General features: G+C 42.6%; 54 protein-coding genes and 1 tRNA gene. 28 read left to right on the top strand and 27 right to left on the bottom strand.

What is annotated here, in order from left to right; genetic code table 11:
- Nucleotides 1-83 precede the first annotated feature (83 nt).
- From fusA to deoC, 14 genes are all read right to left on the bottom strand, one after another.
- Nucleotides 84-2,198 (bottom strand): elongation factor G, encoded by a 2,115-nt coding sequence (gene fusA, locus CWB72_RS13005; RefSeq protein WP_138632009.1) that lies wholly within the window; start codon nt 2,196-2,198, stop codon nt 84-86.
- A 27-nt stretch (nt 2,199-2,225) separates the two neighbouring features.
- Nucleotides 2,226-2,696 (bottom strand): 30S ribosomal protein S7, encoded by a 471-nt coding sequence (gene rpsG, locus CWB72_RS13000; protein WP_058028514.1) that lies wholly within the window; start codon nt 2,694-2,696, stop codon nt 2,226-2,228.
- Nucleotides 2,697-2,798: 102 nt separating this feature from the next.
- The gene (rpsL, locus tag CWB72_RS12995) at nt 2,799-3,173 is read right to left on the bottom strand and encodes a 30S ribosomal protein S12 (RefSeq protein WP_010387308.1); all 375 of its coding nucleotides are present in this window, start codon (nt 3,171-3,173) and stop codon (nt 2,799-2,801) included.
- A 187-nt stretch (nt 3,174-3,360) separates the two neighbouring features.
- The gene (gene rpoC / locus CWB72_RS12990; RefSeq protein WP_138632006.1) at nt 3,361-7,542 is read right to left on the bottom strand and encodes a DNA-directed RNA polymerase subunit beta'; all 4,182 of its coding nucleotides are present in this window, start codon (nt 7,540-7,542) and stop codon (nt 3,361-3,363) included.
- A 96-nt stretch (nt 7,543-7,638) separates the two neighbouring features.
- Entirely contained in the window at nt 7,639-11,664 is a 4,026-nt protein-coding gene (gene rpoB / locus CWB72_RS12985; protein WP_138632003.1) for a DNA-directed RNA polymerase subunit beta, read from the bottom strand.
- A gap of 263 nt (nt 11,665-11,927) precedes the next feature.
- The gene (gene rplL, locus CWB72_RS12980; protein ID WP_058028511.1) at nt 11,928-12,290 is read right to left on the bottom strand and encodes a 50S ribosomal protein L7/L12; all 363 of its coding nucleotides are present in this window, start codon (nt 12,288-12,290) and stop codon (nt 11,928-11,930) included.
- A 77-nt stretch (nt 12,291-12,367) separates the two neighbouring features.
- Complete coding sequence (gene rplJ / locus CWB72_RS12975) at nt 12,368-12,862, bottom strand: 50S ribosomal protein L10 (RefSeq protein WP_138566665.1); 495 nt, start codon at nt 12,860-12,862, stop codon at nt 12,368-12,370.
- Between the two features lie 333 nt (nt 12,863-13,195).
- Entirely contained in the window at nt 13,196-13,900 is a 705-nt protein-coding gene (gene rplA / locus CWB72_RS12970) for a 50S ribosomal protein L1 (RefSeq protein WP_058028509.1), read from the bottom strand.
- A 6-nt stretch (nt 13,901-13,906) separates the two neighbouring features.
- Entirely contained in the window at nt 13,907-14,335 is a 429-nt protein-coding gene (gene rplK, locus CWB72_RS12965; protein ID WP_010387320.1) for a 50S ribosomal protein L11, read from the bottom strand.
- 162 nt (nt 14,336-14,497) lie between these two features.
- Entirely contained in the window at nt 14,498-15,055 is a 558-nt protein-coding gene (gene nusG, locus CWB72_RS12960) for a transcription termination/antitermination protein NusG (RefSeq protein WP_130256507.1), read from the bottom strand.
- A 4-nt stretch (nt 15,056-15,059) separates the two neighbouring features.
- Nucleotides 15,060-15,437, bottom strand: a complete 378-nt coding sequence (gene secE / locus CWB72_RS12955; protein ID WP_058028507.1) for a preprotein translocase subunit SecE — start codon at nt 15,435-15,437, stop codon at nt 15,060-15,062.
- Between the two features lie 132 nt (nt 15,438-15,569).
- Nucleotides 15,570-15,646: transfer RNA gene (locus tag CWB72_RS12950), tRNA-Trp, on the bottom strand.
- Between the two features lie 142 nt (nt 15,647-15,788).
- Nucleotides 15,789-16,289 (bottom strand): hypothetical protein, encoded by a 501-nt coding sequence (locus tag CWB72_RS12945; protein WP_138632000.1) that lies wholly within the window; start codon nt 16,287-16,289, stop codon nt 15,789-15,791.
- Nucleotides 16,282-17,025: a deoxyribose-phosphate aldolase gene (deoC, locus tag CWB72_RS12940; protein ID WP_138631997.1), complete on the bottom strand. Its 744-nt coding sequence runs from the start codon at nt 17,023-17,025 to the stop codon at nt 16,282-16,284. The genes CWB72_RS12945 and deoC overlap by 8 nt, the downstream gene beginning before the upstream one ends.
- Nucleotides 17,026-17,363: 338 nt before the next feature.
- Here deoC and cysG point away from each other — a divergent pair, with 338 nt between their 5' ends.
- The 6 genes from cysG to cysQ all read left to right on the top strand — a co-directional run bounded on the left by cysG (nt 17,364) and on the right by cysQ (nt 24,403).
- Nucleotides 17,364-18,785 carry a siroheme synthase CysG gene (gene cysG / locus CWB72_RS12935; protein WP_138632012.1) on the top strand — a complete coding sequence of 474 codons (1,422 nt, stop codon included), beginning with the start codon at nt 17,364-17,366 and terminating at the stop codon, nt 18,783-18,785.
- Nucleotides 18,786-18,822: 37 nt separating this feature from the next.
- Nucleotides 18,823-19,722: a sulfate adenylyltransferase subunit CysD gene (gene cysD / locus CWB72_RS12930; protein ID WP_058028504.1), complete on the top strand. Its 900-nt coding sequence runs from the start codon at nt 18,823-18,825 to the stop codon at nt 19,720-19,722.
- Entirely contained in the window at nt 19,722-21,137 is a 1,416-nt protein-coding gene (cysN, locus tag CWB72_RS12925; RefSeq protein ID WP_138631994.1) for a sulfate adenylyltransferase subunit CysN, read from the top strand. The genes cysD and cysN overlap by 1 nt, the downstream gene beginning before the upstream one ends.
- Nucleotides 21,138-21,295: 158 nt before the next feature.
- Nucleotides 21,296-23,020, top strand: a complete 1,725-nt coding sequence (locus CWB72_RS12920) for an SLC13 family permease (protein ID WP_138631991.1) — start codon at nt 21,296-21,298, stop codon at nt 23,018-23,020.
- A 12-nt stretch (nt 23,021-23,032) separates the two neighbouring features.
- The gene (gene cysC / locus CWB72_RS12915; protein ID WP_138631988.1) at nt 23,033-23,629 is read left to right on the top strand and encodes an adenylyl-sulfate kinase; all 597 of its coding nucleotides are present in this window, start codon (nt 23,033-23,035) and stop codon (nt 23,627-23,629) included.
- Nucleotides 23,630-23,632: 3 nt separating this feature from the next.
- Nucleotides 23,633-24,403, top strand: a complete 771-nt coding sequence (gene cysQ, locus CWB72_RS12910; protein ID WP_138631985.1) for a 3'(2'),5'-bisphosphate nucleotidase CysQ — start codon at nt 23,633-23,635, stop codon at nt 24,401-24,403.
- 106 nt (nt 24,404-24,509) lie between these two features.
- On the opposite strand, the gene CWB72_RS12905 is transcribed toward cysQ, so the two are convergent.
- Nucleotides 24,510-27,218 carry a putative bifunctional diguanylate cyclase/phosphodiesterase gene (locus tag CWB72_RS12905; protein WP_138631982.1) on the bottom strand — a complete coding sequence of 903 codons (2,709 nt, stop codon included), beginning with the start codon at nt 27,216-27,218 and terminating at the stop codon, nt 24,510-24,512.
- Between the two features lie 89 nt (nt 27,219-27,307).
- Between CWB72_RS12905 and CWB72_RS12900 the strand changes: the two genes are divergently transcribed.
- Nucleotides 27,308-28,255: an extracellular solute-binding protein gene (locus CWB72_RS12900; protein ID WP_249349040.1), complete on the top strand. Its 948-nt coding sequence runs from the start codon at nt 27,308-27,310 to the stop codon at nt 28,253-28,255.
- On the opposite strand, the gene CWB72_RS12895 is transcribed toward CWB72_RS12900, so the two are convergent.
- Nucleotides 28,252-28,938, bottom strand: a complete 687-nt coding sequence (locus tag CWB72_RS12895; protein WP_138566676.1) for a hypothetical protein — start codon at nt 28,936-28,938, stop codon at nt 28,252-28,254. The genes CWB72_RS12900 and CWB72_RS12895 overlap by 4 nt on opposite strands.
- 58 nt (nt 28,939-28,996) lie before the next feature.
- Nucleotides 28,997-29,272: a hypothetical protein gene (locus CWB72_RS12890; RefSeq protein ID WP_138631979.1), complete on the bottom strand. Its 276-nt coding sequence runs from the start codon at nt 29,270-29,272 to the stop codon at nt 28,997-28,999.
- A gap of 333 nt (nt 29,273-29,605) precedes the next feature.
- Between CWB72_RS12890 and CWB72_RS12885 the strand changes: the two genes are divergently transcribed.
- The 7 genes from CWB72_RS12885 to CWB72_RS12855 all read left to right on the top strand — a co-directional run bounded on the left by CWB72_RS12885 (nt 29,606) and on the right by CWB72_RS12855 (nt 35,390).
- Nucleotides 29,606-29,971 (top strand): RNA-binding S4 domain-containing protein, encoded by a 366-nt coding sequence (locus CWB72_RS12885; protein ID WP_138631976.1) that lies wholly within the window; start codon nt 29,606-29,608, stop codon nt 29,969-29,971.
- 28 nt (nt 29,972-29,999) lie between these two features.
- Nucleotides 30,000-30,455, top strand: coding sequence for a PaaI family thioesterase (locus tag CWB72_RS12880; protein WP_138631973.1), 456 nt, complete (start codon nt 30,000-30,002; stop codon nt 30,453-30,455).
- Nucleotides 30,456-30,857: 402 nt separating this feature from the next.
- Entirely contained in the window at nt 30,858-31,076 is a 219-nt protein-coding gene (locus CWB72_RS12875; RefSeq protein ID WP_138631970.1) for a hypothetical protein, read from the top strand.
- A gap of 63 nt (nt 31,077-31,139) precedes the next feature.
- Entirely contained in the window at nt 31,140-32,237 is a 1,098-nt protein-coding gene (locus tag CWB72_RS12870) for an NAD(P)/FAD-dependent oxidoreductase (protein ID WP_138631967.1), read from the top strand.
- A 57-nt stretch (nt 32,238-32,294) separates the two neighbouring features.
- A complete protein-coding gene (locus CWB72_RS12865; protein ID WP_171037298.1) occupies nt 32,295-33,059 on the top strand; it encodes a helix-turn-helix domain-containing protein in 765 nt (254 codons plus the stop codon).
- A 79-nt stretch (nt 33,060-33,138) separates the two neighbouring features.
- Entirely contained in the window at nt 33,139-34,167 is a 1,029-nt protein-coding gene (locus CWB72_RS12860; protein ID WP_138631961.1) for a helix-turn-helix domain-containing protein, read from the top strand.
- An 86-nt stretch (nt 34,168-34,253) separates the two neighbouring features.
- Nucleotides 34,254-35,390: a nuclear transport factor 2 family protein gene (locus CWB72_RS12855; protein ID WP_138631958.1), complete on the top strand. Its 1,137-nt coding sequence runs from the start codon at nt 34,254-34,256 to the stop codon at nt 35,388-35,390.
- Between the two features lie 51 nt (nt 35,391-35,441).
- Here CWB72_RS12855 and CWB72_RS12850 read toward each other — a convergent pair whose 3' ends face one another.
- Complete coding sequence (locus CWB72_RS12850) at nt 35,442-35,846, bottom strand: hypothetical protein (RefSeq protein WP_138631956.1); 405 nt, start codon at nt 35,844-35,846, stop codon at nt 35,442-35,444.
- A 189-nt stretch (nt 35,847-36,035) separates the two neighbouring features.
- On the opposite strand from CWB72_RS12850, the gene CWB72_RS12845 reads away from it, so the two are divergent.
- Entirely contained in the window at nt 36,036-36,509 is a 474-nt protein-coding gene (locus CWB72_RS12845; RefSeq protein ID WP_138631953.1) for a peroxiredoxin, read from the top strand.
- A 101-nt stretch (nt 36,510-36,610) separates the two neighbouring features.
- On the opposite strand, the gene CWB72_RS12840 is transcribed toward CWB72_RS12845, so the two are convergent.
- On the bottom strand, nt 36,611-37,399 hold the full coding sequence (locus CWB72_RS12840; protein ID WP_138631950.1) for an amidohydrolase: 789 nt from the start codon (nt 37,397-37,399) through the stop codon (nt 36,611-36,613).
- Nucleotides 37,387-38,481 carry a methionine aminotransferase gene (locus CWB72_RS12835; protein WP_252371556.1) on the bottom strand — a complete coding sequence of 365 codons (1,095 nt, stop codon included), beginning with the start codon at nt 38,479-38,481 and terminating at the stop codon, nt 37,387-37,389. Before CWB72_RS12835 ends, CWB72_RS12840 begins: the two co-directional genes overlap by 13 nt.
- A 145-nt stretch (nt 38,482-38,626) precedes the next feature.
- Here CWB72_RS12835 and CWB72_RS12830 point away from each other — a divergent pair, with 145 nt between their 5' ends.
- The 3 genes from CWB72_RS12830 (at nt 38,627) to CWB72_RS12820 (ending at nt 40,538) form a co-directional block, all read left to right on the top strand.
- The gene (locus CWB72_RS12830) at nt 38,627-39,241 is read left to right on the top strand and encodes a methylthioribulose 1-phosphate dehydratase (protein WP_138631945.1); all 615 of its coding nucleotides are present in this window, start codon (nt 38,627-38,629) and stop codon (nt 39,239-39,241) included.
- Between the two features lie 71 nt (nt 39,242-39,312).
- Nucleotides 39,313-39,999: an acireductone synthase gene (gene mtnC, locus CWB72_RS12825; protein WP_138631942.1), complete on the top strand. Its 687-nt coding sequence runs from the start codon at nt 39,313-39,315 to the stop codon at nt 39,997-39,999.
- Complete coding sequence (locus CWB72_RS12820) at nt 39,996-40,538, top strand: 1,2-dihydroxy-3-keto-5-methylthiopentene dioxygenase (protein ID WP_138631939.1); 543 nt, start codon at nt 39,996-39,998, stop codon at nt 40,536-40,538. Before mtnC ends, CWB72_RS12820 begins: the two co-directional genes overlap by 4 nt.
- Nucleotides 40,539-40,627: 89 nt before the next feature.
- On the opposite strand, the gene mtnA is transcribed toward CWB72_RS12820, so the two are convergent.
- Nucleotides 40,628-41,650: an S-methyl-5-thioribose-1-phosphate isomerase gene (mtnA, locus tag CWB72_RS12815; protein WP_138631936.1), complete on the bottom strand. Its 1,023-nt coding sequence runs from the start codon at nt 41,648-41,650 to the stop codon at nt 40,628-40,630.
- A gap of 119 nt (nt 41,651-41,769) precedes the next feature.
- Here mtnA and mtnK point away from each other — a divergent pair, with 119 nt between their 5' ends.
- Nucleotides 41,770-42,972: an S-methyl-5-thioribose kinase gene (mtnK, locus tag CWB72_RS12810; RefSeq protein WP_138631934.1), complete on the top strand. Its 1,203-nt coding sequence runs from the start codon at nt 41,770-41,772 to the stop codon at nt 42,970-42,972.
- Between the two features lie 101 nt (nt 42,973-43,073).
- On the opposite strand, the gene hemE is transcribed toward mtnK, so the two are convergent.
- On the bottom strand, nt 43,074-44,138 hold the full coding sequence (gene hemE / locus CWB72_RS12805) for a uroporphyrinogen decarboxylase (protein WP_138631932.1): 1,065 nt from the start codon (nt 44,136-44,138) through the stop codon (nt 43,074-43,076).
- 460 nt (nt 44,139-44,598) lie between these two features.
- On the opposite strand from hemE, the gene rsd reads away from it, so the two are divergent.
- Complete coding sequence (rsd, locus tag CWB72_RS12800) at nt 44,599-45,069, top strand: sigma D regulator (protein ID WP_138566694.1); 471 nt, start codon at nt 44,599-44,601, stop codon at nt 45,067-45,069.
- Nucleotides 45,070-45,160: 91 nt separating this feature from the next.
- On the opposite strand, the gene fkpA is transcribed toward rsd, so the two are convergent.
- Nucleotides 45,161-45,919 (bottom strand): FKBP-type peptidyl-prolyl cis-trans isomerase, encoded by a 759-nt coding sequence (fkpA, locus tag CWB72_RS12795; protein ID WP_130256535.1) that lies wholly within the window; start codon nt 45,917-45,919, stop codon nt 45,161-45,163.
- A 239-nt stretch (nt 45,920-46,158) separates the two neighbouring features.
- Here fkpA and CWB72_RS12790 point away from each other — a divergent pair, with 239 nt between their 5' ends.
- Together CWB72_RS12790 and CWB72_RS12785 are read left to right on the top strand one after the other, a co-directional pair.
- Complete coding sequence (locus CWB72_RS12790; RefSeq protein ID WP_138631930.1) at nt 46,159-47,148, top strand: WD40 repeat domain-containing protein; 990 nt, start codon at nt 46,159-46,161, stop codon at nt 47,146-47,148.
- Nucleotides 47,145-47,357, top strand: a complete 213-nt coding sequence (locus CWB72_RS12785; RefSeq protein WP_058028475.1) for a SlyX family protein — start codon at nt 47,145-47,147, stop codon at nt 47,355-47,357. The genes CWB72_RS12790 and CWB72_RS12785 overlap by 4 nt, the downstream gene beginning before the upstream one ends.
- Before the next feature lie 38 nt (nt 47,358-47,395).
- Here the strand turns inward: CWB72_RS12785 and CWB72_RS12780 are convergent, their stop codons facing one another.
- Nucleotides 47,396-47,596 carry a YheV family putative zinc ribbon protein gene (locus tag CWB72_RS12780; RefSeq protein ID WP_058028474.1) on the bottom strand — a complete coding sequence of 67 codons (201 nt, stop codon included), beginning with the start codon at nt 47,594-47,596 and terminating at the stop codon, nt 47,396-47,398.
- A gap of 175 nt (nt 47,597-47,771) precedes the next feature.
- Here CWB72_RS12780 and CWB72_RS12775 point away from each other — a divergent pair, with 175 nt between their 5' ends.
- From CWB72_RS12775 to CWB72_RS12755, 5 genes are all read left to right on the top strand, one after another.
- Entirely contained in the window at nt 47,772-49,688 is a 1,917-nt protein-coding gene (locus CWB72_RS12775) for an ATP-binding cassette domain-containing protein (protein ID WP_138631928.1), read from the top strand.
- Nucleotides 49,688-50,134: a TIGR02444 family protein gene (locus CWB72_RS12770; RefSeq protein WP_138631926.1), complete on the top strand. Its 447-nt coding sequence runs from the start codon at nt 49,688-49,690 to the stop codon at nt 50,132-50,134. The genes CWB72_RS12775 and CWB72_RS12770 overlap by 1 nt, the downstream gene beginning before the upstream one ends.
- 134 nt (nt 50,135-50,268) lie before the next feature.
- Nucleotides 50,269-50,412: a DUF3149 domain-containing protein gene (locus tag CWB72_RS20920; RefSeq protein ID WP_138631925.1), complete on the top strand. Its 144-nt coding sequence runs from the start codon at nt 50,269-50,271 to the stop codon at nt 50,410-50,412.
- 297 nt (nt 50,413-50,709) lie between these two features.
- A complete protein-coding gene (locus tag CWB72_RS12760) occupies nt 50,710-51,687 on the top strand; it encodes a hydrolase (protein ID WP_138631923.1) in 978 nt (325 codons plus the stop codon).
- Nucleotides 51,688-51,951, top strand: coding sequence for a YheU family protein (locus CWB72_RS12755; RefSeq protein WP_138631921.1), 264 nt, complete (start codon nt 51,688-51,690; stop codon nt 51,949-51,951).
- A gap of 38 nt (nt 51,952-51,989) precedes the next feature.
- Here CWB72_RS12755 and CWB72_RS12750 read toward each other — a convergent pair whose 3' ends face one another.
- The 3 genes from CWB72_RS12750 to CWB72_RS12740 all read right to left on the bottom strand — a co-directional run bounded on the left by CWB72_RS12750 (nt 51,990) and on the right by CWB72_RS12740 (nt 54,487).
- On the bottom strand, nt 51,990-52,721 hold the full coding sequence (locus tag CWB72_RS12750) for a LytR/AlgR family response regulator transcription factor (protein ID WP_138631919.1): 732 nt from the start codon (nt 52,719-52,721) through the stop codon (nt 51,990-51,992).
- Entirely contained in the window at nt 52,711-53,775 is a 1,065-nt protein-coding gene (locus tag CWB72_RS12745) for a sensor histidine kinase (protein WP_171037297.1), read from the bottom strand. The genes CWB72_RS12750 and CWB72_RS12745 overlap by 11 nt, the downstream gene beginning before the upstream one ends.
- Before the next feature lie 61 nt (nt 53,776-53,836).
- Nucleotides 53,837-54,487, bottom strand: a complete 651-nt coding sequence (locus tag CWB72_RS12740) for a hypothetical protein (protein ID WP_138631915.1) — start codon at nt 54,485-54,487, stop codon at nt 53,837-53,839.
- Nucleotides 54,488-54,672: 185 nt separating this feature from the next.
- Here CWB72_RS12740 and CWB72_RS12735 point away from each other — a divergent pair, with 185 nt between their 5' ends.
- Nucleotides 54,673-55,869, top strand: a complete 1,197-nt coding sequence (locus tag CWB72_RS12735; protein ID WP_138631913.1) for a dipeptidase — start codon at nt 54,673-54,675, stop codon at nt 55,867-55,869.
- Nucleotides 55,870-56,132: the final 263 nt, after the last annotated feature.

The raw sequence follows: 56,132 nt of genomic DNA, 5'->3' as shown, positions 1-56,132 counted from the left end.
TTCAAACTTTTCTTTTGCCATCTTAAAAATTTCCTATAAAAGAAATTAAAGTCCGATCCAGTATGAATCGGACCGAACTAAAATTATCTTACAGCGCGAGCTGCAATTATTGCCTCTGTAACGTTTTTGGCTGCTTCAGCATACTTGGAGAATTCCATAGAGTATGATGCGCGGCCCTGCGTTGCAGAGCGAAGATCAGTTGCATAACCGAACATTTCAGAAAGTGGTACTTGAGCATTAACTTGCTTCAAGCCGCCAAACGCTTCTTCCATACCTTCGATCATACCACGACGACGGTTTAGGTCGCCTACTACATCACCCATGTTCTCTTCAGGGGTGATTACTTCAACTTTCATAACAGGTTCTAGGATAACTGGATCTGCTTCCAGCGCACCATCACGGAAACCTATAGAACCTGCGATCTTAAAGGCCATTTCGTTAGAGTCAACATCGTGGAAAGAACCATCGAATAACGTTGCTTTAACACCAAGTAGTGGATAGCCAGCCAAGACACCTTGGCGCATCTGCTCTTGAATGCCTTTATCAACCGCTGGAATATATTCTTTAGGAACAGCGCCACCTACGATTTCGTTCACGAATTCGTAAGTAGGAGACTCGTCGTCCGTAATTTCCATTGGTTCAAGTTTAAGCCAAACATGACCGTATTGACCACGACCACCTGATTGACGTACAAATTTACCTTCAGCTTCCACTGAAGCACGAATTGTTTCGCGGTATGCAACTTGAGGTTTACCCACGTTACACACAACACCAAATTCGCGTTTCATACGGTCAACAATGATATCAAGGTGAAGCTCACCCATACCAGAGATGATGGTTTGGCCAGACTCTTCATCTGTTTCAACACGGAAAGATGGATCTTCTGCAGCTAGTTTACCTAGTGCAATACCCATTTTATCTTGGTCAGCTACAGTTTTCGGTTCAACCGCTACAGAAATTACCGGCTCAGGAAACTCCATGCGCTCTAAGGTAATCACTGAGTCACTCGAACAAAGCGTGTCACCCGTAGTCACATCTTTCAAACCGATTGCAGCTGCAATGTCACCCGCGCGAACTTCTTTAATTTCTTCACGAGAGTTAGCATGCATTTGTACAATACGGCCTAAACGCTCTTTTTTCGATTTAACAGGGTTATAAACTGCATCACCCTGCTTCACTGTACCTGAATAAACTCTAAAGAAAGTCAATGTACCAACAAACGGGTCTGTTGCAATTTTAAATGCTAATGCAGAAAAAGGTGCATTGTCGTCAGCTGGTCGAGTTCCTTCGGTTTCGTCTTCGAGGATACCTTGGATCTCTTTTACTTCTGTAGGCGAAGGCATGTATTCAACAACCGAGTCAAGCACTGCTTGAACCCCTTTGTTCTTGAATGCACTTCCGCAAGTCATTGGCACGATTTCATTGGCCAGTGTGCGTTGACGTAGCGCAGCTTTAATCTCAGCTTCGCTTAAGTCACCTTCTTCAAGATATTTGTCCATTAGCTCTTCAGACGCTTCAGCAGCAGACTCAAGCATTTCTGCTCGCCATTCTTCTGCTAGGTCTTGAAGGTCTGCTGGGATCTCTTCATAAGTGAAAGTCGTCCCCTGGTCCGATTCGTTCCAGTTGATTGCTTTCATTTTGATTAGATCGATAACACCTTTAAATTCGTCTTCAGCACCAATTGGTAACTGAATTGGCACAGGTGTCGCACCTAAACGGTTCTTCACCTGATCCACAACTGCTAAGAAGTCAGCGCCTGTACGGTCCATTTTATTTACGAAGATCATACGAGGAACTTCGTATTTATTGGCCTGACGCCAGACTGTTTCCGTTTGTGGTTGTACACCTGATGAAGCACATAAAACCACGACTGCACCATCTAGTACACGTAACGAACGCTCTACTTCGATAGTAAAATCTACGTGTCCTGGTGTATCGATGATGTTAATACGATGCTCATCAAACTGAGCATCCATCCCTTTCCAGAAACACGTTGTGGCAGCAGAAGTAATGGTAATACCACGCTCCTGCTCCTGCTCCATCCAGTCCATAGTTGCAGCACCATCATGAACTTCACCGATCTTATGAGAAAGACCCGTGTAGAACAGAACTCGTTCTGTTGTGGTGGTTTTGCCTGCATCTACGTGAGCACAAATACCGATGTTACGGTAACGCTCAATAGGAGTTGTACGTGCCATAATATCCTCTTAAAAGGTGTTAGCAGACTACCAACGGTAGTGAGCGAATGCTTTGTTCGCTTCAGCCATACGGTGAACGTCTTCACGTTTCTTAACCGCAGTGCCTTTGTTGTCAGCTGCATCAAGCATCTCTTGAGCTAGACGAAGGCCCATTGACTTTTCGCCACGCTTACGAGAAGCGTCAACTAACCAACGCATACCTAATGCGTTACGACGTACTGGACGTACTTCAACTGGAACTTGGTATGTAGAACCACCAACACGGCGAGATTTAACCTCAACCGCTGGACGTACATTTTCAAGTGCAGCTTCAAAGATTTCTAGGTGCGACTTGCCTGATTTCTCAGCAGCCACGTCTAACGCACCGTAAACGATTTTTTCAGCAGTAGATTTCTTGCCGTCTAACATTACTACGTTAACGAATTTAGCAAGAAGTTCTGATCCGAACTTAGGATCTGGAAGAATTTTACGTTGACCTATAACGCGTCTTCTAGGCATTTTATTTCTCCGGTATCTTCAGGTTCGCTTTACTTCAGCGACTCCCAAAACAAAATATAAAAATTTAAAATTTAAGTGCTTGGCCTTACTAACGGAGAACCATTAGCCCTTAGGGCGTTTAGCACCGTACTTAGAACGACCTTGTTTACGGTCATTTACGCCTGCACAGTCAAGTGCACCACGAACAGTGTGGAAACGTACACCCGGTAAGTCTTTAACACGACCACCACGGATTAGGATAACACTGTGTTCTTGAAGGTTGTGACCTTCACCACCGATGTATGAAGTTACTTCGAAACCGTTAGTTAAACGTACACGCGCTACTTTACGTAATGCAGAGTTTGGTTTCTTAGGTGTTGTTGTATATACACGAGTACATACACCACGTTTCTGTGGACAAGCTTTAAGAGCAGCAGAGTTGCTCTTTGTAACCTTGCTACGACGTGGCTTACGCACTAGCTGGTTAATAGTTGCCATTAAATAGCTCCTGATTAATTACTACTGAAAAATGAAAAAATCTGCCCTATTTAAACATTCTTTTATTCGAACGAATAAATGGGTGGCGGAATTTTAATGAGCAAAGATTGAGCTGTCAACCAAAAAATAACGGGCAAGCCTGATTTCTCAGGCTTGCCCGTTATCTTTTGCTATTTAGTGGGAAGAATTACTCTTCGCCACCTAATAGATCAGCGTTCAGTGCATCAGTTAATGCTTGAGTTGCCTCTTCAGCACTTACTGTTTGCTCTTCAACTGGAAGCTCAGCTTGCTTGCGACGGTTCATACGCTCTTGGTGATACGCGAAACCTGTACCGGCTGGGATCAGACGGCCTACGATTACGTTCTCTTTCAAGCCACGTAGCTCATCGCTCTTACCATTTACTGCTGCTTCCGTAAGAACACGTGTTGTTTCTTGGAATGATGCTGCAGAAATGAAAGATTCTGTTGCAAGAGACGCTTTAGTAATACCCATCAGCTGAATTTCATACTTAGCTGGGATCTTACCTTGCTTCTCTAAGTCACGGTTTGCAATACTAACGCGTGCCACTTCAACTTGTTCACCTGCTAGGAACTCAGTATCACCACCGTCTAGGATGATGCACTTACGTAGCATTTGGCGAATGATCGTTTCGATGTGCTTATCGTTAATCTTTACACCCTGTAAGCGGTAAACTTCTTGTACTTCGTTAACGATGTAGTTAGATACATCAGTTACACCACGAAGACGAAGGATATCGTGCGGAGACTCTGGACCATCGGCGATAACTTCACCCTTAGAAACCATCTCACCTTCGAACACGTTAAGCTGACGCCATTTCGGGATCATCTCTTCGTATGCATCACCCTCTTCAGGTGTGATAACAAGACGTTTCTTGCCTTTTGTCTCTTTACCGAAGCTCACAACACCTGTGATTTCTGCAAGTATTGCAGGATCTTTTGGCTTACGTGCTTCGAATAAGTCAGCAACTCGAGGTAGACCACCCGTGATGTCACGAGTCTTCGAACCTTCTTGTGGAATACGCGCTAGAACCTGACCAGGTGCCGCTGTTGCGCCATCTGTGATTTCAATCGTTGTGAATGAAGGAAGACGGATCTCTTGAAGACCACGTTCTTCGTTCTCAATGATTAGTTTAGGCTCTTTCGCATTAACCTTAGATAGGTCTTTAACAACAACACGTGTTAAACCTGTAAGGTCATCAGTCTGCGCTTCTGTGTTGCTATCATCAATGTCAGAGAATGACACTTTTGATTCATGCTCAAGAATGATTGGGTGACTGTGCGGATCCCATGTTGCAACGATATCGTTACCTTTAACTTCTGCACCATCTTGTACAGAAAGTACAGCACCGTAAGGTACCTTATAACGCTCTTTCTCACGACCGTGATCATCAATGATTGTGATCTCAGTTGAACGTGAAGTGATAACAATCTTACCGTCAGTGTTTAATACATATTTTGCATTATGTAACTTCAGGCTACCGTTATTCTTAACTTGTACGCTGTTTTCTGCTGACGCTCTTGATGCAGCACCACCGATGTGGAATGTACGCATCGTAAGCTGTGTACCCGGCTCACCGATTGACTGAGCGGCGATAACACCTACTGATTCACCTGCGTTGATGATATGACCACGTGCTAGGTCACGACCATAACATTTAGCACATACACCGTAATCGTTATCACATGTGATAACTGAACGTACTCGTACTTCGTCCACTGAGTGCTCTTCTAAAAGGTCACACAGTTTTTCGTCAAGCATGATGTTACGCTCAACAAGTACTTCGTCAGTACCTGGCTTTAAGATGTCTTCAGCAACAACACGACCTAATACACGCTCGCGAAGTGGCTCAACAACGTCACCACCTTCGATTAGCGGCTTCATTGTCAGACCGTCTAACGTGCCACAATCATCGTTTGTGATAACTAAGTCTTGTGCAACGTCTACTAGACGACGAGTTAGGTAACCCGAGTTCGCTGTCTTAAGTGCCGTATCGGCTAGACCTTTACGCGCACCGTGCGTCGAGATGAAGTACTGTAGTACGTTTAGACCTTCACGGAAGTTAGCCGTGATTGGCGTTTCGATGATAGAACCATCTGGACGTGCCATTAGACCACGCATACCCGCTAACTGACGGATCTGAGCGGCACTACCACGTGCGCCTGAGTCGGCCATCATGAATACCGAGTTGAAAGAAGGTTGCTCTTCTTCTTCACCCTGAGCATTCACAACTGTATCTTTCGATAAGTTCGCCATCATTTCACGTGAAAGGTTTTCGTTAACACGTGACCAGATATCGATTACTTTGTTGTACTTTTCACCTGCAGTTACAAGACCTGATTGGAACTGTTGATTAATTTCAGATACTTCCGCTTCAGCTGCTTCAATGATGCCCGCTTTCGTCGGTGGGATTACCATATCGTTAATACCGATAGATACACCAGACTTCATCGCGTAGTGGAAACCTGTATACATCACTTGGTCAGCAAACACGACTGTGTCTTTTAGACCTAGACGACGGTAACACTCATTTAGAAGTGCAGAAATCTGCTTCTTACCTAATGCACGGTTGATAAGCTCAAATGGTAAGCCTTCAGGTGTGCTTAGAGAAAGGATCGCACGACCAACAGTCGTATCTACTACAGAAGTCTGTTGTGAACGATCACCAGTCTCTTCATCGATAACTGTTTCTGTAATACGAACTTTAACGCGAGCATGAAGTTCAGCAACACCTGTACGGTAAGCTTTTTCAGCTTCTTTCGCATCTTTGAATACAATGCCTTCACCTTTGGCATTGATGCGATCACGCGTCATGTAGTAAAGACCTAATACAACGTCCTGTGAAGGAACGATAATAGGCTCACCGTTCGCTGGTGATAGAATGTTATTCGTTGACATCATTAGAGCACGTGCTTCTAGCTGTGCTTCTAATGTTAACGGTACGTGTACCGCCATTTGGTCACCATCGAAGTCAGCGTTATATGCCGCACACACTAGTGGGTGTAAGTGGATTGCTTTACCTTCGATTAGAACTGGTTCAAACGCTTGAATACCAAGACGGTGAAGTGTTGGTGCACGGTTAAGTAGAACCGGGTGCTCACGGATCACTTCGTCTAGTACGTCCCATACCTCTGGTACTTCACGCTCAACCATCTTCTTCGCAGCTTTGATGGTTGTCGCCATGCCACGGCGCTCTAGCTTACCGTAGATGAATGGCTTGAATAGCTCAAGTGCCATCTTCTTAGGAAGACCACACTGGTGAAGTTTAAGCGTAGGACCAACTGTAATTACAGAACGGCCTGAATAGTCAACACGCTTACCTAGAAGGTTTTGACGGAAACGACCTTGCTTACCTTTGATCATGTCTGCAAGCGATTTAAGTGGACGCTTGTTAGAACCTGTGATCGCTCGACCGCGACGACCGTTATCAAGTAGCGCATCAACCGCTTCTTGTAACATACGCTTTTCATTACGTACGATGATGTCTGGTGCAGCTAAGTCAAGTAGACGCTTAAGACGATTGTTACGGTTAATAACACGACGGTAAAGGTCGTTCAGATCAGACGTTGCAAAACGACCGCCATCTAGTGGTACTAGAGGACGAAGATCTGGTGGAAGAACCGGAAGCACGCTCATGATCATCCACTCAGGGTTGTTACCTGACTGGTGGAAAGACTCCATCAGCTTAAGACGCTTAGTGATCTTCTTACGCTTGGTTTCAGAGTTGATTGTTGGTAACTCTTCACGCATTTCAGCGATAAGCTGACCTAGGTCTAGTTCTTTAAGTAGATCAAGTACAGCTTCTGCACCCATCTTAGCTTCGAACTCATCACCATGCTCTTCAAGTGCATCTAGGTACTCTTCTTCGCCTAATAGCTGACCGCGCTCTAGCGTAGTCATGCCAGGCTCAGTTACTACGAATGATTCGAAGTAAAGTACGCGCTCGATGTCACGAAGTGTCATATCTAGCATTAGGCCGATACGAGACGGTAATGACTTAAGGAACCAAATGTGTGCAACTGGGCTAGCTAGCTCAATGTGACCCATACGGTCACGACGTACTTTAGTTAAAGTAACTTCTACGCCACACTTTTCACAAATAACACCACGGTGCTTTAAGCGCTTATATTTACCACATAAACACTCATAATCTTTTACTGGGCCGAAAATACGGGCACAGAATAAGCCGTCACGCTCAGGCTTGAACGTACGATAGTTAATTGTCTCAGGCTTTTTAACTTCACCGTAAGACCAAGAACGTACCATGTCTGGTGAAGCAAGACCGATGCGGATCGCATCAAATTCTTCGGTCTTATTTTGTTGCTTCAAAAACTTAAGTAAGTCTTTCACCTTAGCTCTCCTGTCGGAGTTAATCTCGAGGGCAAGCAATGCTTGCCCCTACATTCTTTCAGTCCGGGGAGCCGCAGCTTAGCTGCGGCTGTCGGATTAATTTTCTTCCAACTCGATGTTGATACCTAGTGAGCGGATTTCTTTCAACAATACGTTGAATGACTCTGGCATACCTGGTTCCATCTTGTGGTTACCATCAACGATGTTCTTATACATCTTAGTACGACCATTTACGTCATCTGACTTAACTGTCAGCATCTCTTGAAGTGTATAGGCAGCACCGTATGCTTCTAATGCCCATACCTCCATCTCACCGAATCTCTGACCACCGAACTGTGCCTTACCACCCAGCGGCTGCTGAGTTACTAGGCTGTAAGAACCAGTAGAACGCGCGTGCATCTTGTCGTCTACTAAGTGGTTTAGTTTCAGCATATACATGTAACCAACAGTTACTTGACGCTCAAACGCATCACCAGTACGACCATCATATAGCGTTACCTGACCGCTACGTGGGTAACCACCTAGCTCAAGAAGGTCTTTAATCTCTGATTCACGAGCACCATCGAATGCTGGAGTCGCGATAGGTAGACCACCTTTCAGGTTGTTCGCAAGACGACGAACTTCATCATCAGAGAAGCTAGCAATATCCACTTTCTGACGGCAATCACCTACAGCGTAAGCTTTTGCAATGAAATCGCGCATTTCGTGAATTTCACGCTGCTCTTTCATCATCTCTTCTAGCGTTTCACCGATACCACGTGCAGCCAGGCCCATGTGTGTTTCTAAGATCTGACCGATGTTCATACGAGATGGTACACCCAGCGGGTTAAGTACGATATCTACTGTACGACCTTTGTCATCGTATGGCATGTCTTCTACTGGTACGATTGTCGAGATAACACCTTTGTTACCGTGACGACCAGCCATCTTATCACCCGGTTGGATACGACGTTTAACAGCTAGGTATACTTTAACAATCTTAAGTACGCCTGGTGCTAAGTCATCACCTTGAGTAATCTTGCGACGTTTGTTTTCAAACTTCTTGTCGTACTCAGCTTTAAGCTCATCGTACTGTGCAGCAAGTTGCTCAAGATCAGCTTGTTGCTGTTCATCAGCTAGGCTTTGAGTAAGTAGCTTGTCAGTGCTTAATTCAGCTACTTTATCTTCACTTAGACCCGCTTGTACAAGCAATGTACGAACGCGTGTTAAGATACCGCCTTCAAGGATTCTGAACTCTTCGTTGAAGTCTTTCTTCGCTTCACGAAGCTGCATTTCTTCAACTTCTAAGGCACGCTTGTCTTTTTCAACGCCGTCACGAGTGAATACTTGTACGTCGATCACTGTACCAGTTACAGAGTTTGGTACGCGTAGTGAGCTGTCTTTAACATCAGATGCTTTTTCACCGAAGATAGCACGTAGTAGCTTTTCTTCAGGAGTAAGTTGCGTTTCGCCTTTAGGTGTTACTTTACCTACAAGGATGTCGCCACCTTTTACTTCAGCACCGATATAAACAACACCAGACTCATCCAGTTTACCAAGTGCAGACTCACCTACATTTGGAATATCAGCTGTGATCTCTTCAGGACCAAGTTTAGTATCACGTGCGATACACTGAAGTTCTTGGATGTGGATTGTTGTTAGACGATCTTCTTTTACAACGTTCTCAGATAGTAAGATTGAATCCTCGAAGTTATAACCATTCCATGGCATGAATGCTACGCGAAGGTTTTGACCTAGTGCTAAGTCACCTAAGTCAGTCGAAGGACCATCAGCTAATACGTCACCACGTACAACCGGCTCACCAACCATACAAGTAGGTTTCTGGTTGATACACGTATTTTGGTTAGAACGTGTGTATTTAGTTAAGTTGTAAATGTCGATACCCGCTTCACCTGGAATGCGCTCTTCTTCATTTACGTTAACTACGATACGGCTTGCGTCAGCATATTTAACAACACCGCCACGCTTAGCAACGATTGTTACACCAGAATCTTTTGCTAGTGTACGCTCGATACCTGTACCTACTAACGGCTTATCAGCGCGTAGTGTTGGTACTGCTTGACGTTGCATGTTCGATCCCATTAGTGCACGGTTAGCATCATCGTGTTCTAGGAATGGGATTAGTGCTGCTGCAACTGAGATAACCTGCTGAGGTGATACGTCCATATATTGGATGTCATCACGACCCATAAATGTCGATTCACCTTTGTGACGACATGGGATTAACTCATCAATAAATTCATTGCTGTCGTTCAGGTTCGTGTTCGCCTGAGCGATTACGAATTGACCTTCTTCGATAGCTGATAGGTAATCAACTTCATCGCTTACTACACCATCAACAACTTTACGATATGGTGTTTCTAAGAAACCATAGTCGTTAGTACGTGCGTATGTAGAAAGTGAGTTGATTAGACCGATGTTTGGACCTTCAGGTGTTTCGATAGGACAAACACGACCGTAGTGTGTTACGTGTACGTCTCGAACTTCGAAGCCTGCACGTTCACGTGTAAGACCACCCGGACCTAAAGCAGAAATACGACGCTTGTGCGTTACTTCTGAAAGCGGGTTGTTTTGGTCCATGAACTGTGACAGCTGTGAAGAGCCAAAGAATTCTTTAACTGCTGCTGAAATAGGTTTCGCGTTGATTAGGTCTTGAGGCATTACATTGTCAAGATCACCTAAGCTTAAACGCTCACGAACAGCACGTTCAACACGAACTAAACCAACACGGAATTGGTTTTCAGCCATTTCACCTACAGAACGGATACGACGGTTACCTAGGTGGTCGATATCGTCCACTTCGCCTTTACCGTTACGAATATCGATCAATACTTTCATTACTGATACGATATCTTCTTTGCTCAGTGTACCTGGGCCTGTATCTGAATCATAACCTACACGGCTATTGAACTTCATACGACCTACAGTTGATAGGTCATAACGCTCTTCAGTGAAGAATAAGTTTTCAAATAAAGCTTCTGCAGCTTCTTTCGTTGGTGGCTCACCAGGGCGCATCATACGGTAGATTTCTACAAGCGCTTCTAAGCGGTTTGTAGAAGAATCGATACGTAATGTATCTGAAATGTATGCACCACTGTCTACATCATTGATGTAAAGTGTGTCGATTTGCGCGTGACCTGCTTTAACAAGCTCAGCCATTAGCTCTAGTGAAAGTTCAGCATTCGCTTCTGCGATGATTTCACCAGTAGACTCATCGATGTAGTTCTTCGCTACTACACGACCAATGATGTACTCATGTGGTACTTCAAGTTGTGTAATTTCTTTCTTTTCAAGAGTCTTGATATGACGAGCTGTAACACGACGACCGGCTTCAACGATCACGTCACCGTCTTTGTCTTTAATATCAAATGCAGCTGTTTCACCACGAAGACGCGCAGGAACAAGCTCCATTAATACTTTACCGTTAGCAACTTCGAACGTTGTCGTTTCGAAGAACATTGCTAAGATCTCTTCAGATGTAAACTCTAAAGCACGTAAAATAATAGACGCCGGTAATTTACGACGGCGGTCAATACGTACATATAGGTTATCTTTTACATCAAATTCAAAGTCTAACCATGAACCACGGTAAGGAATAACACGTGCATTATAAAGTACTTTACCTGAAGAGTGTGACTTACCACGGTCGTTATCAAAGAATACACCAGGTGAACGGTGTAGCTGAGAAACGATAACACGCTCTGTACCATTGATTACAAAAGTACCGGTATCGGTCATGAGCGGGATTTCGCCCATGTAAACTTCTTGCTCTTTAATGTCTTTGACTGTGCCTGGTGCTTCTTTATCCATTAGCACAAGACGTAATTTTACGCGAAGTGGAGCAGAATAAGTCACGCCGCGAATTTGACATTCTTTTACATCGAATACTGGCTCGCCAATACGGTAACTTACGTATTGGAGCTCAGAATTACCCGAGTAGCTTTTAATAGGGAAAACAGAGCGGAATGCAGCTTCCAGTCCATAGTCGCCTACAGCGTCAGGATTCAAGAATTTTTTGAACGATTCTAACTGTGTAGACAGTAAGAAAGGTATATCCAAAACTTGTGGACGTTTACCAAAATCCTTACGGATACGTTTCTTTTCAGAATAAGAGTAAGCCATGGGGTTCCTCAGCTTGCTGATCTTTGACCCAACCTGTTCTTGTAAGAACAGCATTACTGGCATCTAAGCCATGATAACAACATCTCATTGTTGCACTAAATGCCACTGCTATTAGCAAAAACTTAAGTTATTGAAATAAAAGTGAAATTTAGAGTTTTTTGCGTCTAGTAAATATGATCATACTAGAGCGCAAAAGGGCCGGTGATTAAATAATCACCAGCCCTTGCCTGATTGCTCAGGCAGCGAACCTAGCCGTAGCTAGATTACTTGATCTCAACTTCAGCACCAGCTTCTTCAAGATCTTTCTTAAGTGCTTCAGCTTCTTCTTTAGAAACAGCTTCTTTGATTGGCGCAGGAGCAGACTCAACAAGAGCTTTTGCTTCTTTAAGGCCAAGACCAGTTGCACCACGTACAGCTTTGATAGCAGCAACTTTGTTACCGCCAGCAGCAGCTAGGATTACGTCGAACTCAGTCTTTTCTTCAGCAGCTTCAGCTGGACCAGCAGCAACAACAGCAGCAGCTGCAGTTACGCCGAACTTTTCTTCCATTGCTTCAACTAGTTCAACAACTTCCATTACTGACATTTCAGCAATCGCGTCAAGGATTTGGTCTTTAGTTACAGACATTGTAAATTTCCTAATTAATTACGAACCCATGAGGTTCAAAAAAATTTTTAAATGAGAAAGTGAATAAAGGCTTAAAATTAAGCAGCTTCTTCTTCTTTCTTAACGCGAACTGCTTCAATTGTTTTACACAATTTGCCAGCAGACGCTTCTTTCATAGCGCTCATTAAGCGTGCAACAGCTTCGTCGTAAGTAGGTAGCTTAGCAAGCATAGCTACGTCAACGATATTGCCTTCGAATGCAGCAGACTTAAGCTCGAATAGCTCATTCTTTTTCGCGAAATCTGAGAAGATACGCGCAGCAGCACCTGGGTGCTCTGAAGAGAAAGCGATTAGGCTTGGGCCTACTAGAGACTCGTTAAGACACTCATAATCAGTACCTTCAACAGCACGTTTAGCTAAGGTGTTACGAACAACCTTCATCCAAACGCCTGCTTCACGAGCTTCTTTACGAAGAGCAGTGATAGCATCAACTGTCACACCACGAGAATCTGCAACTACTGCAGATAGAGCACCTTTGGCAACTTCATTAACTTCAGCAACAATTGCTTTCTTGTCTTGAAGGTTTAAAGCCATGGGTGTTACTCCTGGTTAATTAAAAACCTAATGGTTTTCAGTTCTACTCTTACCTCAACAAAATTGCTGAGGTGCTTTTTACGGCGAGAGCCAGAAGATTAGGAAAATCTAGCTGGGATTCACACCGTCTACGTAGGGATTATTAAGGTTTTCACCACCTACGGTCTTGGACGGAAACGCAATTTATCGTTTGATTGTAGACCAACTGGTTAACAATACTACGAAATTATGCGCTTCAACCCGAATTCTTTACTTCGTTAGAGAACACGTTCTCAACGAAATGGCGCAAAATTATAGTTCAAATTTTACGCCATGTAAATGCTAATTTCTAAATTACGCTACTTGCGTGTTTAGAGTAGCTTGGTCAACAGCAACACCTGCGCCCATAGTTGTTGAGATGCTTACTTTCTTCAAGTAAGTACCTTTCGCTTGAGAAGGCTTAGCCTTCTTAAGAGCAACAAGTAGTGCTTCAAGGTTTTGTTGTAGCTGTTCAGCAGTGAAGTCAACTTTACCGATAGTCGTGTGAACGATACCGTTCTTGTCGTTACGGTAACGAACCTGACCAGCTTTAGCATTTTTAACTGCTTCTGCAACGTTAGGTGTTACAGTACCAGTTTTAGGGTTAGGCATAAGACCACGTGGACCTAGGATTTGACCTAGTTGACCAACAACGCGCATTGCATCTGGAGAAGCAACAACAACATCAAAGTTCATTTCGCCTTTCTTAACTTGCTCAGCAAGCTCTTCCATACCTACTAAATCAGCACCCGCTTCTTTAGCAGCTTCAGCGTTTGCGCCAGCTGTGAATACAGCAACGCGAACTTCACGGCCAGTACCGTTTGGAAGTACAGTTGCACCACGAACGTTTTGGTCAGATTTACGTGCATCGATACCAAGGTTAACAGCAACGTCAACACTTTCAGTGAATTTAGCAGTAGCTAGTTCTTTAAGAAGAGCAACAGCTTCGTTGATTTCGTACTCTTTAGTTACGTCAACTTTTTCGCGGATTACGCGCATACGCTTAGTTAATTTAGCCATTCTCAATTACCCTTCTACATTCAAGCCCATTGCACGTGCAGAACCTGCAATCGTGCGTACAGCTGCGTCCATATCAGCAGCAGTAAGATCAGGACGTTTAGTCTCAACGATCTCTTCTAGTTGAGCACGTGTTACTGTACCCACTTTTTCAGTGTTAGGACGGCCAGAACCAGACTTGATGCCAGCTGCTTTCTTAAGAAGGTAAGAAGCAGGTGGAGTTTTCATGTCGAAAGTGAATGAACGGTCGTTGTAAACAGAGATGATTACAGGAACCGGAGCGCCTTTCTCGATAGACTCTGTACGTGCGTTGAACGCTTTACAGAATTCCATGATGTTTACACCGTGTTGACCTAGTGCAGGACCTACTGGAGGACTAGGATTAGCCATACCAGCAGCAACTTGTAGCTTGATTAGAGCTTCAACTTTCTTTGCCATTTTAAATAACCTCGTTAGTTGGGTCTTTGCCTTGTGCGCGCGAGGACGCGTACTCAAGCGGCTTCCCAAATTAAAAAAATCTGTGCTTTTGCTATACCAGATAACAAAAGGCCGCTGATTATAGATTAACCAGCGGCCTTTTTCAATCTCTTCGAAAAGAAATTATTTGTCTTTTTCTACCTGACCAAATTCTAGGTCAACTGGTGTAGAACGACCGAAGATAAGAACAGACACTTTTAAGCGGCTCTTCTCATAATCAACCTCTTCAACTACACCACTGAAGTCTGCAAATGGACCATCGTTTACACGTACCACTTCACCCACTTCGAATAATGTTGCAGGCTTAGGCGCTTCAGCATTTTCTTGAATACGGTTAAGAATACGGTCAGCTTCTTTTTTGCTGATTGGTGCTGGACGATCAGACGTACCACCAATGAAACCCATTACACGTGGCGTGCTGTTTACTAAGTGCCAGCTCGCATCGTTCATGTCCATTTCAACTAGAACATAACCTGGGAAGAACTTACGCTCAGATTTGCGCTTTTGACCAGCACGCATTTCAACTACTTCTTCAGTAGGGACTAGTACTTCACCAAAGCTATCTTCTAAGCCTTCGATCTTAATGTGCTCAATGATTGTTTGAGCAACGCGCTTTTCGAAACCCGAAAACGCTTGAATTACGTACCAGCGTAATTTCTTTTCTTTGTTCTCATCCGACATGGGATCAGATCTCCAATCCAGTTAAAAAGCCAACAATACGGAATAAAATGCCGTCTAAACCCCAAAGGATTAACGCCATTACCACTGTTGCTAGCATTACGATAAAAGTTGTATGCGTTGTTTCTTGACGCGTTGGCCAAACAACCTTGCGTACTTCAATTCTAGACTCTTTTGCAAAAGCAATAAAAGTACGACCTTTTTCAGTAGTTGCCAGTAGACCTAAAGCGGCTGCTACTGCAACAACAACACCTACCGCACGCACTAACACAGATAGGTCAGCGTACATGTAATTACCTACAACTGCACCTAATAGCAATGCAATTGATACTAGCCACTTAACCGTATCCATCGAGTTTGACGGAGTTTCTACATTCGTGCTCATAAAAATTTTACCTTAAATACAGACACAACGACCCTGCATATGGCAGGGTAAATCCATTAATCCAAATCTACAAATAAGCGAGAGGTTCATTGAACGGCCACATTATTTTAGGTTTAGACTAGCTGTATGAATTGGCAGGGGCGGCAGGACTCGAACCCGCAACCATCGGTTTTGGAGACCGCTGTTCTACCAATTGGAACTACGCCCCTGCAAAGTGGATGCCCATTATACTGACGAACAAAGCGAAAACAAGAGTAAAAGATGCGCAAATTTTAATTTTGTCAAATCTTACGATAATCTCGCGCCAACAGTGGTTATAAATCAAACAAAAATATTTGTGTATTTTAACGGTTATGCCAGCTGTAACAAGTCACCATGATGAAAATCACACAATAACCAGATTTGCTCAAATGGGTGAGTATCAGGAAAGCTTAATTGTGCCTGCACATTTTTAAAATCATCGTAATGCCAAATCGGACTGGCGTTACGGATCAACAACCATGTCCGCTCTAATTGATAGCTTTTCTTGGCTTTTTGATTCAACAACCGTCCCAATGCCACTTTGAGCTGCTGTTCAGACGGTGCCTGAGACATCACAGCCAATTCTCGTTGCATCGATAACGATAGCGGTCTGCCAAGTACAGCCATAGCTTCGGTTTCACTGGCATACAAATGCGCCACTTCAATGTCGAGTTTCTGATCACCTTGGTAACAGCTGACATCGGGTTTTCGTGGTTCATTATGCCAGATATGGCGCATAGGGGTGCCATACGCCTTTTCGTAACATTTTAAAATTAACTTGGCTGCTTCATGCTCAAGCTCTATTTTTTCTTGCTCACTGTATCTATGCATCTAAAGTGTTATGAATATCTTTTAGTAAGCCTGATGCGCCGAATCTGAATTGCGCTGGCGTCAAACTACTGCATTCTAGTTTTTGTTCAGCAAGTCGTAAGTAAGCACTCGCATCATTCACTGTTCTTACTCCACCCGCCGCTTTAAAGCCCACTTCTCGGCCTGATGAATTAATTGCATCAAGCATAATTTCAGTTGCTTCTAAAGTGGCATTAACAGACACTTTTCCGGTGCTAGTTTTAATAAAGTCTGCACCCGCTTCTATCACTAAGCTACTTGCTTTGCAAATAAGCTCAGGCGCTTTTAGCTCACCACTTTCTATGATTACTTTGAGACAAGCATCATACTCTGTGCATAACTGCTTGCTCTTATGAACATACAGTTTGGTATTCTCTAGCTCGCCCTGTATCACTTCTTTATATGGGATCACTAAATCAATTTCGTCAGCCCCGTCTAATAAAGCTTGTTTTGTTTCATTAAGCACCAAGTCTAATGACTGCTCGCCATCATAAAAGTTTGTCACTGTTGCAACTTTAACTGACTGCCAGTTTCTTTGTATCAGTTCTTTTTTTACTAAACCAACAAATTGTGAATAGACGCAAATGGCAGCTGGCAGACCAATCTCAGGGCGCACACTATCTAGCAATGCCAATATAGATTGCTCTGTATCGTTTTCATTTAGAGATGTGAGGTCCATTAGGAACAATGCTTGTGCTGCATCTTGTTGTATTGTCATGGTACTTTCCCGTGTATGTAAAGAGCGTTCATGTTAGTTAAGTGAATATATCTCCTCAATCCTAGGGCATTTGTCCGCTAAAGACTCTGCTCAAAATCAAATTTATCTGTTTAGCATATCTCATAACCAAACATAATAAGCTAAATTAAGTAGCTAAAACTTAGCTCAAGGGCCTGTAAATAAAGCCTTAAACCAAATCAACCCCCCTTCTATAACTTTTAGTTATATAGACTAGGTTTTAATTATTTTTTCCTGTTTCAAAGCCGCTATATTCTGCTGCTCTGTAATGTTCTGCACGATAAAAATAGCAGAATATGAATATAACTAAGGGGCAAATGGTGCAGTACTTACCTATCTTTACCAAACTTGATAACAAACCGGTGCTGGTTGTCGGCGGCGGTGATGTTGCACTTCGTAAAGCGCGTGCATTTTTAAAAGCACGTGCGGATGTAACGATTGTAGCCCCTGAGTTTTGCCAAGAGTTACTCGATGCCGAGCAAGATGGCGAAGTTACGCTAATTAAAGACTATTTTAATGAGTCTCACCTTGCAGGCAAAATGCTTGTTATTGCTGCTACTGATGTTGAGTCGGTTAATAACACCGTATTTGAATTAGCAAACCAGCATAATATTTTCGTCAACGTGGTAGACGACCAGCCTAAGTGCTCGTTTATTTTCCCGTCTATTGTAGACCGTGACCCTATTACCATTGCAATTTCAAGCGCAGGCACTGCGCCGGTTTTAGCACGACGTTTACGTGAGAAGTTAGAAACGCTTATTCCACAGCACATTGGCCCATTAGCAACCTTAGTAGGCAGCTTCAGAGATAAGGTAAAGGCACGCTTTAAGCATTTTGCCGATCGCCGCCAGTTTTGGGAAAGCGTGTTCGATTCAAGCGTGGTGAGTAAAGTACAGGTAGGCAATACCGAGGCTGCGACCGAACAGCTACACGAAATGCTCGACGCTAAAGCTGAGCCGGAAGGCGAAGTATATGTGATTGGTGCAGGTCCCGGTGATCCTGAGCTACTAACACTTAAAGCGTTACAGCTTATGCAACAAGCCGATGTTGTGGTGTATGACTACCTCGTTTCTGATGAGATTATGGATTTAGTACGCCGCGATGCAGATTTAATTTGTGTCGGTAAGCGCCTTAACTACCACAGTGTTAAGCAAGAAGACACCAATCAGATGTTGGTCGACCTTGCGAAACAAGGCAAAAAAGTTTGCCGAATTAAAGGTGGCGATCCGTTTATTTACGGCCGTGGTGGTGAAGAAGTACAAGTACTGAAAGCCCATGATGTACGTTATCAAATCGTACCGGGCATTACTGCCGCTGCCGGGTGTAGCGCTTATGCAGGTATTCCTTTGACACACAGAGATCATGCACAGGCAATCCAGTTTGTAACGGGTCACTGTAAAAAAGACGGCCAAGAATTAGATTGGCAAGGGCTTGCTAAGCCTAACCAAACGTTGGCAATTTATATGGGCGTGATCAAGTCACCGCATATTCAGGCTAAATTACTTGAACATGGCCGCAGTGCTAGCACCCCAGTTGCAATTGTTGAAAATGGTACCCGTAAGAATCAGCGCGTGGTTAGAACCGAATTAGGTCAATTGGCCGAACAAATTGAGGCACATGAGATTGTCTCACCAGCACTACTGATTATCGGAGAAGTAGCTGCTTTACATGAAGAGTTAGCTTGGTTTGGGCAAAGTGCACAGATCAGCAGTTTTGCTCAGCCACTGACCGATGTGGCGTAACGATTTTATTTTTTAATTTTTAAGTAGGACGACGACAATGGCTTTAACACACCTTCAGCAATTAGAAGCTGAAAGTATAAAGATTATTCGCGAAGTCGCAGCCGAGTTTGAAAACCCAGTGATGCTTTACTCTATCGGTAAAGACTCATCGGTGCTTCTACACTTAGCGCGTAAAGCATTCTTCCCAGCGAAAATTCCTTTCCCCCTATTACACGTAGACACAGATTGGAAATTCCGCGAGATGATCGAATTCCGTGACCGCTTAGCAAAAGAATATAACTTTGACTTAATCGTCCACAAAAACCCAGAAGGCATTGCTATGGGTGTAGGCCCGTTTACGCACGGTTCAGCAAAACACACTGACGTAATGAAAACACAAGGCTTGAAGCAAGCACTAGACAAATACGGCTTTGATGCTGCTTTTGGTGGTGCGCGCCGTGACGAAGAAAAGTCGCGAGCAAAAGAGCGTGTTTACTCATTCCGTGATAAGCACCACCGTTGGGATCCTAAAAACCAACGTCCAGAGCTTTGGAACACCTACAACGGTCAAGTTAATCCGGGCGAATCTATTCGTGTATTCCCTCTATCTAACTGGACTGAGCTAGACATTTGGCAATATATCTATCAAGAGAATATTGAAATCGTGCCATTGTACCTTTCTGAAAAGCGTCCTGTTGTTGAACGTGATGGCACATTAATCATGGTTGACGATGAGCGTATGCCATTAAACGAAGGCGAAGTGCCTGAAATGAAATCTGTGCGTTTCCGTACATTAGGCTGTTACCCGCTAACAGGTGCGGTTGAGTCAGAAGCAAACACACTGACTGGCATCATCGAAGAAATGTTGCTTTCTACCTCTTCTGAGCGTGAAGGCCGAGTAATTGACCATGATTCATCAGGCTCGATGGAGAAGAAAAAACGTGAGGGGTATTTCTAATGTCTACGGCAAATGAAGTAAGAGAATTAGGTATCGACGCTTATCTAGCGCGCCAACAAGACAAAAGCCTTTTGCGCATGATGACTTGTGGTAGCGTGGATGATGGTAAATCAACGCTTATCGGTCGTCTATTACACGACAGCCATCAAATTTATGAAGATCAACTTGCAGCACTTCACAAAGACAATGAAAAAGTGGGTAACGCAGGTGAAGAGCTAGACTTAGCGCTTCTGGTTGACGGTTTACAAGCTGAACGTGAGCAAGGTATTACCATTGATGTTGCGTACCGTTATTTCTCAACGGCGAAGCGTAAATTCATCATTGCTGACACACCAGGACACGAGCAATACACACGTAACATGGTAACAGGTGCGTCTACGAGTGACTTAGCTATCATCTTAGTTGATGCGCGCTACGGTGTGCAAATTCAAACTAAGCGTCACAGCTTTATCTGTGATTCATTAGGTATCAAGCAGTTCGTTGTTGCCATCAACAAGATGGACATCGTGGACTTTGACGAAGCCGTATTTGAAAAAATCAAAGCTGACTATTTGAAGTTTGCTGAGCAGTTAAACGTATCTGACATCAAGTTTGTGCCTATGTCGGCGCTTAAAGGCGACAACGTCGTAACGCGTTCTGAGCACACACCTTATTACACAGATAAGCCATTGCTTGAGTTACTTGAAGATTCTCCAGCAGCAGAGGCGAATACAGACTTTGAAGCGCGCTTCCCTGTTCAGTATGTTGTACGTCCAAACCTTGATTTCCGTGGCTTCCAAGGCACATTAACATCGGGCTCATTAACGGTTGGTCAAGCGGTTAAGGTATTACCATCTGGCAAGCAATCTAGCATCAAAGAGCTAGTGACCTTTGACGGTAACTTAGAGCAAGCGCAAACAGGCCAAGCATTCACAATTACATTAAACGATGAAGTTGATGTAAGCCGTGGTGATGTGATCGTACCTGCTGACTCAACAGCTGCTGTAACAAACCAAGTGCAAGCAAAGCTTGTGTGGATGCACGAAGAGCCGTTAGTGCTAGGTAAGAGTTATAACTTCAAGTTAGGTAGCAAAAACACCGCTGCTATCGTGAAGAAAATTGACCATACCATTGATGTAAACACCTTAGAGCAAGGTCAAGCTGACAGCCTACAGTTAAACGAAATTGCGATTGTGACACTAGAGCTGACTGAAAGCATTGTGGCTGATGTATATCGCAACAACCACGAAACTGGCGCATTCATTCTGATCGACCGTTTATCAAACCTGACGATTGGTGCAGGCATGATTGAAGCATTACTTTCAGAACAAGTAACGCAACACTCAGAGTTTAGCGACTTTGAAGTTGAGTTTAATACCCTAGTTCGCAAGCACTTCCCGCACTGGCAAGCGCTTGACATTACTAAGCTTAAATAAGCTGTTTATTACCTTATGAAATTCGTAATGCACGTAGGCGGCAAGCAAATGAGACCAATGAGCATAGTTATTCTATGTGATTTGGCGAATACGCGAAGCCAACAACCGTGCATTGTGAAGGACAACGGGTAATTGCCTGTTATGTGGAATTTTAAATAATGTACGAACAGATCATATTAACAGGCATTATGCTGGCATTGGTGGGCTGCCTCTTTGGCACTCGCCTAAATCCAGCTTGGTTATTTGTCGGTGCCATTGGCACCGGCTATTTAACTGGTCTCATTGAGTTAGAAGAGATGTTAGCCAACTATGCTAACCCGTCTCTTATCACCCTTATTCTGTTGATCTTGGTGTCGATTGCCATCGAGAAAACAACCCTAGTGCAAGGTCTTGCTCAATCGTTAGCAAAAGGCAGCCTTTCTAAATCGGTGATGAAGCTTGGCTTATCTACTGCGTTTTTATCGTCTTTTACTAATAATACCGCAGTGGTGGCGTCGTTAATTTCAGCGATAAAAGACAGCCCAACCCACTCGCCTTCCAAATTATTATTACCGCTGTCTTATACCGCCATTTTAGGGGGTACCTTAACCCTTATCGGCACCTCTACAAATTTAATCGTCAATGGTTTTGCTGTTGAAGCGGGCATGCAACCATTGGGCTTTTTTGATTTTACTTTAGTGGGCTTAGGCGCACTCAGTGTCGGCCTGATCACCATTATCGTGCTACTAAAGTATTTACCTGATCACGGTAAACAAGACCAAGAAGTGGTGCCTTTTTATCTTGAAGGCAAAGTCGAAGCTGGCTCTAAACTAATTGGCCGCACCGTAGAAGAAAACGGCCTACGAGATCTAAAAGATTTATTCTTAGCTGAAATCATTCATGGTGACCGCCGTATTTGTGCCGTGACGCCTCAGCAAGTTATTCAACAAGGCGACATCTTATTGTTTGTTGGCGACATCAAATCAGTACCTTTATTACAACGTTTTGATGGTTTGAAAATCGTCCATGACAAGCATGAAAAAGACGTTGAGCATTTAGTCGAGGTGGTGATCAGCCAGTCATCTCGCTTTGTCGGTAAAACTGTCAAAGAGGTGCGTTTCCGTGAACAAGTTCACGCAGCCGTTATTGCTATCCGCCGTGGTCATGACCGATTACAAGGGGGTTTAGGGCAAGTGCGCTTACAGGCGGGTGACTCTCTTATTTTGGCACCGGGCTCAGAGTTCTATCAGTTACCTAACTTAAAGCGTGAGTTCGTGTATATCTCGGGCCTTGATTTACAGACCCATCTGAAGTCGAAAAAGTCTAATTTAGTGTTAGCGGGTTTTGTGGCCGTTATCGGGTTAAGCATTTTTGATGTGGTACCACTGGTTAAAGGGTTACTGGTATTCTTAATCGCGCTATTTGCAATGGGCGCTATTAAGGTTAGTGAATTGAAGCGCCGTTTTCCCATCGAGCTACTTGCTATTGTTGGAAGCGCCATTGGCTTAGCTAAATTAATGATAGATACCGGACTGGCATCACAAATTTCAAATGCACTTTTTTATTTGCTCGGTGACTTCGGTCCATATGGCGCTTTTATCGCTATTTTTGTGATGACCGTGATTTTCACGGAACTCATTACCAATAACGCAGCGGCAGCGCTTTCTTTCCCAGTGGCCTTTGCACTCGCCATTGGTTTTGATGTGAGCCCATTACCTTTTGTGATGGCAGTGGCATTTGGCGCATCGGCGAGTTTTATTTCACCATTTGGCTATCAAACCAACCTCATGGTGTACAGTGCAGGTAACTACCGTATTAAAGACTATGTTACGGTCGGCTTACCGCTTTCAATTATTTATTCAATCACGGTGTTGACCTTAATACCGCTGGTTTTCCCTTTTTAAATAGGTGATGCAATGGATGAAAATATCGTTTGGCATAACTATGCCGTAAACAAGTCACAACGCAGCGAGCAAAAAGGTCACAAACCAGTGATTTTATGGTTCACCGGTTTTTCAGGCTCAGGTAAAAGTACCGTTGCAGGCGCACTAGAAAGTGCCCTTCACCAGCAGGGCGTGCACACTTACCTGCTTGATGGCGACAACGTGCGCCATGGTTTGTGCAAAGACTTAGGCTTCAGCGATGAAGACCGCGTCGAAAATATTCGCCGTGTTGGTGAGCTAAGCAAACTTATGCTAGACGCTGGGCTTGTGGTACTCACCGCGTTCATCTCGCCATTCCAAGCTGAGCGAGACATGGTACGTAACCTTGTCGGTGACGGTGAATTCATCGAAGTCTTTTTAGACACGCCGTTAGATGTTTGTGAGCAACGCGACCCGAAAGGCTTATACAAGAAAGCCCGCGCAGGTGAAATTAAACACTTCACTGGCATAGACTCAGACTACCAAGTGCCTGTTAATCCTGAGATCCGCATCGATACCAGCGCGAATAGCCTTGAACAATCAGTACAACAACTGGTAGCGTATCTGAAAGACAAGCAAGTAATTGGATAAGTAATGAATCAAACGGATCTGTTAGAAGAAATTTTACAACTGAGCGTTGAAGCAGGCGATGCGATTATGGGCATCTATGCGAAAGACTTTAACGTTGAGTACAAAGAAGATGAAAGTCCAGTGACCGATGCAGATCTGGTTGCACACAAAGTCATTGCAGCTGGCTTGCAACAACTTACCCCTGACATTCCGGTATTAAGTGAAGAAAGTGCTGGTATTGATTGGGCAATACGTCAAACTTGGAACCAATATTGGCTAGTCGACCCAATTGATGGAACCAAAGAGTTCATTAAAAAGAATGGCGAATTCACCGTTAATATCGCGCTTATCAAAGCTGGTAAACCTATTTTAGGCGTGGTACACGCACCTGCTTTAAATGTCAGTTACCTTGCTGCAGAAGCCGTGGGAGCATTCAAGCAATGCGACGAAGCACGTATAGAACTCAAAGTCACTAAGAAAGCTAATACTGGTCTAATCAAAGTGGTGGGCTCTCGCTCACATCCATCGCCTGATTTAGCCGCTTATCTTGAGCAATTTGATGATGTCGAAATGGTACCGAAAGGCAGCTCTTTAAAGCTTTGCTTAGTTGCAGAAGGTGAAGCAGATGTTTACCCGCGTTTAGGTCCTACGTCTGAATGGGATACAGGTGCAGGTCATGCTGTGGCTGAAATTGCAGGCGCGACCATTACCCAAGTTGATGGTTCAGCACTGACTTACAATCAAAAAGAAAGTTACCTTAACCCTTACTTTATCGTATCGAGATTAGAGGCTTAAACGTACTTGCAGGACTTATAGAACGAGTTACTTGTACAAGTAACTTGGACAAACTAAATAGAAAAGCGAAGCACCTATAACAAGGCTTCGCTTTTTTATTTCGTACTTATCCCACTTTATCTAATGTTTGATTAAAGCAAAGTATACTTGCATCGTGCGATGTTAATGGTCGGCTCATAAAATACCCTTGAGTTTGCTGACAGTGTAATTGCGTTAGCACATCAAGCTGTTGCGCCTTTTCTATTCCTTCAGCCGTCACCACCAAATTGAAGCTTTTAGCTATGGCGCAGACCGCCTCAATCAACTGTTTAGGCTTGTCATCTGACTCTATGCCTTCAATAAAGGCTCTATCGATTTTTAAACCATCAACAGGTAAGTGGTTCAACCTTGCTAAACTTGAGTAGCCTGTTCCAAAATCATCAATATAAATACCAAACCCTTGCTCATGGAGTACTTCAAGCGGCTCAACTAAATTATCCTCTGTGGCCATCATGGCTGATTCTGTTAGCTCGATTTTAAATTGTCTTGGCTCTAACTTATTATGATCAAACTGTTGGGTTAACCACCCCATAAATTGCGGGCTTTGCAATTGCAATGGCGATACATTCACACTCATAAAAATACCCAACTGATGATGCTGCTGCATAAACTCAATGGCTTTTGAAAACACCCACTGGCCTAACATAGTAATTTTGGCACACTCTTCTGCAATGGGAATAAACTCGGCTGGACTGACAAAGCCTAAACTCGGACTATGCCATCTAAGTAATGCTTCAAAGCCTTTTAAAACCTTGCCATGATCACAAAAAATAGGCTGAAAATTTAAAGTGAGTTCATTATCTAGTTCTATACGTTGTAACGCCTGTTCGATGTCGATTTTCCGTGCTGCTTGGCAAGCAATATCACGCGTATAAATATGAAAGGCATTTTTACCTCGTCGCTTTGCTTCGTACATAGCTATATCGGCATCATGTAGTAACTTTTCTGCTTCAACATTCATACATGGTGTCGTAAATGTCCTTACGCCGATACTGCCACTGACACTATGAGTATGCTTTTTATACGTAAAAGGCCGCCTGATCTCACAAAGCATGTCTTCAAGAATACCTTCCAGTGGCAACTTTAATTTTTGCAGATTAATTAATACCGCAAACTCATCTCCACCGAGTCTGGCAATATCTGCAAAGCTACCTAATAGCAGCTGCATACGACCGGCAAACTCAACCAATAACTTATCCCCCGCCAAATGACCTAAGGTGTCGTTAATCAGTTTAAATCTATCTAAATCAATGTAGAGCAAAATGAAGGTTTGTCCTTGCTCAACCCGAGCATCATCAACCAACTTTAAGAATGCCTGTCGGTTTAATAAGTCTGTCAGGCTATCATGTCTCGCTTTGTACTTGAGCTGCTCATTGAATAGCTTGTCTTGTGTGATATCAGTAATACGGCCTTCGTATAAGGTAGCATCTGGGTGATGCAGCCAGCGGCCACTTTGTCTGAGCCAGATCGTGCCACTTTGCTCACTTTTTGCCAGCCAATCTAACTCTGCATGTTGCTGCTGGTGTACAACGATTTCTAGCCAGTGCTGTTTTAATTCATCATCAAGCATATACTCACTCAGCGGTTTCTTAGTTAAGTCACTTTCACTATTACTAAGCAACTGTTTAAATGCTGGGTTCGCTTCAATAACCTGCCCTTTGCGATTTAATACAAATAGCCCTTCACTGCTGTTTACAAATAAGCTCTTATATTTTCGCTCGGCGACAACTTGCTGCTGCAGCGCCAACAGGCGCTTATCGGACTCTCGCAATACTTGCTGATTTGCCTTATCTAAACTGGCAGTTCGCTCAATCACTAGATTATTAATGGTCTGATTTCGATTTGATAATGCACGTAGTTGAAGCCACACCAAGATGCCACATAAACTCGCGACAATCACAAAGCCTATGATGATCACTTGTCGACTTGCTAAAAAACTAGGGCTTAGCTGTTTTTTGGTATAAAGCTCGAGCTTTAATGTATGACCATAAAAATCGACTTTTCTTGATACCATTGGGGTTAGGCTTGCCAGTTTATAATCATCCTGCCAATCACTATTAAAAGTGACTCCCCGATCAGTGAGTATCCTAATATGCTGTTGGGTGTTTTGGTACACCTGAGTAAACAGGCCCTCTAATAGCATAGACAACTCAAAGCTTAAGCCTATCGCTGTTTGGAGTCCGTATTCATCGGGACGAGGCAACAATAAGCTCCACTTGTTACCATCTTGCCAGCTCAACGCACTCAGAGTTTGCTGTGTAAAGAACCTCTGACCCAATTCAGTCGAAATACTTTCACCCAAAGTATGTCCATATTCAGCAACCGGCGCTGCATTCACTATGGTTAAAAAAGTTTGAGACTGCATTTCTAACTTAGGTGCATGCACTCTAAAATCAAATGAGCCATGTGCTTGATATAGTTGCTCAACCTGTTCTATCTGAGCATGTGAAATTAAGTGATATACTTCCAAGCTGATAGGCAGCTCACTATTAGATAACTGAGAATGAGCCACTTGATGAAACAACGATTGAGTTGATGCTGCCGGTAGAAATGCTTCAATGGCATAAAGTAAGTGTCCTAGCTGATCAAGTTTAGAATTGAGCTGGTATTCATATTGAGCGAGCTGAAGGTCTGCTCTTTGTTTATCTTGATTTTGATAATATACATTCAGCATCACACCGGCATAAGTGATAACACCGATAAAAACCACACAAAAAATAGCACTAAACTGCACTGGAGAACGAAGGAAAGAAATTAGTCTGGTCACTATAGACATTGTATAAAAAAGCGCTGTATCCTATATATAACCGATAATAATTCTTATTTTCAATGAATAAAAGCTTTCTTTTAATTTTATCCCTGTTTATGGGACAAATAACTGTTGCGTACGCCCAATCACCTCAAATTAATATTTATTCGTTCAGAAAGTATGAACTGATTAAACCGGTACTTGAACGCTTCGAAGCTAATTCAGGCATTAAAGTTAATCTAGTAAACGGGAAATCACATCATTTATTAACCCGATTACAACAAGACGGAGCTCAATCTCAGGCAGACGTCATATTAAGTTCTGACCTAGCGCAGCTTCATAGCCACAAGTCTTTACTGCAAAAAATAACCAATCAAAGTGCTTGGCAAAATGTTTCTAGCTATTTATTTGATGAAGATGGTTATTGGGTCAGTATTTCTATGCGCACACGTGCTCTATTCAGCTTACAAAATAACAATAATGTGAAGGTTCCGAGATACTTTTCTCAGCTTTCAGCTCCTCAGTACCAAGGCCAATTCTGTATTCGCGATTGGCAACATAGCTATAATGCCATTTTAAGTGCTGCATTGCTGACAACCGGAAATACCAAAGACAGTGACTGGCTCAAACTTGGTAACAAGCTCTTAGCAAAACGACCATCAGGTGGTGATAGAGATCAACTGCGTGCACTTGCACAAAATCGTTGCTCATTAGCATTCGCAAATCACTATTATTGGCACATGATGAAGCGTACTGATAACAAGCGCGACCAAATGCTTGCGCAAAAGCTACAGATACACTTTTTGAAAACAGAAGACGGTTTAACACCAGTATCTACTACAACAGCTGCCATCGCAAAATACTCACCAAATAAAGGCAATGCGGAACGGTTTATTGCTTTCTTGCTAACCGAAGAAGCACAAAGAATATATGCCAAAAGTTTGCATGAATTCCCAGTGCTCAAAGATATGATGACGAGCCATGTGCCCTTTAAGCCCAATTTAAAAGCGGTCAAACAAGGGCTAGAATTATTACCTCAAGCTAGTCAGTTATTAGCGCGTTAATCAGCAAAAATAGCTTGTAGATCACAATTAAAAATACTAAACGAATAACCTCTGTGTCCCATAACCTCATAGGTCACAGCTGGCTTATCACCTTGTAGAGTTCTAACTTTATGCTTTTTGACTTGATAAGCTTGTTGTTGATAAGTGCCATCGTCGAAATGACGTCGCAAAGTTAAAAAGGGTTCATTGAACTCCCATTTTAACTTTAGATCAGTGGTGTCCACGGGGCTATTCATCACAGCCCAATGACCATTACTCTTGATATGTATTTGAAAATCTTCATCGCCACAATTATGTGCAAATAATAACTCTGGTAATTCACGTTCAGAGCGGCTACTAGGAAAGTACAAACCTAAATTGCCTCGTGTGTAAAAGTGCCCTGTTTGGCTAAACACTTTACTGTCAAAGCTTTCATAACCAAGTTTTCGAACAATACTTTCAATCCCCTGAATGTAAGTTTGGTCTACATCCCCAGGGAAATATAGTAAATGCGGCGTTGCATATTTATCAGGGGTAGGCAGCTCAGTAAATTCAAAATTGACCTGGCTCTGCTCTAATTGCTTTTTTAATTCAAAGCGCTGTATATCAGATAAGCCCTCATGATACACATGAACAAGCGGTTGCTGGCATGCTGAAAGACATAACAAACTAAGGGTTACTAGAAAGATATTTTTGTAATTCAATTGAATAGCTCCGTGCCTTTTTCCAAAAGACTACTGGAGATCCTTCAATATTGTCAACTTAATGCACCTTACCTAACCAAGTTTGCACTGCAGTGCGGCAATAAAGCACCTCTTTAAACAATTTGTGTTGTTGATGTTCAAGGCCCTTTTCATGACTAGGTAATCCTGCCAACACTTTATTGTGATGAGCATTAAATCGTGCCACCAAGCTTAAGCCGGTTTGACGAACGAGCGCTTTAGATTTCATCAAATGCTCTCTGACATCATCTGCGGTCATTAGCCCGTTAGCATCTAGGTTCATTAATTCACGTCTTAGCTGACTTCTTACGCCCATGCTCACCCTACTCCTAACTGTTTAAAAGCGATGCGCAAGTTACCTGTTATTTACTGCAGAAAAATGACAAGCGCAATAAAACTTAAGACCGAATGGCTTGCGAAAAAATTTCGTCATTCGAACCAGCGAAGCGTTATACCAATCTTCTTAATTAAGTGATCTATTTTGAGGCAAGGAAAGCTTGTCGATAACGAGGCAAGAATTTTGCTGTTTAGTTGTTCTAAATGAGAGATTTTTAACGAGGTTAGCAGCAGCTTTAGTCCCTCAAAATGATTAAGTATTATTGAGGATTGGTATTATACTGTCGCAAAGACGATTTTTAAGGTTAGCAATATGTCTGAATACGAACCTGAATACATTGAAATTGAACTAGAAGAAGAACCTATAGAGCTATGTAACCTACTAAAAGTGCTAGATTTAGCCGAAACTGGCGGGCAAGCAAAACAGTTGATCGCCGATGGTTATGTAGGCGTTAACATGGAACTATGCACAGTTAAGCGAAAAAAAATGTACTCAGGTGACAGCCTACACTTTAATGGTGAAGATTTTTTACTGACCTTGGCTGAGGGTGTTACACCTGCAGTAAAGACAGAGCCTACACCGCCAATAGAAGAAGCCCCCACTAAACGCAAACGTAGTCGTAGCCGTAAGAACAAAAAAGACAGCAATACAGGTCGCCGCCCTATCTCTTTTGGTTAACCAACTCTCAATAAGCAGGTAAGTTAAGATGGCCATTTGGTATCACCCAATCACACTTGAGCTATGCCAAAAGCTGGATGCGGGTTTACATGGCAAAGGCTCCCTAATGAAAACCTTAGGGATCGAAATTTCTGAAATTGGTGATGACTACCTAGTTGCCACCATGCCTGCAACAGCCGGTCATCATAACCCAATCGGTATGGTGCATGGCGGTGCAAATGTGGCCCTTGCAGAAACGGTAGCCAGTTACGCCGCCAATTTTGCCGTCGATTTTGAACAATTTTATTGTGTCGGCCAAGAGATCAACGCCAATCACCTCAAGGCGTCGCGTAACGGTACCTTAACGGCTATAGCGACCCCCCTGCATTTGGGTAAACGTACCTCAGTATGGGAAGTTAAAATCACCAATGCAAAAGGCGAATTGTGCTGTATTTCGCGTATGACAGCGGCAGTTATTGAGCGCGCCAACAAGCTGCCTATTTAACCTGAGCTCTGGATAATAAATCTATCTTCAGCGGCTACTTTCAACGTTAACTGCGTTGAATTTACTTGCAATAGGCCAGCTATTGACGCGTAAATTCGCCTTGCCTATATGGATGTAGGTACCTTGGCGATAGCAGGACGCGTGAGCGGTGTTATCGCTAAAAGTCTCCGGCTGCAGACTTGAAAAAGAACTTATAAATTCAATATCAATACGTTAGTAAATCTCTTAACCAAAGCTCAGGTTATTTAAAGCGTCACAAAGCCAGCGCAACTACACATGACCTGTTTAATATTCTTTATTTGATTTAGCACAATAATAGATAGAGTAGCTTATCGCGCACTGCATTTTTACAAGTTAGGCTCTAATTATCTCCTTAGTGGAATATGTATTTGGAGCCCAGTTGTGACCGCTAAAGAACAAATAAAACTGCTAAAAGTCTTCATCGTGATTGGTTTAATCCTCATCGTGACAGGCCACTTTATTATCAGTAAAGAATGGCTCGCGCATATGGGCCCACTAGGCTTCATTATAGGCGCAGCTTGCATTGCAATTGGCTTAATTTGCTCATTACCGACTAAGATTTATCTGACGATATTGCTAATGAAAAATGAAGAGCACTAATCGCTGACAGCATGCCTAACTGCTTGTTAAACTCACAGCACATTAAGTTAAGAGCATGATGTTTTGGATAAAATAGAAACCTTAGTGATTGGTGCTGGCGTCGTCGGATTAGCAATCGGTGCCGAACTCAGTCAATCACAAAATGTCTTAGTGATTGAACAAAATGCACATTTTGGTGAACACACTTCAAGCCGTAATAGCGAAGTCATCCACGCTGGTATTTATTACCCCACCGAAAGTTTAAAAGCGTCGCTCTGTGTGCAAGGTAAAGTACACCTTTATAAACACTGCCAAGCATTTCATGTGCCCGTCAAACCTATAGGTAAAGTATTAATTGCACAAAACCATGATGAAGCAGAGAAGCTCGAAGCCATACGCCTACAAGCACTTAACAATGGCGTTGACGATTTAGTCTGGCTTTCTAAACAAGCACAGCACCACTATGCGCCAGACCTTCACTTCAGCGAAGCACTCTACTCGCCTTCTACAGGCATTATTGATAGTCATCAGTTGATGAACTCTTTCATCACACAGATTGAGCAAAATCAGAGTCTATATGTTGCAAACACACGCTTTGTGAAAGCCGTACCTGATGAAACTGGGTTTGTGGTCTCTTTGTACTGTGATGGCGAAGAAATGCAGTTGCATTGTAAGAGCCTTATCAATACCGCAGGGCTATTTGCACAAGATGTTGCGCGGCACATTGAAGGAGTCAATCACACTTTAATTCCTGAGCTGCATTACTGCCGCGGCCAATACTTTACCTATCAAGGCAAACACCCATTCAAGCACCTTATTTATCCCATACCTGAACAACATGGCCTAGGGATCCACGCGACCCTAGATATGGCTAATCAACTCAAGTTTGGCCCTGATACCAAATTTATTGATAACCTGAATTATCAAACTGACGTAACACAAAAAGCCAAATTTGTATCGGCGATAAAACGCTACTGGCCCGACTTGGACGAAACCAAGCTACATTGTGATTATGCGGGTATTCGCCCTAAGCTCACTTTAAGCGGTCAACAAGATTTCGTCATTCAAACTGAGCTGCAACATGGTATAACGGGTCTAGTGAATTTATTTGGTATTGAGTCCCCCGGACTCACAGCCAGCATGGCCATTGCAAAACATGTCAAAAACGCGCTGCAAGCATAGAATTGAAATAAAAAACTTAATATTCATAAACATTCCTAAATATTCATGTTGGTATTTATGGATGAATTACCAAGAATAATGCGTCAATTACCACAACAACAGGAATCGGTTATGACACTCGGACAATATATCAAACAGCTGCGTACAGATATGGAATTAAGCCAACCGCAGTTTGCTGAACGTATGCAGGTAGAGCAAAGTTATTTATCAAAACTTGAGAATGATAAATCTACTCCCTCTAATGAGGTTTTTAGGCAATTGCTCAGTGCGCTATCAATGGATGTCGATGCATTTATGTCGGGTTTAAAAGACAAAGGCAATATGGCGTCGCTAAGACATATCCCCGATCTAGATAGTTGGTACACTTCACAGCAAGTCACTTCTGAACGAAAGCAGCGTACATTGCTTTATAGCGCCATGCTATTAATTGCGTTTGGCGTAGCAAGCTTTTATGTCGGTTTCCAAAAGCTGCTACTATCAGAAACTCAATATGAGTATCGCTCTAATGGCATCATTTTAGCGGGAGAGCCAGAAGATATCTTTCGCGTATGGGCTGAGTTCGAAGACACTCCAGAGGCTCGAATACAGAAAAATCTTGAAATGTTAAAACGAAAAAAAATCAGTACTCAACTAACATTTGAATATCAAGGTAAATATCTCGTCCTTGATACCCAATCAGGTAAAAGAAAATACTATTTGCAAGGCAAGCAAGCTAAAACCAGAATTGGAAATGTTATGCTGCAATTTATTGGTTTATTTAGTGCTGTGATGGGATTGGTTTTGCTATTTATAGAGCCCAAACTATCACGTCAAAAAGTATAACTTTTTAAAACGCTCCTATGCTTTAAATTGCACTCACCACCGCAATTTGGGATAGTAAAGAAAAACACTATCAAAGAGTATGAGCGTTTCTTCACACCTGTTATTTTTTTTCTCATCACTGGGGGCATTCAATGGCCTGCTGTTAGCCCTGTTTCTACTTTTAAAGAAAGATAAGCAAGATACCGATAATTGGTTAGCTATATTGCTGACTTTGTTGAGTGTCAGAATTGGTAAGTCGGTGGCGTTTTATTTCACGCCTACGTTAGATAAGAGCATTTTACAGCTGGGGTTGACTGCTTGCCTGCTAATTGGCCCTTGTATCCTTGCTTATGTTGCACAATCGACCCTCAATAGCTTAACTATGAAACGGCTCACAATCACACTGAATTGCTTTATTATTGCAACAGTGATCATTGGCATACTCTTCCCTTATCAAGATTATTTAGAACTATGGCAATATTGGATCTACCGCGGTTCGAGTTATTTATGGTTGATTAGTTTGGTCATAGCTTCTGTTATGTACACTCGAAGAAATACCGAAAAATTAGCGCTGTCAAAGCAATTATTAACACAGCAGCCTTTTGTCGTCTTAGCGGGTAGCTGGCTAATTTGGACGGTCTATTTCACAGCCTCTTATACTTCTTATATTATGGGAGCATTAAGCTTTTCACTGGTGTTATATCTTACCCTGCTATTGGCACTTAAATCTAAATGGCAGGAGAAGGCCTCGACCACGCAAAGCAAATATCAAAATAATAAACTCAGCACAGAACAAACTACCCGCTTCTCAAACTTACTGAATAATTTAATTGCGACTGAGATGGTTTATTTAGACCCGCAACTAACTCTGCCGCGACTTGCAAAGCGCATGAGCGTAACTCACACACAGCTCTCTCAATTACTCAACGATCACTACCAAATGAACTTTAAGCAGTTCATTAATACACAACGCATAACCAAAGCAAAAGAAAGCTTGAAAGCTTATCCTGATATGCCTGTAGAAGAAGTGGCAGAGCGATGTGGGTTCAGCGCGTCATCTACGTTTTATAGTACCTTCAAGCAACAAACAGGTATGACCCCAAACCAATATCGAACTACTGAAATATAAGGTTGGACTCTTAGAATATAACCTAGCTTATTGTTATATATGCATATAATTTAACTTTGTGCAGACATTACTTATGGAGCACAAAGATGAAATGGCTGTATCTAATTTTAATCACCACCTTTTTAAGCCCAACTATTGGTTGGGCTAATAATCGCCTAGCAGACAACTCAGCGGTTAAACAGGTTATTCAAAACTATCTTGACGGTACAAGTAACGCGGATCCAACATTAATAAAGTCGGCTTTTCACCCGCAGGCACAGCTATTACTTAACCACAGTAAAAAACCTTTTTGGCAAGTATCAGCGTCTGAATACGCGAGTTGGTTTAGTAATAAATCAAAGTCTAGAACTGGTCATTTATTATCGCTCAAAGCAGACGGTAATACAGCGGTCGCTAGAGCCAAAATCACCACTGACAAGCCAGTAAAACAGTATATTGATCAGTTCTTATTAAAACGATTTGATGACAAATGGCTAATCGTCAGTAAAACAGCTAGCCAAATTGAAACTGAGACAAACAAAAAGCAGCTTAAGCTTGCAGCAGGTAAACGCGTGCTATTTATTGCCTCGAGTGCCGATTTTCATGGTAATTCAAAACTAGCGACGGGTACTAGCTTTTCAGAACTCGTTCATGCCTACGATGTATTTATTAAGGCTGGCTATCAAGTTGATTTTGTAACCCCTAAAGGCGGTCAATTACCACTTGCGTACATCAATACTTCAGATCCTATGCATCGCAAATATATCTACGACCGAGACTTTATGTATGCGCTTGCTAATACTGCAAAACCAGAGCAAATCGATGCCAGTCAGTATTTAGCCGTACATTATGTCGGTGGTGGTAATGCCATGTATCAAGTCGCAGAAAATAAAGCGCTTCAAGAAATTTCAATGCTGGTATACGAACAAAACCAAGGTATAGTCTCATCGGTGTGTCATGGCACTGCGGGCATTGTGAATTTAAAACTGAGTAACGGTGAGTATTTAGTGTCAGGTAAAACCATCAGCGGTTACCCTATTGCTTTTGAAAGAACAGATGCCGCTTACTACCAAGAGTTTCCTTTTGAAATAGAAACACTCATAAAGCAAAGAGGTGGCGTATTTAAATATGGTGAACGTAATCAATCTTATGTTGAAGTTGATGGAAGAATAATAACTGGTACTAACTTTCAGTCATCAAAGGCTGTTGCAGAGGCGATGGTGAATGCATTGAATAAGATGTAGACCTAATACAAGTGCCATAATTATGGCACTTGTTTTTAAAAGAAAAGCTAATTAGTTCCATGCACCTGAACGTGAATACATATATTCTGCATCAGCACACCAATTCACATCAGCCCATGTGTAATCTTTATAATAGATCTTATCTACACATGCTGTCATATAACCTTCTTCTATTTTGTATACATCTACCACACATGTCGTGCCCGTACACTTACTCGCACTTGAACGGTCATAAATACCGCTGAACGTCCAATCTACACGAGAAACTTCTTTTGTCGTATTTACTTTGAACGCAACTTTTGGGTCAAAACTAGGATTTGACTCAGCACCCCAGCAACGGTTTTGCGTATAGTTATCGTACTTCATTGTATCTACATAGCATGATACAGAGTTAGCGTAAGAGTTAACTGAGAACAGGCCTGCAACAAGCGCCATCAAAGCGATTAGTTTTTTCATTTTAATTGTCCTTATTAATATTTTAATTTCGCCCAATAATGAGCAGGGAATAACCTATCATCAAGAAAAACAAAAATAAACATTTTACTTACATTAATTAAACACCGAATAAACCTTACTCTTTCTCGGTGTTTATCTATCAAATTTAAAGCTAAACTCTGTAAACTAATTACATTGAGAGAAGATATCATGATCGAACAAGGCCAAGCTCTACCAAATGCTGTGTTAACCGAACTGACTGCTGATGGCATGCAAAACCACCAAGTGACTGAATTATTTGCAGATAAAAAAGTTGTGTTATTTGCAGTTCCTGGCGCTTTCACACCAACTTGCTCTGCCGCCCACCTACCTGGTTATGTGGTACTTGCAGATCAAATCAAAGCAAAGGGCGTTGATATTATTGCTTGTGTGTCTGTAAACGATGCATTTGTAATGAAAGCTTGGGGTGAAGCACACAATGCGAGCGAGTTAATGATGTTAGGTGATGGCGATGCGGCATTCACTAAAGCCATTGGTCTAGATAAAGAAACAGGCAGCTTTGGCGGTGTGCGCTCACAGCGTTATGCCATGATCATTGACAATGGCGTTGTGACTGAGCTTGCAGTAGAAGCGGCAGGTGAATTTGAAGTATCAAAAGCGGAATCTATTTTAGAAAAGCTGTAATACATCTTGAGTAGAAAAAATGAGTAATAAAAATGGGCACGTATTCACGCGCCCATTTTTATTTGATTAACCAGAGCTTCGGTTAATTAGCCGGTTAATATCTAAAAATTAATCGAGAAATCATCCGCATCTAGGTGGGCTGGAAAGCTTTTTCTAAATTGCTCAAGCTTTTCTTTGTTAAGTTCTGTGATCACAACCCCAAGCTTGTTATCTTCACCCTGAGCCAAAGCTTCACCAACAAAATCATAGGCAGCCGTTCCGCCATTATGCGCAACGCCATTGCCATCATCACCTACACGGTTACTGGCTAACACATAACATTGGTTTTCAATGGCGCGAGCTTGTAACAAGGTATCCCAAATACGGCGTCTCGCCGCAGGCCAGTTAGCGACATTAACCATCACATCATAGTCGTTACGGTTACGCTGAAACACCGGGAAGCGTAAGTCATAACAAATCTGCGGTAACAATCTAAAACCATTAATTGTAAAGACTTTACGGCTATCACCAGCACGTACATAGTCACCTTCTTTGCCTAGGCAAAATAAATGGCGCTTATCATAAAACTCAAAGCTGCCATCAGGCCTGCACCAATAAAAGCGATTGGCTTTCTTGCCTTGTTGCTCAACCAGTACAGAGCCAGCAACCACCGCATTGTGTGCAGTGGCTTGCGTTTGCATCCAGTTAAAAACAGGCCCTTGCTCAGCTTCTGCAGAAGCTAAGTTAATCGCAAACCCTGTGGCAAAGGTTTCAGGTAAAAGAATTAAATCAACCGGCTCAATGTGCTGCAATTGCATCGTTAGGTTGTCTAGATTTTGCTGCGGCTGTAACCAAACAATATCGCTTTGCACTAAGGCAACTTTTAAGGTTTCTGAGTTTATAGCTGACATAATTTCTCCGCAGCTGCAATCAATGTTGAGTCTTCTTTGGCAAAACACAAACGGATCACTTTGTCATTCGGTGCTTGGTTATAAAATACACTTAATGGGATCGCAGCAACGCCCACTTCTTTGACAAGGTATTCGCAAAAGGCCACATCGTCTAATTCAGAAATATCACTGTAATCTAACAATAAGAAATAAGTGCCTTCGCTTGACAAAATTTTGAAGCGACTCGGTGTAAGCGCTTCGATTAACAGGTCGCGCTTTTGCTGATAAAACGCGCTTAACTCGTCAATGTGCTCAGGCTGCTCGGCCATCGCATCGGCGATAGCCAACTGTGCTGGCGTGAAACTCGAGAAGTTTACATACTGATGGATTTTGCGAAATTCCGTCATCAATGCCGCTGATGCCACGCAATAACCCATTTTCCAACCTGTGCAATGGAATGTTTTACCAAAACTCGACACCACAAAACTGCGGGCAAATAAGCTTTCGTCACGCAAAGCACTTAGATGCGTTTGCCCATCAAAGCAAATATGCTCGTAGACTTCATCGCTGATCAGATATAAGTCATGCTGCTCAAGTAAATGTTTTAACGCCTCGATGTCAGCTTGCTTTAACGTCTTAGTGCTTGGGTTATGTGGGGTGTTGATAATAATGGCTTTGGTTTTATCTGTAATTACCTCAGCCACTTGCTGCCAATCAATTTTATAATCTGGCGCAGTTAGCGCGATATGCACGGTTTTGCCGCCCGCTAACTCAATCGCTGGCTTATAAGAGTCGTAAGCAGGGTCAAATACAACCACTTCATCTTCAGGACTAACTAATGCCTGAATAGCCACATATAAGGCTTCGGTTGCACCCGATGTCACCGTAACAGAGTGCTCTGCATTCACCGTCAGGCCATACTTGCGCTCAACCAATTGCGCGATTTGCTGTTGTAAAGCAGGTACACCACTCGATGGCGCATATTGGTTAAAACCACTTTGACTGTAATATGCCAGTCGCTCTTTTAACAGCGTCGGTGCGTCAAATTCAGGAAAACCCTGAGATAAATTCAGTGCTTGATACTGATTAGCCAAACCAGTCATTTGCGAGAATATGCTCACGCCTAAATTAGGTAATTTACTTTGCACAAGGGCCCCTTTTTTGTTGATGGTGCTTTCGCACGAGCGATGCTATCATTGCCAAAAATAGATGTATAGCCGTCTAAAATTATTTTTGAGATTCTTTATTATGCAGAATAATGCCGCAAAAATCGCACTGATAGAAGCCGGTCGTTGGGTTAGCCAAAAAGGCTGGGTACCCGCGACAGGTGGAAACTTCTCAATTAAAACAGAAGAAGGCTTTGTTGTGACTGCCAGTGGTTACGATAAAGGCCACTTAGCAGCAGAGCATTTCTTAGAACTTAATCAACAAGGCGAAATCACCGCAGGTAGTGGTAAGCCTTCGGCCGAAACAGCACTGCATTTAAAGCTGTATCAACTTCAACCAGATACTGAATGTGTATTGCACACTCATTCAGTAGCGGCCACCGTGCTATCACGTTTTATTAAAGGTGAAACCTTGTCTATACATGGCTATGAGATGCAAAAGTCGTTACGCGGTATTAGCAGCCATGAAGACGCATTAAAGATTGCCATTTTCGACAATGATCAAGACATCGATAGACTGGCTGAGCTTGTCGCACAGCGCCATCTAGCTGAGCCTGTAGTTCACGGCGTGCTGATCCGCGGTCATGGTTTATATGCCATGGGTAATTCTGTGGCAGAAACCCGTCGCCATATTGAAGGGCTAGAGTTTTTATTCGCCTGTGAATTAGAACACATTAGTTTAAGTGCAAAATTATGAACAAATTTGTGCAAACACCTAAAGCTTTTATTTGCCAATTTGCCTAAAAGTAATAAATTGGAGTCAGCTCTATGATCAAAGCCATCATCACAGATATTGAAGGCACCATTACTCGTATTTCATTTGTGAAAGATATTCTGTTCCCTTACGCTACTCAGCACCTTGCGCAATTTGTCGAGCAAAACCAAGACAAACCAGAAGTCGTAGAGCAAATACAGGCGGTAAGAACTGAAATAGCAAAGCCTGGCGCGCCATTAAGCACAATCATTGATGCCCTACTTGGTTGGATAGCGGAAGATAAAAAAATCACGCCACTCAAACAACTGCAAGGTTTGATCTGGCAAACGGGTTATCAACAAGGTGACTTTACAGGGCATATTTACCCAGACGCAGAACAGTTTCTCGCTGATCAAAAAGCCGCTGGATGCGAGCTTTATGTGTATTCATCGGGCTCAGTAAAAGCACAACATTTGTTATTCGAATACTCTGATTTTGGCGATATTCGCCCGTTATTCAGTGGCTATTACGACACCAAAGTCGGTGGTAAAAAAGAGCAAGCGTCTTATGAAAATATTTTAGCGCAGATCACTTTTGCGGCCAACGAAGTGTTATTTTTAAGCGATGTGTTAGCGGAGTTAGACGCAGCGAAAGCAGCAGGCATGCATACCTTACAACTGTGGCGCGATGACCAAGCGCGTAGCGAAACACACCCATTTATCGAAGATTTTACACAATTTAATGAAGCGTTATTTGTATGAGTAATTTAACTATCTACCGTCATGATGAGCCTGCGCAAGCAATCTTCCAAAGCGCAGATTTTAAAGCCATTCAAACCGAACTAAACAAAGCTGACGTGTTATTCGAGCAATGGCAAGCAAATGCCGAAATTGCAGCCGAAAGTACACAAGAAGATATTATTTCAGCCTACGCGGATGACATTGCCCGCGTACAACAAGATGGTGGCTACCAAACCGTAGACGTTATCTCGTTGGCCAAAGGCAACCCAAATGCCGCTGAATTAAGACAAAAGTTTTTATTCGAACATACTCACAGCGAAGATGAAGTGCGCTTCTTTGTAAAAGGTCAGGGGTTATTTTGTTTGCATTTAAACGAGCGCGTTTATCAAGTGTTATGCCAGCAAGGTGATTTAATTTCTGTACCAGCAAACACGCAACATTGGTTTGATATGGGCAGCGACCCTGAGTTTACCGCCATTCGCTTTTTCAATAACGAAGCCGGTTGGGTTGCACAAAGCACTGACAGCGACATTGCCACGCAATTTCCTATTTTAGATTAAACTCTTCTTATGAAATTGAATAAAAAAAGAGAGCTGATGTTGATCACATCGCTCTCTTTTTTATTTTGCGACACTGCACTTATTTATACTTATAAATTTCTCAATGCCCCCGCTGCCACTTGAGCTTGCTCATATACACCAGTATTGAGCACCCAACCCGTTACGAGCTTTGCAGGGGTGACATCAAATGCAGGGTTGAATACTTGTGCATTATTTGGCGCCCACTGGCAATCTCCAAAGCTACCACTGACGCCTGTTACCTCTGCCGCTGCACGTTGCTCAATAGGAATATGCTGACCATCGGGACAATCAACATCTAACGTCGTTATTGGCGCAACGACATAAAATTCGACGCTATGGAAGTGCGCTAATACCGCCAAGTTGTATGTCCCCACTTTATTGGCAAAGTCACCGTTTGCAGCAATGCGGTCTGCACCAACAAAGATTTTATCAACCTTACCTGCTGCCATTAGGCTCGCCGCCATATTGTCACAAATTAAGGTGTATGGAATTTGCCAGCTTTCAAGCTCAAACGCGGTTAGACGGCCACCTTGTAATAACGGTCTGGTTTCATCAACCCAGACATGAATATCACCATGCTGTTGATGTGCGTGATAGATCACCCCAAGCGCTGTGCCGACACCTGCTGTCGCCAAAGCACCAGTATTACAATGGGTTAAAATCTGTTCACCGGGTTTCACAAGTTCAGCACCCAATTTTGCCATCGCCTCACATAGCGTAACATCTTCATTGAATAAACGCTCAGCCGCTGTGACTAACGAATCGACAAAAGCTGATTGCTTTAGAGCTTCACGCATCTGCTTCATACAGTGCATTAAGTTAACAGCCGTCGGTCTCGTGGCTTCTAACTCATCGATCGCTTGGGCTAAATCAGTTTGGCTCATGCCTTGCTCAGCCAAATGTGCCACCAACAAAGTGGCTGCCAAGCCAATTAAAGGCGCGCCGCGCACTTTTAATGACAGAATTAATGTTTGCATCTCAGACACACTATTACACAGGTGCCAATGTTGCTCATGCGGCAGAAGGTACTGATCTAAAACATATAGTTTTCCATCTTGATATTTTAGGCTGCGCGCCAGCAAATTTTGCATGTAAGTCACTCCAAAATGATAACTGCTAGATTTTACATAAAGACACAAAGAAGTATAGACATCTAAACATTTAAAAATATAGAATGCCGCAATTATGTTCTTCACTGTGATAAAAGAGTATGGCTGACTATATTGCTTTTGATAACGCACAAGCCCTGAGTTATATCGAGCAGCTTGGCGAGTTTTTTGAACCAAACGCACAACTCACTTGTAACGAGTTTGGCGATGGTAATTTAAATTTAGTGTTTCGTATTGCGGATCAAAATGGCAACAGCATTATTCTTAAGCAAGCTTTACCCTATGCCCGCTGTGTGGGTGAATCTTGGCCATTAACCATAGATAGAGCGCGTATTGAAGCATCCGTTCTAAAAAAGCATGGGTTAGCGTGTGAGCAACATATCGCTAAAGTACTGCACACCAACGATGACCTTGCAGTTACTGTACTTGAAGATTTAGGCCATATGGCCATTTTGCGCAGCGAATTAAATCTAGCAAAAACCTATCCGAAACTTGGTGCTGATGTGGCCACTTATTTAGCAACAAGCAGTTTTTATTACTCCGACTTCTATTTAAAGCCTGCGGAGAAAAAAGCGTTAGTCCAAGAATTTACAAACCCTGAGCTATGTTCAATCACAGAAGACTTGTTCTTTGATGACCCATATAGAGCTTGCGAGCGAAATAATTACCCGCCAGAGCTAGAAACTGATGTGTTGCGCTTACAACAAAGCACTCAATTGCTTCGCCAAGTAGCGCAGTTAAAGCATCTATTCTTCTCTGCGCCACAAAGCCTATTACATGGCGATGTGCACACGGGTAGTATTTTTGCTGATCAAAGCGATACTAAGCTCATCGATCCTGAGTTTGGCTTTTTCGGCCCGATTGGTTTCGATTTAGGCTCTTTCATCGGAAATCTACTGCTTAACTATTGCGCACAAAATGGTCGTATTAAAGAAACCCCTAAGCGCCGTCAAATGCAGTCTTATCTATTAACTCAAATACAGCAGTGTTTAAATGATTTTGAAAGTATTTGGTTAACATTAGCAGCGCAACATACCCGTGATTTAGCACTACAAGCACCGGGTTATGCACAACAGTTTGTAGAGCAAATCATTCAAGACGCGTTAGGCTACGCTGGCACTGAATTAATTCGAAGAACCATAGGTCTTGCTCATGTAGTAGATATTGATGGTATTAAAGATGAGCGCGCGCGTCTGCAAGTGCAAAAGCAAACCTTATTACTCGGTGAGCAATTAATTTTGCATGCTGAAGAATGTGAAAACAAAGAGTCGGCTTACCAGCTGATTGTGAGCTTGATCCAGTAGAACCCTGCTCGCTATGAGATGCATAAAGACAAATAAAAAAGCCTTAACGATGAAGTTAAGGCTTTTTTAATACAAATTCTAAAAGCTTATGCCATTAGCTATTACTTGTGGTATTGGCCACTGAACTCATGTACTGAGTTGATGAACACACCTGCATTCTCAGGGTCTACGTCAGGTGTAATACCATGACCTAGGTTGAATACGTGACCAGAGCCTTCACCATAGCTTGCTAAAATGTTTTGTACTTCTTCACGAATACGCTCAGGTGTACCGTGTAGCATTGCAGGATCCATGTTGCCCTGAAGCGCAACCTTATCACCAACACGACGACGTGCATCACCAATATCAATCGTCCAGTCTAGGCCTACCGCATCACAGCCTGTTGCTGCAATCGCTTCAATCCACTGACCGCCATTCTTAGTGAATAAGGTTACTGGCACTTTACGGTCGTCGTTTTCACGAATTAGACCATCAACAATCTTGTGCATGTATTGCAGTGAAAACTCTTTATAATCGCGTGGGCTTAATACACCACCCCAAGAGTCAAAGATCATAAGCGATTGTGCACCTGCTTTAACTTGTGCGTTTAGGTAATCAATTACTGAATCAGCGACTTTATCTAGCAATAGGTGCAGTGTTTTTGGCTCAGCAAAAGCCATCTTTTTGATTTTGCCAAACGTTTTGCTCGAACCACCTTCAACCATGTAAGTAGCTAGCGTCCAAGGAGAACCCGAGAAACCAATCAGTGGTACTTCACCTTTCAGCTCACGACGAATAGTGCTTACTGCGTTCATTACATAGCCAAGCTCGTCAGTCGGGTCAATATTTGGGATCTTTTGAACATCTGCTAAAGAGCTGATCGGACGCTCAAATTTAGGGCCTTCACCAGTTTCGAAATACAGACCTAAGCCCATCGCATCTGGAATTGTTAAGATGTCGCTGAACAGAATTGCCGCATCTAACGGGTAACGACGAAGTGGTTGTAAAGTAACTTCACACGCCAATTCTGCGTTTTTACACAAACTCATAAAGTCACCAGCTTGCGCACGTGTTGCGCGATACTCTGGTAAATAACGTCCAGCCTGACGCATCATCCATACTGGCGTTACATCAACAGGTTGTTTCATTAACGCACGTAAATAACGATCGTTTTTCAATTCGCTCATAGCGTATCTCGATTCCAAAGCCTAAAAAATTGCGCAAATTGTATCACTAATTATGCGCAGGCTCTATCTAAACGCCCAAGCAAAGTGAATTGTCATGATCTAGATTAAATCTTCAATGCTTCAACCACTTATGGAAAGACAAGCAAAAAAATTAAAAAACATCTTGTTAAACTATTTGCAACAACAAAAAAAGCTTGGTATAACTTGCCTCGCGTTAAAAAAATAACAACAAAACACCTTTAATAAAAAAAATAAATGTATTTTTAAAATAATAATAAAAAATGCTAAACCAATTGATAAACCACCTTCGGGTGGTTTTTTTATGCCCACAAATGTAAAAATCTTAACCACTTAATTTCAATGACTTACACACCAACCTGAACAAATAATGAAAAAAATGGTTGACCTTTGAGCTAGATTTTCTTCTTATAGAGTAAACAACACGCTAAAGGAGTTCGCTATGTTATCAAGATTTGAAGAAGCCCAGCAAAAATGGGGTGGTAGTCACAGCGTTATCGATGCATGGTTAACTGAGCGTCAGGAATTGTTATTACAGTTTTGTAAGTTAGCAGGCTTCGCGCCATTCGAGCAAAACGATCATGCACTGCCTGACCAAGTGCAGATCCAAAGTTTTTGTCAGATCATGATGGATTACTTATCCGCTGGTCATTTTGAAGTGTACGACAACATAGTACAAGCATGTAAAGAGAAAGGGCCTAAGAGTGTTGCACTGGCCAATGCACTCTACCCTCGCATCTCTGAGACCACTGATGTTGCGCTAGATTTCAATGATAAGTATGCAGAAGCGTCAAAAGACGCAAGTCTTGGCAGTTTTGATACAGACCTATCTAAACTAGGTGAAGTGTTAGAATTACGTTTTGAGCTTGAAGACGAGCTAATAGAAAACTTTTACGCAAACCATACTAATTAGAACCGAATTAAGACAATCTTTAGACACAAAAAAGGGTTCATATAGAACCCTTTTTTTATTAAGCCTTTTGGTATTATACCAATCCTCTTAATTACTCAGCCGCAGCTGCTTTTTTCTCTTGTTGGATCTCAAGTAATTCAACTTCAAATACTAATGTTGAATTAGCAGGGATCTTACCAAGATCACGTTCACCGTAAGCAAGCTCTGAAGGGATAGTGAATTTAAACTTAGCACCTTCGTTCATAAGCTGAAGACCTTCAGTCCAACCAGAGATAACTTGCTGAAGACCAAATGTTGCTGGTTCATTACGCGAGTATGAGCTATCGAACTCAGTACCATCGATTAATGTACCTTTGTAGTGTACTTTTACAACGTCAGTTGCAACTGGCTTTTTACCTTCACCTGCGCTAATAACTTCATACTGAAGACCAGACTCAGTCACTGTTACGCCTTCTTTCTTAGCGTTTTCTGCTAGGTACTGAATGCCTTTTTCTTTACTTTCTTTAGCAAGTGCTTCTGCTTTTTCAGCCTGCTTAGTGCGAACAGTTGTATCAAGTGCAGTTAACACTTCACGAATCTTCGCTTCATCTAATTTTGCGTTACCAGCTAGAGCATCTTTAAAACCGCGCATTAGAAGTTCTTGGTCTAACTCAATACCGATGTCTTTTTTATCAGCAAGATCTTTTTGTAAGAAGTTACCTACTGATGCACCGATACCATAAGCTTGTTGTTGTAGTTCTGTTTCAAGCTTTACTTCTACAGGTTTTTGTTCTGCTTCTGCTTTTTGATTACATGCAGTTAGTGCCAACACTGACGCTGCAATTAAAGACAGCTTAATTGTCTGTTTCATTCTATCTCTCCGGCAAACATAGAGTTTACCTATACTATTTACTTTAAAGGTTAAATTTATGTATCCACATTATCATTCATCCGCTCAGATGCCAATCCTCATGCGGTTATCGTCATACAAGCGTAACAACGCGACTTTCCTGCTTTGATGCGCTACTATCAATAAAAAGCGCTATTATATGGACATAACTGCCAGTGTACCCTTTGTGAAACAGAGCGTTAAGGGAAAATACCTAAACTATGCAAAGTATTCGAATACTACTCATTTCGGTTGTTAGTACACTGCTGATGGCCTGCAGCCCTTCAGCAAAACAAGCCACCCATACAGTGGAGCATGCTGTTCGAGGTGCATTTGCTGCTGCTATTTCTGCCGACGGCCACTACTCTTTAATTTCTTCTGTTGAGCATGGAGTCAGCCTATGGGATAACAAAACTCATGGCTTAAAATACCAATGGCAGCATTCTGCAGACCCAGAAAACCTCGTGCATTCGCTCGCCATAGCCTATGACAATAGATTTGCTGTGACCGCCACCAACGATACATTTGCAGTTTGGAATATCAATACTGGCAAAAACCAAGGCTACTATCAAATTAAAACCGCCACGATCCGTGATATCGCGATTAGCAATCAGGGCCGCTATGTGATGTATGGCCGCAGTGATAATGTCATCGTCCATCTCGACTTAGTCAACGGCAGACGCTTAGAGTTCCTTGGTCATCAAGAAAAAATCAACAGTATTGCGTTATCACCCAACGGCCACTTTGCATTGAGTGGAGGCAACGACTACACCGCCTATTTTTGGGACACCAAAACAGGACAAGTAATACACCGCTTTAACCACCCTAGTCGCGTCACCAAAGTGGCCTTAGACGCACGTGGTCAATACGCATTTACCGCCGATAGTTTAAAAAAAGCCAGTGTCTGGCAGCTCACTTCAGGTGATCTCGTATCGCAATTGCAGTATATTGCTCGCCAGAAAATCTTCAGCGCCGTTCGCTTTAATGAAGATGCAACACTTATTGCCACAGGCTCACCAAACCGCGAACTATCACTTTGGCGTATAAGTGATGGCAAGCAACTAGATACCTTTTTAGTAAAACCGAGGGAGGGCAGCCGCCCAAAATCTGCGGTCGTGTTTGATGTTGCCTTTACTGATAACGAGCGCAGTTTAACCACAGAGAGTTCAAGTGGTTTGCTAGAAATATTTACCGATTTGGATACACAATGACAGAATTAGAAAACCGTGTGATGGAGTTAGAAGCAAAAATTGCTTTTCAGGACGATACCATCGAAACACTAAACGATGAACTTCGCACCCATCAAAAGCATTTAGCCAAAATGCAGCGCCAGTTAGAGTTATTAGCGCAAAAGATTAAAGAAGGAGGTGATAGTGGGTTAATGCCGCAGCATCAAGAGCCACCACCGCCGCATTACTAACCTAAACTCAGGTTACTAATGAATGCTTTAAGTCAGAGTTACTCTGGCTTAAACACACCAATCACTTGTTCAAATTGACGTGTTGATGCCTGTACCGCATCTTTCGGTTGCGTCATCTTATGGCCACACTCAACACATTCTACTTTTTCTACATCATGCTCTTTATATAGCATCATGACATCTTGCTTATTACACTCAGGACATACTGCCCCAGCAATAAAGCGTTTCTTCTGTTTCATTTTCGACTCGACCCGCGATTAAGTTATGCCCTATTCTATCTCAATACCCGATTTATAAGAAACATGTTCACTCTGTTTGCAAAAATAATACCTGCCCTCAAATAGAAGATAGAGTTGAGTCCCACAAAGCACTTCATGCTATGATAGCCGCATTATTTATTGTTGCTGTAACACTATGATCCAACTGTCAGATATCGAGCTACTTCGCGGTGGCAAAACCCTACTTAAAAACGCCAGTGCAACACTTTTTCCAGAGCACAAGGTCGGCCTAGTCGGCGCCAATGGCTGTGGTAAATCATCTTTGTTTGCATTGTTAAAGGGCGAACTACAGTTAGATTCGGGTGAGTTTCAATTTCCAAAAGATTGGTCTATTGCCTCAGTAAAACAAGAAACCCCAGCGCTTGAGATCAGTGCCCTTGATTACGTATTACAAGGTCACCCTGAATATTACGCCTGCCGTATTGCACTACGTGATGCAGAAGCGAATGATGACGGCGCAAAACAAGCGCAAATACATCAGCAAATTGAACATCTAAAAGGCTACAGCATTGAGGCCAAAGCCGGTGAACTATTCCATGGTCTAGGGTTCAGCAACGAGCAGATCGATAACCCAGTGAGCGCTTTTTCAGGTGGTTGGCGTATGCGCTTAAACCTTGCTCAAGCACTCATTCGCGATGCGGATTTACTTCTACTCGATGAGCCAACCAACCACTTAGACCTCGACGCAGTTTACTGGTTAGAGCGTTTTTTACGTGCCTACACAGGCACACTGGTGCTGATCTCTCACGACCGTGAATTTTTAGATGCGGTCGTTGACCAAATTTGGCACATTGATCGCAGCCTTGTGAATGTTTATAAAGGCCATTACTCTCAGTTCGAACGTCAAAAAGCAGAGCGCATGGCACAGCAACAAGCCTTATTCGACAAGCAACAAGAGCAAATTGCCCACTTAGAGAAATTCATTACTCGTTTTAAAGCCAAAGCCAGTAAAGCAAAGCAAGCGCAAAGCCGTGTTAAAGCACTTGAGCGTATGGAAAAGCTTGCTCCTGCACATGCTGATTCGCCATTCGATTTTGAATTTTCCGAGCCAAGTGCACTTCCAAACCCATTGATGACGCTAGATAACGCAAAAGCTGGCTATGGCGACATCACCATCTTGCATCAGATCAAGCTTAACCTAGTACCTGGCAGCCGTATTGCGCTACTTGGTCGCAATGGCGCGGGTAAATCAACTCTTATCAAATTGCTTGCGGGCGAATTGCAGCCACAATCTGGCGAAGTCTTTCAGCATCAAGGGTTGAAAATTGGTTATTTCGCACAGCATCAACTTGAGTCACTAGATTTACAAGCGAGTGCTGTTACACATTTACAACGCCTAGCCCCCGATGCACCTGAACAATCTTTACGTGACTTTTTAGGTGGCTTTGCCTTCAACGGTGACCGCGCTTTAGAGCCTGTAGCGCCCTTCTCAGGAGGCGAAAAAGCCCGTTTAGTTCTAGCCATGTTGGTATTCCAAAAGCCAAACTTACTATTACTGGATGAGCCAACCAACCACTTAGACCTAGAAATGCGTCATGCCCTTGTTATGGCGCTACAGGGCTTTGAAGGCGCGATGGTGACGGTATCGCACGATAGACACATGCTAAAAAATACCGCCGATGAATTTTATCTGGTAGATAACGGCAGCGTATCGCAATTTGGCTATGATTTAGATGAGTACTATCAATGGTTACTCAATGCCAATAAAGCCGACAACAAAAAAGAGCAAGTCGAAGTTAAAGCGCATTCCAGCAGTAATCGTAAAGAAGTTAAACGCCTTGAAGCTGAATTTAGAAAGTCAGTTCAACCTTTAAAGAAAGAAATCGATAAACTTGAAAAACAACTAGACAAGTTCTCGGAGCAGTTATCTGACGTTGAAAACCAGCTTGGCGACAACGATTTATACAGCGATGAAAACAAAGCCAAGCTCACCGAGCTACTGAACAAACAAGCTGAGTTAACGCCAAAAGTGAACCAAATAGAAGAAGACTTATTAATGGCGCTTGAAGAGATGGAAGAAAAACAAGCTGAATTTGAGGCAAGCCTCGTCTAATGTCTAAGCTCACGGCCGATACATTTTGGCAATTTGCATGCGATATATATAGTAAAAATGGCGTGCAACCTTTGCTGCTCGAGCTACAAGACGAGCAGCAAAAAAACGTAAACGTATGCTTATTACTGTTATTCCTCGACAGTCTAAAGCTACAACTAACACCGACTCAGTTTTCAGCGCTCAACAATGCCGCTGCGCTCAGTGATGCTCAGTTATTGAACCCGCATCGCCTAATTCGACAAAACCTAAAAACACACCATGCGCATTGCACTGACTATGCAGTTATTCGCAAGCAATTGCTTGAAAATGAGTTAGCTCTTGAGAAATTACAGCAAAGTTTGTTGTTAGACGCGCTACCGAGTTCAATCAGCGTTAACAGCGGCGCTGACAACCTAACTCTATATTTATCTGAACAAGATAAAAACCGCCTTTTACAGTGCCTTTAGCGGCAAAAAGCATGATCAAGATCAAGCTCTGACCCTAAGCTAAGCTGGCCAGAAAACAAACTTGATCTCGATCATATCAAGCCCGTCATCCCTCACCTATGATTACTTCATCGAGTGATTAGGAGGCCAAGGCCATGAACGTATTCTTTAGAGATTTTTTTAGCGACCCAGTGTTGTTTCTTTCATTTGGTATCTTGAGCACAGTGATTGTGCTATGCGCTTACTACGTTTACTACTTCATGAAGAAGATTAGCGAGTCAGAAGCTCCTGAACAATAGTTTTTATACTAATCCTCTTAATTAAGTGATTCATTTTGTGGATTAGTATTAGTGGTCTTGCCTTTGACCCACTTTAAATAAAGGCACTTGTTCCCCGATAGAGACGAATTAAGCACGACGCACAAAGCACCTTACTAACCTATTTAGTCGGGTGCTTTTTATTTGTGGAGCTAAAAAGGTTGTGTACAATATTCAGCACTTTCTCACCTATTCTCTGCTTTATCTCGACAGTTCTGGTTATTTAACCCATCACGACTCTTTGCTACACTGCTTGCGAGTATGCAAATAAGAAGAATTATGAGTTATCAGTTTGAAAGTGCTTGGTGGATGTCGAATCGTCATGCACAAACTATCTTGCCCCGTTTTTTTAGACCTTTTCAACGCGTTAATGTGGAATATGAAGAATTGACTACGCCCGACGGTGACTTTTTAGAATTAGCCTGGAGTCGCACAGGCAAAAAAGACTCACCTCTTGCCATTGTGCTACATGGTCTAGAAGGCAACCTAGATAGTTTTTACGCCAAAGGCATGCTCAAAGCCCTCACTCAGCAAGGCTTTGATACTGTGCTCATGCACTTTAGAAACTGCTCACGTTTACCTAATCGTTTGCCGCGCGCTTATCACAGCGGAGAAACCGGTGACTTACAGTTTTTAATCCAAACATTAAAAACGCGTTTAAACCCAAGTTCTTTATTTGCAGTTGGCTTTTCACTCGGTGGTAATGTGCTGGCCAAATATTTAGGCGAGCAAGGTAAGCAAAGTGATCTCAGTGGTGCAGCGGTTGTTTCAGCGCCCCATCATCTTTCTTCTTCGTGTCAGGTGATCAGAAAAAGCTGTTTCGGTTTATATCAAAAATACTTGTTGGACCGTTTAAAAAAATCATCCGCAAGAAAATACCCGCAGATCGGTGAAACGATAAAGCTGAACAAGCAAGAGTTAGCCGACATTAACGACTTGTGGCAGTTTGATGATCAATTAACAGCACCACTACATGGCTTTGAGGGTGCTGAAGATTATTATGCACAAGCAAGTGCACAGCCTTTCTTAAAATATATTGCGACACCCACTTTGCTGATCCATGCCGAAGATGACCCTATGCTCTCTAACGAAGCAGTGCCAAAAGCCGAGCAAGTCAGCAACCAAGTCACTTTGGCGGTGTCTAAAAAAGGCGGTCATGTCGGCTTTATTGGGGGTAAGAATCCGTTCAAACCCGAGTTTTGGCTTGAAAAAGCCGTCCCTCATTATTTTCAATCGCTCCTTAAAGGTCAGAAGTAGATGCTCATTCCATATCAGCAACTTGATCCAAATACGCTTAATAATCTCATTGAATATTATGTACATCGCGAAGGCACCGACTACGGTGACGCTGAAGTAAACACTGAAACAAAAGTGGAGCAAGTAAAAGCTCAGCTCAAATCAGGTGAAGCTCTTATTGTGTTTTCTGAACTCCATGAGTCGGTCAATATCGTCTCAAAAGCCCAATTCAACGCCATGCAAAGTGAAGAGTATACCCAAGGAAATGACACTGATTATGCGTAATCAGTGTTTATTTAAGCTAACTTTTGATATGTTTCTGATTAAAACGCTGCAAAGCTCATTTGCTTTTTCAACGCAGAAGCTTGGCGGCGAGATATATCGACTTCTGAGCCATTGCTCAGGGTCGCAGTTAACCCATAGTTGATACTCTCTTCTAGATGCACCACCGCATCTAAACGAATTATTTCGCTGCGACTTGCGCGTAAATATACACTAGGGTCAAGTTTTGCTTCAATTTTACTCAGCGAACTATGAATGTAAGACTTGCCAAATTCGGTGTAAATTGCCGCATGATTCCCCACGCTTTCAGAGCGCAATATGTCTCTCAACAAGATGATTTTCATTTTGTCAGCAAATTTCACCATCAATTTAAAATCGTCTTCAAGCTGCGTATTTTCGGTTTCTGATAGCAGACTTGAGAGCTTTTCAATGGCTTTTTCTAACCGCGCTGGGGCTGCAGGTTTTAGTAAATAGTCAACTGCATTGAGCGAAAAGGCATCCACGGCAAACTCGTTATAAGCTGTACAGAAGACGATAGGAATTTCACCTTTTAATTGCTCAGCGAGCTCAAGCCCGGTCCCTCCCGGCATTTCAATATCTAAAAATATTGCGTCTGGTGCTAAGTCATCGACTAAGGCTTTCCCCTCGATAATATTTTGCGCTTCACCCAGCACTTCTATTTGCTTATACTTTTTTAATAAACGCTGTAACTCTGCACGCGCCAAAGGCTCATCGTCAATGATAAGCACTTTAACTGTTGCTTTAGGCTGCATGGGGCACCTCCATAATGGCTTTAAATTCCTGACGCTCTTGTGAAATCAACAGCTTTGCCTGTTGCCCAAACATAAGCTCTAATCGAGATTGAATGTTTGCCAGCCCCAACTGGGTACCACTTTTAACTCTAGCTTCATCAAAAGGATTAATGACTTGTACCTGCACTTTGCCTTCACGCTCTGACACATTAATTTTCAGCTCCCCACCGTTAGGAAGATGAGCAATACCATGCTTTACCGCATTTTCAACGAGAGTAAGTAGAGACATGCTGGGCAAGGTTGCTTTAAGTAGATTCTGTGGGCAATCAAAGTGTACTTTGAGGCGCTCACCAAATCTCACTTGTTCAATAGCGAGGTAGTTTTCACAAATTTGCCATTCACCCTCAACACTGACATGTGTTCGTAAATCCGTCGTCAGGTTATACCTAAACAACTCTGAAAGCTGTGTGACGATTTCTGCCGCTTTATCTTGGTCTTGATAGATCATGCCACGAATAGTATTCAACGAGTTAAATAGAAAATGCGGGTTTATTTGATTTTGTAAGCTCGCGAGTTGTTGCTCTTTTAACTGCGTTTTTAGCATACGCTTCTCTCTTCTAGCAATCACTGCTAAATAACAGCCAGACCAAAGCCAATACATTGAACATTTGATAAAAATGGCTACCCACTCGATTCTTTTGTTTTCGTGAAATTCAATTTTGCTACCTTGAACTTGCATGGACACTTCATCACTGGGTAAGCCTGAAAGAGCAACTGTCTGAACCACAAACTCATAAGAGAGATGATAAAGTGCTGCTGCAATCACACTCACTACCAATAAGATTGGTAGTGTAGGTCTCTTCATGCCTCGTTTGCGAGCAAGCCATTGACTGCCATTTCTGATAACTAAATGGCTAAACAATATAAAGAAGCTTGATGTAAGCAGTGCTCTGATAAAAAGGGAGCTTATCTGCTCGCTCGTCAGCTCATTAAAACCTATGGTCGCCAGAATACTGCTATTTAATGCCAAAATTACAACGAAAGCAGCTAACTGGCATAGCCAATACTTCTTCATAGATACAATTCTCCTTGCTTTGATGCGGTGAATTGTACCCATATTAGTTTCAATTACCAGCTTAGAACTTTGAAACAATTGAAATAAACAGCGAGTCATTGTCACCTACACTGCTAAATCCCATACCCATTGAATAAGCATCTGTCTCGGTTGACTCTAAAGCGATACGATATCCCAATTCATTTTCCTCACCATTTCGATGAATCGCAGCAGCATTAAGCACTAAACTCTTTTTGAAGTTGTAACTTGCGCCTAAACGAGTCACATCATAACTGCGAGTAAAGCTTTGCGGTTGGCCTGACACCTCTTGCTGTAACATCGCTGATTCTAAATAAACATGTAACGTATCAGAGTGGGCGTAATTCAAACCAAGTGTGATATCAGCTTGTGAAAGCTGAGCGTCTTCATCACTGCGGTTGATTTGATAATGCATACGACCGTATAAGTTTAAGCTTTTTTCCTCTTCTTTAAGTAAATTTCCGAAGTCAGCTTGGTAGCTCATACCAAGGCCACTGCCTTTGAAAACATCATCAATCTCATTGCTTTGCACACTGATATTAAAGCCTTCTTTAAGCTCCAGCTTGGCCGATGCCTCTGCTTTTTCAGTTTGCTGAACTAGGCTGTTTTCTGCTGCATTGGCAGCGCTTGATGCCGAACCTAAAATAGCAGCAATTAAAGTGCGGCGAATTATTTTGGTATTGAATTTAGACATGTTGTTTTCCTTTATTATTTAAATTTTTAGGCTGCGTGCCTCTGTTGGGAATAACTATATGGAAAACTCGCTATGGTAATTTGCGAAAAGTGATAAATGGTTTGAAAAGAGGATAAGCGGACAATATACAGGATGAAGAAATTGTTGTTACAATCAACCAACTTAAAACAATAAAAGACTGGATCATGAAAGTAACCCTCTCTCTTGCCGCACTGTCTTTGGTTATTGCCAGTGCCAATCTATCAGCAGCAGAAAAGCAATACAGCGCATCAGAACTTGCTGAGCGTATTGCTAAGCAAAATATCTTAATTGATACACATATTGATGTTCCTTATCGCATCGCAGACAAATGGGATGATGTTAGCAAGGCTACAAAAGATGGTGATTTCGATTATCCCCGTGCGGTAAAAGGCGGCTTGAACGTGCCATTTATGTCGATTTATATTCCTGCTAGCTTGGAGTTTGAAGGCAAGGGGAAAAGTTATCAATTAGCTAACCAGCTGATTGATGGTATGGAAGCCCTAGTATTCCGTGCTCCAGATAAATTCGCGATGGCATATTCATATAAAGATGCTTATCAACATTTTAAAAAAGGCAAAATGTCGATTGCGATGGGGATGGAAAACGGCTCACCAATGGAAGGAGATATGAAGAACCTCAAACACTTCTATGATCGTGGCGTTCGTTATATCACTTTAGCTCACTCGCAAAGTAACCATATTTCTGATTCTTCATATGATGTACGCAGAAAGTGGAAAGGCTTAAGCCCATTTGGTAAAGATCTCGTAAAAGAGATGAATAATATCGGCATGCTGATTGATGTTTCTCATATTTCTGATGATGCGTTTTATCAAGTTATGAAGCTATCTAAAGTGCCTGTGATCGCATCACACTCATCACTGCGTAAATACACGCCAGGCTTTGAGCGAAATATGGATGATGAGATGTTATTAGCACTGAAGAAAAATGGTGGCGTGATCCAAATTAACTTTGGCTCTAGCTTTGTGACCAGTGCATCTCGAGGCTGGTATGACAAACGCAAAGAAGCGCAAAAAGCTGCAGAAGACAGTGGCAATAAAGTGACTGATTTCGCAGCTGCATACCGAGCTAAAAACCCATTCCCATTCGCAACCTTAGACCAAGTGCTAGATCACATTGATCATGTCGTGAAACTCATTGGTATTAATCATGTGGGTATAGGCTCTGATTATGATGGCGTAGGTGACTCACTCCCTATCGGCCTTAAAGATGTATCGACCTACCCTAACCTAGTGCAAGGCCTTTTAGACAGAGGTTACAGCGAAGGCCAAATTAAGAAGATCTTAGGTGGAAATACTATGAGGGTTTGGCGTCAAGCAGAAGAATACGCAACTCAGTTTTAGTATTAAGTGCAAAAGGTTACCGACTGCGAACGAAGTGAGGACGGTCTTTTTGCGCAAGGTGAAATGAGTAAGTTTAACAAGCGCTGACCTTCACCTATATCATGAGAGCGCGCAGCGCTCTCATTCTCTTTGCGCAAGGGCGATGACTAACCGAAGCGAAGCTTCGCAGCAGGAAGAGGTGAGCGCATGGATGCGCGATGGAACCCAGCTTCGTTGATGAATTACAACTTAGAACAAGCCTAAAGTAACCTGAGCTGCGCATA

The sequence above is a fragment of the Pseudoalteromonas phenolica genome (assembly GCF_005886345.1).
GTDB classification, from domain to species: domain Bacteria; phylum Pseudomonadota; class Gammaproteobacteria; order Enterobacterales; family Alteromonadaceae; genus Pseudoalteromonas; species Pseudoalteromonas phenolica_A.
This window is presented reverse-complemented; position numbering and strand designations above follow the sequence as displayed.

What these genes read in the sequence shown, in the direction of transcription:
- CWB72_RS12865 (WP_171037298.1), top strand. Translation starts at nt 32,295, where the DNA reads ATGGATGAATTACCAAGAATAATGCGTCAATTACCACAACAACAGGAA.
- rplA (WP_058028509.1), bottom strand. Translation starts at nt 13,900, where the DNA reads ATGGCTAAATTAACTAAGCGTATGCGCGTAATCCGCGAAAAAGTTGAC.
- CWB72_RS12880 (WP_138631973.1), top strand. Translation starts at nt 30,000, where the DNA reads ATGGCCATTTGGTATCACCCAATCACACTTGAGCTATGCCAAAAGCTG.
- rsd (WP_138566694.1), top strand. Translation starts at nt 44,599, where the DNA reads ATGTTATCAAGATTTGAAGAAGCCCAGCAAAAATGGGGTGGTAGTCAC.
- rplJ (WP_138566665.1), bottom strand. Translation starts at nt 12,862, where the DNA reads ATGGCTTTAAACCTTCAAGACAAGAAAGCAATTGTTGCTGAAGTTAAT.
- CWB72_RS12860 (WP_138631961.1), top strand. Translation starts at nt 33,139, where the DNA reads ATGAGCGTTTCTTCACACCTGTTATTTTTTTTCTCATCACTGGGGGCA.
- CWB72_RS12785 (WP_058028475.1), top strand. Translation starts at nt 47,145, where the DNA reads ATGACAGAATTAGAAAACCGTGTGATGGAGTTAGAAGCAAAAATTGCT.
- CWB72_RS12885 (WP_138631976.1), top strand. Translation starts at nt 29,606, where the DNA reads ATGTCTGAATACGAACCTGAATACATTGAAATTGAACTAGAAGAAGAA.
- fkpA (WP_130256535.1), bottom strand. Translation starts at nt 45,919, where the DNA reads ATGAAACAGACAATTAAGCTGTCTTTAATTGCAGCGTCAGTGTTGGCA.
- hemE (WP_138631932.1), bottom strand. Translation starts at nt 44,138, where the DNA reads ATGAGCGAATTGAAAAACGATCGTTATTTACGTGCGTTAATGAAACAA.
- cysC (WP_138631988.1), top strand. Translation starts at nt 23,033, where the DNA reads ATGGATGAAAATATCGTTTGGCATAACTATGCCGTAAACAAGTCACAA.
- CWB72_RS12840 (WP_138631950.1), bottom strand. Translation starts at nt 37,399, where the DNA reads ATGTCAGCTATAAACTCAGAAACCTTAAAAGTTGCCTTAGTGCAAAGC.
- CWB72_RS12920 (WP_138631991.1), top strand. Translation starts at nt 21,296, where the DNA reads ATGTACGAACAGATCATATTAACAGGCATTATGCTGGCATTGGTGGGC.
- rpsL (WP_010387308.1), bottom strand. Translation starts at nt 3,173, where the DNA reads ATGGCAACTATTAACCAGCTAGTGCGTAAGCCACGTCGTAGCAAGGTT.
- CWB72_RS12945 (WP_138632000.1), bottom strand. Translation starts at nt 16,289, where the DNA reads ATGCATAGATACAGTGAGCAAGAAAAAATAGAGCTTGAGCATGAAGCA.
- CWB72_RS12740 (WP_138631915.1), bottom strand. Translation starts at nt 54,487, where the DNA reads ATGTCTAAATTCAATACCAAAATAATTCGCCGCACTTTAATTGCTGCT.
- CWB72_RS12775 (WP_138631928.1), top strand. Translation starts at nt 47,772, where the DNA reads ATGATCCAACTGTCAGATATCGAGCTACTTCGCGGTGGCAAAACCCTA.
- CWB72_RS12790 (WP_138631930.1), top strand. Translation starts at nt 46,159, where the DNA reads ATGCAAAGTATTCGAATACTACTCATTTCGGTTGTTAGTACACTGCTG.
- cysQ (WP_138631985.1), top strand. Translation starts at nt 23,633, where the DNA reads ATGAATCAAACGGATCTGTTAGAAGAAATTTTACAACTGAGCGTTGAA.
- rpsG (WP_058028514.1), bottom strand. Translation starts at nt 2,696, where the DNA reads ATGCCTAGAAGACGCGTTATAGGTCAACGTAAAATTCTTCCAGATCCT.
- secE (WP_058028507.1), bottom strand. Translation starts at nt 15,437, where the DNA reads ATGAGCACGAATGTAGAAACTCCGTCAAACTCGATGGATACGGTTAAG.
- rplK (WP_010387320.1), bottom strand. Translation starts at nt 14,335, where the DNA reads ATGGCAAAGAAAGTTGAAGCTCTAATCAAGCTACAAGTTGCTGCTGGT.
- CWB72_RS12770 (WP_138631926.1), top strand. Translation starts at nt 49,688, where the DNA reads ATGTCTAAGCTCACGGCCGATACATTTTGGCAATTTGCATGCGATATA.
- mtnC (WP_138631942.1), top strand. Translation starts at nt 39,313, where the DNA reads ATGATCAAAGCCATCATCACAGATATTGAAGGCACCATTACTCGTATT.
- CWB72_RS12890 (WP_138631979.1), bottom strand. Translation starts at nt 29,272, where the DNA reads ATGGGCGTAAGAAGTCAGCTAAGACGTGAATTAATGAACCTAGATGCT.
- CWB72_RS12735 (WP_138631913.1), top strand. Translation starts at nt 54,673, where the DNA reads ATGAAAGTAACCCTCTCTCTTGCCGCACTGTCTTTGGTTATTGCCAGT.
- CWB72_RS12850 (WP_138631956.1), bottom strand. Translation starts at nt 35,846, where the DNA reads ATGAAAAAACTAATCGCTTTGATGGCGCTTGTTGCAGGCCTGTTCTCA.
- deoC (WP_138631997.1), bottom strand. Translation starts at nt 17,025, where the DNA reads ATGACAATACAACAAGATGCAGCACAAGCATTGTTCCTAATGGACCTC.
- cysN (WP_138631994.1), top strand. Translation starts at nt 19,722, where the DNA reads ATGTCTACGGCAAATGAAGTAAGAGAATTAGGTATCGACGCTTATCTA.
- CWB72_RS12845 (WP_138631953.1), top strand. Translation starts at nt 36,036, where the DNA reads ATGATCGAACAAGGCCAAGCTCTACCAAATGCTGTGTTAACCGAACTG.
- CWB72_RS12830 (WP_138631945.1), top strand. Translation starts at nt 38,627, where the DNA reads ATGCAGAATAATGCCGCAAAAATCGCACTGATAGAAGCCGGTCGTTGG.
- nusG (WP_130256507.1), bottom strand. Translation starts at nt 15,055, where the DNA reads ATGTCGGATGAGAACAAAGAAAAGAAATTACGCTGGTACGTAATTCAA.
- rplL (WP_058028511.1), bottom strand. Translation starts at nt 12,290, where the DNA reads ATGTCTGTAACTAAAGACCAAATCCTTGACGCGATTGCTGAAATGTCA.
- CWB72_RS12755 (WP_138631921.1), top strand. Translation starts at nt 51,688, where the DNA reads ATGCTCATTCCATATCAGCAACTTGATCCAAATACGCTTAATAATCTC.
- CWB72_RS12905 (WP_138631982.1), bottom strand. Translation starts at nt 27,218, where the DNA reads ATGTCTATAGTGACCAGACTAATTTCTTTCCTTCGTTCTCCAGTGCAG.
- mtnA (WP_138631936.1), bottom strand. Translation starts at nt 41,650, where the DNA reads ATGCAAAATTTGCTGGCGCGCAGCCTAAAATATCAAGATGGAAAACTA.
- CWB72_RS12760 (WP_138631923.1), top strand. Translation starts at nt 50,710, where the DNA reads ATGAGTTATCAGTTTGAAAGTGCTTGGTGGATGTCGAATCGTCATGCA.
- mtnK (WP_138631934.1), top strand. Translation starts at nt 41,770, where the DNA reads ATGGCTGACTATATTGCTTTTGATAACGCACAAGCCCTGAGTTATATC.
- CWB72_RS12835 (WP_252371556.1), bottom strand. Translation starts at nt 38,481, where the DNA reads ATGACTGGTTTGGCTAATCAGTATCAAGCACTGAATTTATCTCAGGGT.
- fusA (WP_138632009.1), bottom strand. Translation starts at nt 2,198, where the DNA reads ATGGCACGTACAACTCCTATTGAGCGTTACCGTAACATCGGTATTTGT.
- CWB72_RS12750 (WP_138631919.1), bottom strand. Translation starts at nt 52,721, where the DNA reads ATGCAGCCTAAAGCAACAGTTAAAGTGCTTATCATTGACGATGAGCCT.
- CWB72_RS12780 (WP_058028474.1), bottom strand. Translation starts at nt 47,596, where the DNA reads ATGAAACAGAAGAAACGCTTTATTGCTGGGGCAGTATGTCCTGAGTGT.
- cysD (WP_058028504.1), top strand. Translation starts at nt 18,823, where the DNA reads ATGGCTTTAACACACCTTCAGCAATTAGAAGCTGAAAGTATAAAGATT.
- CWB72_RS12900 (WP_249349040.1), top strand. Translation starts at nt 27,308, where the DNA reads ATGGGACAAATAACTGTTGCGTACGCCCAATCACCTCAAATTAATATT.
- CWB72_RS12745 (WP_171037297.1), bottom strand. Translation starts at nt 53,775, where the DNA reads ATGAAGAAGTATTGGCTATGCCAGTTAGCTGCTTTCGTTGTAATTTTG.
- rpoB (WP_138632003.1), bottom strand. Translation starts at nt 11,664, where the DNA reads ATGGCTTACTCTTATTCTGAAAAGAAACGTATCCGTAAGGATTTTGGT.
- CWB72_RS20920 (WP_138631925.1), top strand. Translation starts at nt 50,269, where the DNA reads ATGAACGTATTCTTTAGAGATTTTTTTAGCGACCCAGTGTTGTTTCTT.
- CWB72_RS12855 (WP_138631958.1), top strand. Translation starts at nt 34,254, where the DNA reads ATGAAATGGCTGTATCTAATTTTAATCACCACCTTTTTAAGCCCAACT.
- CWB72_RS12820 (WP_138631939.1), top strand. Translation starts at nt 39,996, where the DNA reads ATGAGTAATTTAACTATCTACCGTCATGATGAGCCTGCGCAAGCAATC.